We start from the raw sequence: 57,671 nt of genomic DNA on the forward strand, positions 1-57,671 counted from the left end.
GTCGGTCATGCGCGCGACTTGCAGGTGGGTCTTGATCGCCGTCAGCGGACTGCGCAATTCATGCGCGGCGTCACCGGTCAGGCGACGTTCACGCTCGATGGTCTTGCCGATGCGCTGGAACAATTGATTCTGGGTTTCCAGCAACGGCTTCAATTCGCTGGGAAACGCCTGCAACTGCAAGGGCTCAAGGGAATCGGCATTGCGCCGCATCAGCGCCTCGCGCAGTCGATTGAGTGGTGCAAGACCCTGACCGATTCCCAGCCACAACAAACACAAGCAGCCCAGCAAGGCCACACCGACCGGCACCGAAGCGGCGAGCAGAATCGACATGTTCAAGGCTTCGCGTTCGATCTGTCGATCCGCCGTAGTGATGCGCACATCGCCCCGGGCCAGGGTGAAACTGCGCCACGGTGCGCCGTCGATCATCTGATCGTGAAAGCCCATTTTCTCGGCTTCCAGCGCTTGCTCGGGGTTGTTATGGCTTCGCGCAAGAATCTCGCCGCGCAATGAGCTGACCTGACAGGCCATGCCGCCAGGAATATTCAGCTGTTCAGCGCTGAAGTGGGTGCCCTCGCCCTTGCTCGGCAGCGTCGGCAATTGCTCGAGCAGACCGGCGACCATGCGCGCCGAGGCAACCAGACGCTGGTCGAGAGAAAACATCATCTGATTGCGCAAATCGCTGAGCATCCACGCCGCCGCCAGTGCCCAGATCAGCGCGAAGGCGGCGCCGAGCGTCAGGCTCAGGCGCAGGCGCAGACTCATCACTTGCCTTGCTCTGCGCCATCGGCAGGCCCGAGGCGATAGCCCAGACCGCGCACGGTTTCGACGATGCCTTTACCAAGCTTGCTGCGCAGATGATGGATATGCACGTTCAGTGCGTTGCTTTCCAGTTCGTCGTTGAAACCGTATACGCTGTCCTTCAGTTGCTCGGTGGACAGCACCCGTCCGCGATTGTGCAGCAGTGCCTGCAACAGTGACTGCTCGCGGCGCGACAAATCCACCGGTTGCCCGGCCAGACGGGTTTCCCGGCTGCTCGGGTCGTAGGTGAGCGCGCCGTGCTCGATCAGATTGACGCTGCGCCCGGCCACTCGGCGCAACAAGGTTTGCAGCCGAGCGAACAGTTCGCGCAGGTCGAAAGGCTTGAGCAGGTAGTCGTCAGCGCCGGCCTGCAAGCCGTCGACACGATCAGTTACTGAATCGCGAGCGGTGAGAATCAACACGGGGATTTCCAGGCCGCTCTGGCGCAATTGCTGCAGCAACTTGAGGCCGTCTTCGTCGGGCAGGCCGAGGTCGAGCACCATCACGTCGAATTCCGCGACCTTGAGCATCGCCCGCGCCTTCGACGCGGTGTTGACGTGCTCGACGGTCAGGCCCTGTGCCGTGAGCCCGGCAACGATACCGCTGGCGATCAGTTCGTCGTCTTCGCAAACCAGTACGTGCATGGGGGCTCCGTGGATAAAAACGCGAGTGAAACAGGCGAAGATTAAGGCGCAATTATGGCGCTACATGTCGGGTTCGGGAAGCTGCACGAAAACAAGGTGGGTTATCGCGTATCAGCGACGAATGCGAGGCCCAGCGTCACAATTATTTTTTGCTGTTTACCCATCCAGAAACAATTCCGGACTGTATCGAAAACATGACTTCATTTAGTTTCTGCTTGCCGCTTCGAATCCACTTTTAAACGGAATTTAAAACATGAGCAACTTGAATAACTTCGTCGCCATAGACTGGCGCTCCGGCCCCGATCGAATTTATTTTTTCTTCAAGGACACCGACACTTATTCGCGCTTTGATATTGGCGACAATAGCGTATCGAAAAATTATCCAGCCTCCACTTCTGGCAGCTGGGATACTTTCGACCCTTATACAAAGGACCTGCGCTTCGGCTTGACCACCACTTCGTTTGGCTGGAATGCCGGCAGTGACGAGGATATTGCCTGGTTGTTCTTTTATCAGGGAACAACCCCGATGGTCTGCAAATATGACCAGGACAACGATAAGGTGGCTGCTTTCTACAAGGTCGCTGACTCTATCTGGAAGCCGATCCTTCCTTATTTCGACAAGATTATCGCCGGCACCTGGTTTCAACTTACCGGCCACCCCTTCCTGTTCCGATTTATCCTTGATGACGGACACTATCTCTCTTTCAACTACAAGGCCAAGACTCTTACGCGCAACCGCTTCGGCGAATATCAACTAGGCGCGCTGAAACCCTATAAAGACCGAATTATCACTGCGGCACAGAATGACCGGACATTCGCGGACAGCTACTGGTACATCTTCCTCACCAACAATCAGTATTTGACCTACAACATTCAATCCGACCGACTGGTTTCCGGCCCCACAACAATCAATGACGACAATTGGCCCGGCCTGCTGCGTGGCTGATTGGTCAATCCCGGCGAGGCTAGTAGGATAGGGTTAATTATCGGTTAATCGCCGCCGCCCATCCTGCACCCCACTTGCACAGGGACAAGGCTCCTCCATGCGTCATTTTTTCTTCTGTTTGCTCTGCTGATTTCCGGTCTGGCTCAGGCCGGAAACAATCCGTTCGAGTCCAAGCCGGACTTTTTACCCGTCGACAAGGCATTCGTACTGACTTCCGAGCGTCTGGAGTCGGGCGAAACCCAGCTGTTCTGGCAGATCACTGACGGCTACTACCTCTATCAAAAACGTTTGAAATTCGACGGACTGGCCGCCGATCAGCAGCCGGTGCTGCCTGACGGCGAATCCCACAGCGATGAGTTCTTCGGCGAGCAGCCGGTCTATCGGCAAGGGCTGGAAGTGAAGATCCCGGCGGCGGCCAGTGGTCAGATCAAGGTCAGTTATCAGGGCTGCGCCGATGCCGGTCTGTGCTACCCACCGCAAACCCGGGTGATCGATCTGGGCGGCAAAGCCGCAGCAACAACGGGCGCTGAAGCGCCGGATCAGGCGTTGGCCAGCAGCCTGCAACAACGGGCGCTGGGCTGGAGCCTTTGGTGTTCTTCGGTCTTGGTCTGCTGTTGGCGTTCACGCCGTGTTCGCTGCCGATGCTGCCGATTCTGGCCGGCATGATTGTCGGCAGTGGTGCCACGCCTCGGCGCGGGTTTGCCTTGGCAAGCAGCTACGTGATCTGCATGGCGCTGGTCTATGCGGCGATGGGTGTGATTGCAGCGCTGCTCGGTGCAAACCTGCAGGCGTGGTTGCAGAACCCTTGGCTGCTCGGTGCGTTTGCAACGATTTTCGTGGTGCTGGCATTGCCGATGTTCGGCTTCTTCGAGCTGCAACTGCCGGTGGCACTGCGTGATCGACTTGAACATGCGTCGCGCAGCCGCAGCGGCGGCAGCCTGATCGGCGCCGGTGTGCTGGGCGCATTGTCCGGTCTGTTGGTCGGGCCGTGCATGACCGCGCCACTGGCCGGTGCGCTGCTGTACATCGCGCAAAGCGGTAACGCCTTGCACGGTGGTCTGATCCTGTTTGCGCTGGGCATCGGCATCGGTGTGCCGCTGTTGCTGCTGGTCACCGTCGGCAACCGCTTCCTGCCGAAACCCGGCGCATGGATGAATCTGCTCAAGGGCATATTCGGCTTCCTCTTTCTCGCAACCGCATTGCTGATGCTGCGTCCGGTGCTGGATTCGTCGTTGTGGCTGGGTCTGTGTGGCGCGCTGCTGGTGATTGCGGCTTACAGCGCCTGGAAACAATCCGCAGGGTTTGGCCGCGTCGCGCAGATGTTTGGCGCCCTGTCCCTGTTGCTCGGTTTGTGGGGCAGCGTGTTGGTGATCGGTGCGGCGGGCGGCAGCGATGATCCGTATCAGCCGTTGCAGGTCTACAGCGCCGGCCGTGTCGCCAGCGCAGCGCCGACAGGTCACGATGCCTTCACGACGATCAAGGAGCCGGCCGTTCTACAACGTGAACTCGACGCGGCCAAGGCTCAGGGCCAGTGGGTACTGCTCGATTACTACGCCGATTGGTGTGTGTCGTGCAAGGTCATGGAGAAGAAGGTATTCGGCGAGGCCAAAGTCATGCAGGCATTGAGTGATGTGCGCCTGCTGCGCCTGGATGTGACCGCCGACAACGCCGCCAGCCGCGACCTGCTCAGTCGCTACAAAGTGCCGGGGCCGCCGACGTTCATCTGGATCGGCGCTGACGGCGAAGAACGCCGCAGCCAGCGCATCACTGGCGAGGTCGATGCCGACACCTTCCTGCAACGCTGGTCCACTACCCGAGACGCCAACTGATGCTGACGTTCACCCTCGGCACTTTCGCCATCGCGCTCAACCACCTGCTGCTGATCAGTGCTTTGGCGCTGGCGACGTTTGTCGGCTGGCGGGTGGCCAAGCGCGGCGGCGATAACCCCGAGTCGGCGCTGTTCAGCCTGTTCTTGCTGGGCATGCTTGCGGCGCGCATTGCGTTTGTCGCTCTGTACTGGTCGCACTATCGCAATGACCCGTGGCAGATCATCGATCTGCGCGACGGTGGTTTCCTCGCCTGGCCCGGGGTGATCGTTCTGTTGTTGGCGGCGTTGTATCGCGGCTGGCGGCGCCCTGGACTGCGACGCCCGCTGGGCTTCGGCGTGGTCAGTGGCGTAGCGTTCTGGCTGCTTGCCACCCTGTCGCTGAACATCTATGAACAGGGTACGCGGCTGCCGGATATTTCCCTGCGCAACGCCGCCGGGGAAAAGATCAAGCTCAGTGACTATCAGGGCGGCCCGCTGGTGATCAACCTGTGGGCGACCTGGTGCCCGCCGTGCCGGCGAGAAATGCCGGTGCTGGAAAACGCCCAACAGCAGCGACCGGACCTGACCTTCCTGTTCGTCAATCAGGCCGAAAGCATGCAAAGCGTGGCGACATTTCTGGAAACCCAGGGCCTGAGCCTGAACAACGTGCTGTTCGACCGCAATGGCCGTCTCGGTCAGGCCGTGGGTTCCATGGCGTTACCGACTACGCTGTTCTATAGCCCGGACGGTCGCTTGCTGACCAGTCATCTCGGTGAACTGTCGAACGCCAGCCTCGCCCGCGCCCTGGAAACCTTCGACACTTCACCTTCAAGCCCGAATCAGGCCGTTGCCCCGGCCAACTCTGCAAGGAAACTGCCATGCCCCGCCTCCGCCACCTGCTGACGCTGACCCTGGGCACTGCCCTGCTGCACTTGCCGTCGGTGCAGGCTGCTGAAGAACTGCCCGCGGCGATCAAAAAGATCGAAGCCAAGGGCGCGAAAATCGTCGGCCAGTTCGACGCCCCCGATGGCCTGCGCGGGTACGCCGCGCAATACCAGAATCGCGGCATGGCGCTGTACCTGACCCCGGACGGCAAACACGTCGTGGTGGGCAATCTGTACGATGCCGACGGCAAGGACCTGAGCAGCGAACCTTTGCAAAAACTCGTCTACGCGCCGATGTCCAAGGAAGTCTGGGCCAAGTTCGAGGCGAGCAACTGGATTCAGGACGGCAACAAGGACGCGCCGCGCACGGTGTACCTGTTCAGCGACCCGAACTGCCCATACTGCAACATGTTCTGGGAACAGGCACGGCCATGGGTCAAGGCGGGCAAGGTGCAGTTGCGCCACATCATGGTCGGCATCATCCGCGAAGACAGCCCTGGCAAGTCAGCCGCGCTGCTGGCAGCGAAAGACCCGGCCAAGGCCCTGGAAGATCACGAAAAAGCCGGCAAGGGCAGCGCGCTGAAGGCCTTGAAAGACATCCCGGTCGCCGTGCAAACCAAACTCGCGACCAACATGCAGTTGATGGAAGACCTCGAACTGCAGGCCACCCCGGCGATTTTCTACCTGGACGACAAAGGCGAACTGCAACAACAGCAAGGCGCGCCTTCGCCGGACAAGTTGGTGAAGATTCTCGGGCCGAAATAGCCTTCACAAGCACTGACCGGTGCGGGTTGATCAGTACTCACACCGTTCGATAATGTCCTGCAAGTGCTCAGTCTTTCCCTGTTCCGTGAGAAAGGTTGTCACCTCAGCGCACCACGCTTGGTCTGAGGGAATACCGGCCCAAGCGTGCGTCCCCGCCCAATGCCAGGGACGGTCGTCAAACGTATTGATCAGCGCTTGATTGAATGTGTGAACGTTGAACTTGGGATTTTTCGCATTCTGCAATAACAACGAACCGAACACGCGCTGTTGCGTCGCATCGCATGGTTTGATTTGCTGGGCTTTGGTCGAGCTCAAGACAATGAAATCAGGTTTGACACCTTCATCGAGCGCGGCCTGCAATCTGTAATGTCCATCGATGATCACGTAAGAACACAGCCCACCCACATACCAGAGCAGGACCGGCGGCAAGCTGCCCTCCCTGGCTTTTTTGCGCCACCATTTGAGGCGACCTGCCAAAGGGTCCACCGTGTGCAGACCGATCAAGTGCCCCAAATCCCAATCAAGCCAATGCACGGTGTGCGGTTGCACATTGTCGAGAATGCCCTCGCCGCGCGCGTACCAGTTGGGTAAATGACTGGACGCATCGGCCGGGGTGGAAAAATACCAGCCATCCCGACCTGCAACGGGTTTGTATCGGCTAACTGCTGGCAATAAAGGGCGCGCCACCCAGTGGCCGGGATAGAGAAAGTCCGCCTGATTGTTCATCAACTGGTTGATGAAATAGCGACACCAGCGCGGGAAGCGCTCTTGGACGGGTAATTCAAAGTGCTCCTGAACGTCAGCCGAACCGATGGGTGGCACGGATGGCGATTCCAGTTGAACGGGCCGCGGATTGCGAACCAGCCAAGCACCGTAATATGAGGTGGCAATGGTCGCCCAGAAGAGTGGGCTTTCATTGAGCATCAACTTCATCCGCCCGTTGTTGCCACTTTGCAGATGAAGCGGCGGTTTGCTTGATTTCGATCGGTTGACCTCAATACTCAATCCAACCCACTTGTCCTCGAGATCCTTGAGGTCACGCCACCAGAACTGTTGCACGTCGTTCCCTTATCAAATGCTTTTACAGATGAGTTTCACACTCGCGATTGTATTGTGCCCTGAGAGGCCCTTTCGCGAGCAGGCTCGGCCCCACGGTTGACTGCATTCCCTCAGCAAGAATTCGATTAACTGTGGGAGCGAGCCTGCTCGCGAATGAAGCTCACTCGGTCTTGCGGTTGCGCTCGGCCAGAAACGCCAGCAGCGCCTCAGTGACAAACTCGTGATTCTCCAGATTGGAGATATGCCCCGCCTCCGGTACCAGCACACACGGGCAACCAATCAATTCAGCCATTTCCCGGGCTTCGGAGGGTGGCCGCGGTTTGTCCTGATCGCCGCACAGCACCAGTGTCGACGCCGGGTTCAGCTCGCCCAGGCGTGGCAACAGATCGTCGCGGCCAAACGTGATGCGTCCCATCGGTACAATGCTGTCGCGCAGACGCTCGGGCGAGTAGCCCTGCAGTTTTGCGCGGAAGTCCTGATACAGCGCCGACTGCGGGTCGATGCCCGGGCGGAAGAAGATCGGCACGACGATGTCGAGCAGTTGTTCGGAGATGGTCCCGCTGTCTTCGATCTGCTTGAACAGCGAGAAGTAATACTGCCGGGTCGGTTCCGGCTCGACGCCGACGTAGGTGTCCATCAGCACCAGACCGTTGAGACGTTGCGGTGCGGACAATGCCAAACGCGCGCCCCACATGCCGCCGACCGAAAGCCCGACCAGAGTGACGCGGTCGATGTCCAGATGATCAAGCAAGGCCTGCGCCTGTCGGGCAATGTCATCCAGCGATGTGGTGTCTTCGGGTAACTTGCCGGACTCGCCATGCCCCCACAGATCCAGGGCCAGGACGCGATAGTGCGCAGTCAGTGCGGCAATCTGCGGCGCCCACATCGCTTGATCCCAGAGATAACTGCCAGCCAGCAACACGGCCGGGCCGGTGCCTTGATCAATGTAGTGCAGCGCTTGTCCGTCAACCGTGAAAAAGGGCATCGACCACCTCCGCGAGAAAAACAGAACCGGCAGACTGAGCTGCCGGTTGTTGATCGTCAAGGATGGAAATGTACGGCAATGTACAGACGCCATTCGCGAGCAGGCTCGCTCCCACAGAGGTTTTGTAAACACCACAGACCCTGTGTGGGAGCGAGCCTGCTCGCGAAGAGGCCGGCCCAGGCGCTGAAGAACTACAACCCCTCCAGCTCCGCCATCAGATCATTCAACCGATCAACTTTCTCCTCTGTAATGTCACTGGCCGCCAGTCCATCAATGTATTCGGCCAGTTCCTCCACCGTGCTGCATTCGAACATCGCGCGCAGCGGCACGTTGCGTTGCAGGGCTTTTTGTACCCGCGATGCAATTTGCGTAGCCAGCAGCGAATGCCCGCCCAGTTCGAAGAAGTTGTCGCGCACGCCGACCTTTTCCACTTTCAGCACCTCGGCCCAGATATCAGCCAGGGTCTGCTCCAGTGAATTGCGCGGCGCCAGATAATCCGCACTTTGCAACTGACCGATTTCCAGTGCCGGCAAGGCTTTGCGGTCGAGTTTGCCGTTGGCATTCAGGGGCATTTGCTCCAGCCATAGCCAGTGCAGCGGGACCATGTATTCCGGCAGTTCGGCGCGCAGGCGCTGCTTGATCCGTTCCAGGCGCTCGCCCGGATTGAGCGCTGCATCGGCCGCGACCAGATAGCCCACCAAATGCTTGCCGTTGACGCCTTCCTGCACACCCACCGCAGCGTCGCGCACTTCCGGTTGTTCGTGCAGGCGCGCTTCGATTTCACCGAGCTCGATGCGGTAACCGCGAATCTTCACTTGATGATCGACGCGGCCGACGTATTCCAGCACGCCATCGGTGCGGCGCCGCGCCAGATCACCGGTGCGATACAGACGCTCGCCCGGCGCGCCGAACGGGTTCGGCACAAACACCGGCGCGGTGCGCAGCGGATCACTGACATAGCCGCGCCCGACGCCGGTACCAGCCACGCATAATTCGCCCACTGCGCCGAGCGGCACCAGTTCCATCGCGCCATCGAGCAGATAGAGCACGTTGTTGTCGGTTGGCGTGCCGATCGGCAAATAACTGCCGCGCGTCGACGCCATGTCCACACGGAAGAACGCCACGTCATCCGAGCATTCCGCCGGGCCGTAAGCATTGACCAGACCAATGTCCGGGTAACGCAGCAGCCATTGATGGGCCAGTTCCGGCGGCATCGCTTCACCGGTCGGCAACATCCAGCGCAAGCCGTCGAGGCTCATGTGATCAGCGGCGAGCATGCCCTGAATCAGCGACGGCACACTTTCCAGCACGGTGATGCCCTGCGCCTGTACATGCGCCAGCAGACCTTGCGGATCGTGGGCAATCGCATTCGGTACGATGTCGACCCGCGCGCCGAACAACGGCGCGGCAAGGAACTGCCAGACGGAAATGTCAAAGCTTTGCGAGGCGGTCTGCGCGATCACATCGGCCTCGCTCAAGTCGAGGTAAGGACGTTTGCTCAACTGGTTGTTGAGCATGCCGCGCTGCTCGACCATCACGCCTTTTGGCAGCCCGGTCGAACCCGAGGTATAGATCACGTAAGCGAGATTGTCCGGGCCGCTGTGAATGCCGAGATTGTGCGTCGCTGCCACCGATGCCTGCACCTCTTCCCATACCAGAAGGCGCGGACGATTCGAACAACCAAACTCTTCGAGCAAGGTCTGCGCCTGCTCAAGGCAGGCTGCGCTGCACACCAGCAACGGCGTGCGGCTCAGCTCGATGATGCGGCTCAGGCGCTGGCTCGGCAGACCCGGGTCCAGCGGCAGGTAACCGGCACCGGCCTTGAAGCTGCCGATGATCATGCCGAGCAGATCGAGATTACGCTCGGCCAGCAGCGCCACCGGTTGATCCATGCGCACGCCGGCAGCGACCAGGGCATGGCCGAGGCGGTTGGCGTTGTGATTCAGTTCGGCATAGCTCAATTGCTGATCGAGGCAACTGGCGGCGATGCGCTGCGGATGCGCCGCGACCTGCGCTTCGAACAACGCCACGTAGCTTTGCTCCAGCGGATAGTCATGGCCGCTCTGGTTGCAACCGTGCAACAGGAAGTCACGTTCTTCGTCGCCCAGCAGCGGCAAATCGGCCATGTCGCCATGGAAGCCGTCGACCAGCGCCAGCAGCAGGCGCTTGAACTCACTGAGCATGCGCTCGACCGTCGACTCGTCGAAGTAACGCTGGTCATAGGACAGGTGCAAGCCAAGGTCATCGCCCGGGTAACACACCGCCGTCAACGGGAAGTTGGTGTGGGTGCGGCCGGAATCCGAGGTCGCATTCAGGCTCTGTGCACGATCAAGCACCGAGACTTCCACCGGGGCGTTTTCGAAGACGAACAGGCTGTCGAACAGCGGCTGGCCTTTGGGCAATTCGCTCTGTTCCTGGATGTTCACCAGCGGCAGGTATTCGTACTCGCGCAGCTGCATGTTGCTGTCGAGCAACGCGCTGAGCCATTGACGCACGCTGCTGCGCTGATCGTCCTCAGGCATCTTCACCCGCAGGGCGATGCTGTTGATGAACAGGCCGACGGTGCGTTGCATTTCCGGCATCTCCACCGGCCGCCCGGCCACAGTCACGCCGAAGAGCACGTCACGATCGCCGCTCAGGCGCCGCAGAACCAGCGCCCACGCAGCCTGGGCGAAAGTATTGACGGTCAGTTGATGGGCCTGCGCCAGTTCCCGCAGCCGTGCACCGTCCTCGACATTGAGGCGGGTGTAACGATCACCAACGATCATGCCGCCACTTTCGCCGGCGTGTTCGCGCAGGAACGGCCGGTCGCTCGGGATCGGCGTGGTGCGCTCGAAGCCTTGCAGATTCTGCCGCCACCACTGCCGCGCCTCGGCCAGGCTCTGACGTTGCAGCCAGCCGATATAGTCGCGATAACGCGGCGGCACGCTCAACTGTGCTTCGCGTCCTTCACCGAGGGCGGTGTAGATCTCGAAGAAGTCGTTCATCAGCAGCGAACGGCACCAGGCGTCGATGAGGATGTGGTGGTTGCTCATCATGAACCAGTAGCGCGCCGCGCCGACCTTGATCAGGCGCAGGTGGAATGGCGCCTGATTGAGCAGATCGAACCCGGCTTCGCGCTCGCTTTTCAGCAGCGCTTGCAGCTGTGGTTCCTGCTCGGTTTCGGCGACCGCGCTCCAGTCCAGATACTCGATCGGCGTACGTCCCGGCGTATGAATCACTTGCAGCATGTCTTCGCCAACGTTCCAGCAGAACGAAGCGCGCAAAGCTTCATGACGGGCGACCACCGCTTGCCAGGCCTGGGCGAAACGCTCGGGGTCGAGTTCGCTGTTGATGCGATAACGATCCTGCATGTAGTACAGACCGGTGCCCGGCTCGAGCAAGGTGTGCAGCAACATGCCTTCCTGCATCGGCGTCAGCGGATAGACATCTTCGATGTGCGCGGCCGGCACCGGCAGCGCATCGAGTTGCGCCTGAGTCAGTCTGGCCAGCGGGAAATCCGACGGCGTCAGGCCGCCGGCTTCGTCTTGCAGACAATGGGCGATCAGGCTTTGCAACTCGCCGAGGTAAGCGGCGGCCAGATCGTTAATGGTTTGCGCCTCGTAACGCTCGGCACTGAAAGTCCAGCGCAGCAGCAGTTCACCACCGTAAACCTGACTGTCGACACTCAGCTCGGTGGGCAACGGCGCCTGCGGATCGTGGGCGGCACCGACCGCCTCATCCAGCGGACGGAACAGCGCATCGCTGCCGAAGCTCTGGTCGAACTGGCCGAGGTAGTTGAAGGTGACCTGCGCCTGCGGCAGCGCGGCCATGTTCTGGCGGCAGCCGTCATCGGCCAGATAACGCAACACGCCATAACCGAGACCTTTGTGCGGCACGGCGCGCAGTTGTTCTTTGATCGCCTTGATCGAAGCGCCCTGCCCGGCGGCCTCTTCGACATTGTGCGGGGTCAGGCGCAGCGGATAAGCGCTGGTGAACCAACCGACGGTGCGGGTCAGATCAATCTCGTCGAACAGGGTTTCGCGACCGTGTCCTTCCAGTTGAATCAGTGCCGAGGGCTGGCCGCTCCAGCGGCACAGCACACGGGCCAGCGCGGTCAGCAGCAGGTCGTTGACCTGAGTGCGATAAGCGCTCGGTGCCTGTTGCAGCAACTGCCGGGTGCGCTCGGCATCGAGGCGTACGCTGACGGTTTGCGCATGGCGATTCTGCCTGCCGCCCTGCGGGTTTTCGCAAGGCAGATCAGCGCTCCGCCCGGCCAGTTGCGCCTGCCACCAGCTCAATTCCTCACGCAGCGATTCGCTGCCGGCGTAGGCCTGCAAACGCGCGGCCCAGTCCTTGAAGGCGCTGGTTTTCGCCGGCAGGTTCAGCGGCTGCGCAGCGTCGAGTTGGCGATAGGCGGTTTGCAGATCATCCAGCAGCACGCGCCAGGAAACGCCGTCGACGACCAAGTGGTGGATGGCGATAAACAGACGTTGCTGATCATTCGCTACATCGACCAGCACTGCGCGCAGTAACGGGCCGTTTTGCAGATTCAGGCTGCGTTGCGCGTCGGCGAACAGGGCTTCGCACCGGTCCAGCGAATCGACGTTGAATTGCCAGAGCAGATCATCACTCGACAGCACTTGATGCGTCGCTTGCCATGCATCATCGGTTTCAGTGAAACGCAGACGCAGCGCATCGTGCTGCTCAATCACCGCCAGCAAGGCTTGCTGCAATCGTTGCGGTTCGAGGCGCGCAGTCGGTTCCAGCAACAGCGCCTGATTCCAGTGCTGGCGCTGGGGAATGTCCGTATCAAAGAACCAGTTCTGAATGGGCGTCAGGCGCGACTCGCCGACCACCAGGCCTTGCTCGGCCGTCACTTGCTGGGTGCGACTGGCAACGGCGGCGAGCGTCTGCACGGTCTGGTGCTGGAACAGGTCGCGCGGGCTGAAGTGAATGCCCTGCTGACGCGCGCGGCTGACCACTTGAATCGACAGAATCGAGTCGCCGCCGAGTTCGAAGAAGTTATCGTTGAGGCCGACCTGCCTGACGTTGAGCACGTCGCACCAGATCTGCGCCAGGGTCTGTTCCAGCGCGTTGCTCGGCGCGACATAGTCCTGACGATTGAGCTGCGGGTCCGGCGCCGCCAAGGCGCGGCGGTCGAGTTTGCCGTTGGCGGTGAGCGGCATGCTCGCCAGCAGCATCAGGTGAGTCGGCACCATGTAATCCGGCAGTTGCGCCTTGAGGTGAGTCTTCAGTGCCTCGCGCAGCTCCGCTTGTTGCACCTCATTTCGCTCGGCTACTTCGGTCACCAGGTAGCCCACCAGTTGCTTGCCACTCGGCGCATCCAGCGCCAGCACCACCGCTTCGCGGATCGAAGGGTGATCAAGCAGGCGCGTTTCGATTTCGCCCAGCTCGATGCGGAAACCGCGGATTTTCACTTGATGGTCGATCCGCCCCAGATACTCGACCAAACCATCGGCACGCTGGCGCACCAGGTCGCCGGTGCGATACATGCGCCCGCCGTCAGCGGCAAACGGGTCCGCGACAAAACGCTCGGCGCTGATGCCCGGGCGGTCGTGATAGGCCTGAGCCAGACCGGCGCCGCCGACAAACAATTCACCGGTCGCGCCTTGCGGCACCAAGGCCAGATCGGCATCAAGAATGTACGCGACCCGAGCACCGATCACGCTGCCGATCGGCACACTGCCGGCGCCCTCTTCCAGCACCTGCGGCGCCAGACTGGCCAGCGGCATGACCACGGTTTCGGTCGGGCCGTAGGCGTTGAAGAACTGCGCCGGCTGGAACGCCGCGCGGATGCGCTGTAGATGCTCGCCGGTCAGTGCTTCGCCGCCGGTGATGATCATCCGCACCGGGAGGGCTTCATTCTGCGTGGCAAGGAACTGCGCCAACTGGCTGCCGTAGCTTGGCGTAAAGCCGAGGACGTTGATCCGATGCGCACGAATCAAGCCGCAGATTTCTTCCGCGTCCCATTGGCCTTGCGCCCGCAGCACCACCTGCGCACCGCTGAGCAGCGGCACCAGCAAACGCTCGGTGGCGGCGTCGAAGTTGATCGAATAGAAATGCAGTTCACAGTCGTCCGGGCGCATGCCGAAACGTTCGATCACCGCCTGACAGTGCATGGCAATTTCGCCGTGGGAGACCACCACGCCTTTCGGTTTGCCGGTCGAGCCCGAGGTGTAAATCAGGTAGGCCTGATGTTGCGGCAGGCTGATAAACGGCAGCGCGCTGGCCGGGAAGCTGGCCAACGCTGCACTGTCATCTTCCAGGCACCAGCGCGCCACGCTTGGCGGCAACTCACCGAGGGCTTCGAACATCGCCCGATCGCTGAGTAGCAAGCCGATACGACTGTCTTCGATCATGTAGTGCAAACGATCCAGCGGATACTCCGGATCCAGCGGCACATAGGCGCCGCCAGCCTCGAGAATCGCCAGCAGGCCGATGACCATTTCCAGCGAACGCTCCAGCGCCAGACCGACCCGCACTTGCGGGCCGACCCCACGTTCACGCAGCGCCCAGGCCAGACGATTGGCCCGGGCATCGAGTTCGGCATAGCCCAGGGTCTGCCCCGCAAAGGTCAGCGCCGGTGCGTCTTTGCGCGCCAGTGCCTGTTCGGCGAACAGATGATGGATGCACTGGTCGAGACGATGCTCGCCCGGCTCGACACCGAGGCTGTCGAGCAGGTGCTGTTGCTCGGTGTTGTCGAGCAACGGCAGTTCGCTGAGGCGCTGCTGTGGATCAGCGATCAACGCTTCAAGCAGGTTGCGCCAATGCCTGGCCATGCGTTCGATGGTCGGTTCGTCGAACAGATCGGTGCTGTAGGTCAGGCAGCAACCGAGCCGATGGTCGAGGTCGGTGACTTCCAGATTGAGGTCGAACTTGGTCGCCCGCGCATCGTTGGCCAGATACTCGACAGTCATCCCAGCCAGGGTGCGGCTCTGCTGGAATTCCCAGCGCTGCACGTTGCACATCACCTGGAACAACGGGTTGTAAGCCGCGCTGCGCGGTGGCTGCAAGGCTTCGACCAAATGATCGAACGGCAGATCCTGATGGGACTGGCCTTCGATCACGGTGTGGCGCACCTGCTCGAACAATTCGCCGACCGACATCTGCCCGTCGAGCTGGCAACGCAGCACCTGGGTGTTGAGGAACGCCCCGATCAGCCCTTCGCTTTCCGGGCGGATGCGGTTGGCCACCGGTGCGCCGATGCGCAGGTCGGTCTGGCCGCTGTAGCGGTAGAGCAACGTGGCGAGCGCGGCGGTCATGGTCATGAACAGGGTCAGGCCGTTTTGCGCATTGAACGTCCGCACCCGCGCAGCGAGATCATCGCTCAGATCGAAACGGAACAGCTCGCCCCGATGGCTCTGTACCGGCGGACGCGGACGGTCGCCGGGCAATTCCAGCAACGGATGCTCACGGCCGAGTTGCGCGGTCCAGTAATCGAGCTGGCGCTGGCGCTCGCCGGACTCCAGCCAGTTGCGCTGCCAGACGCTGTAGTCGAGGTATTGCACCGGCAGCGGCTCGAGCGGTGTTTCCCGCTCATCGACGAACGCTTCGTACAGCGCACTGAGTTCACGGGCAAAGATGTCCATTGCCCAGCCTTCGGTGACGATGTGGTGCAAGGTCAGGACGAAGTAATGCTCGTGCTCGGCGGTCTTGACCAGACAGGCACGTAGCAACGGACCAGTTTCCAGATCGAACGGCTGGTGCGCTTCTGCGTCAGCCAGTTGTTGCACTTGTTGCTCGCGCAGCTGCGCCGGCAGGCTGGAAAAATCCTTCCAGCCCATGCGCACACCGGTCTCGGCATGCACCTGTTGGCGGGCGACGCCATCGACACTTGGGAATGTGGTGCGCAAGGTTTCGTGGCGCAGGATCAGCGCCTGCAACGCGGCCTCGAAATGCTCGACATGCAGCACGCCGCGCAAGCGCGCCATACCGCCGACGTTGTACGCCGGGCTGTCCGGTTCCATCTGCCAGAGGAACCACATGCGCTGCTGCGAATAGGACAGCGGCACCGCTTGGCTGCGGTCGATTTTTGCAATCGGCAACTGTTGATTGGTGCGACCGCTGACCTGGATCAGGCGAATCTGTTCGGCGTAATCGCCCAGTTCGCTGTGCTCGAACAAGGTGCGCAGCGGCAGCTCCACGTCACAGGCCTGGCGTGTGCGTGAAATGATTTGCGTGGCCAGCAGCGAGTGACCGCCGAGGGCGAAGAAATCATCACGCAGGCCGACCTGGCTCAGGCCGAGCACCTCGCGCCAGATGCCGGCGATCTGTTGCTCCAGCTCAGTGACCGGTTCGATGTGTTCACGCACTTGCCATTGCGGCTCGGGCAAGGCGCGGCGGTCGAGTTTGCCGCTGGGGCTGAGCGGCATCGCGTCGAGGCGCAGCAGTTGCGCCGGGACCATGTAATCCGGCAGCTCAGCGGCCAAAGCGTTCTTCAGCCAAGCGATTTGTTGGTCGGCATTTTCCTGCGTATCGCTCGCCGTGAAGTAGCCGATCAGTTGCCCACCGGCAGCGGTTTCGCGCACCAGTACCACGGCCTGGGCGACGCCATTTTGCGCCAGCAGTCGCGCCTGGATTTCTTCCGGTTCGACGCGAAAGCCACGCAGCTTGACCTGCTGATCGAGACGGCCGAGGTATTCGATCACGCCATCCGAGGACCAGCGCGCACGGTCGCCGGTGCGGTACAAACGGGCGCCCTGCTCGCCCAGTGGATCGACGACAAAACGCTCGGCGGTCAACGCCGGACGACCAAGGTAACCGCGAGCCAGACCAAGACCGCTGATGCACAGTTCACCCGCGACACCCGCCGGCACTGGATTGAGATCGGCATCAAGGATGCGGCAGACCACATTGCCCAGCGGCCGGCCAATCGGCGAGCGCTCGCCATCGGCAGTTGTGCAGTGCCAATGGGTGACGTTGATCGCGGTTTCCGTCGGCCCGTAGCGGTTGTGTAACTGCACCGCTGGCAATTGCGCCAGTACCCGGTTGCGCAACTCGGCGGGCAAGGCTTCACCGCCGGAAAACACCCGGCGCAGGCTGGTGCACTCGGCACTCAGCGGCTCGTCGATGAACAGCGCCAGCAGCGGCGGCACGAAGTGCAGCGTGGTCACGCCGTGCTTCTGGATCAGTTGCGCAATGCGATGCGGGTCACGGTGCTCGCCGGGGCGGCAAGCAGCAGACGCGCGCCAGTGATCAGCGGCCAGAAGCATTCCCACACCGAGACGTCGAAACTGATCGGCGCTTTTTGCATCAGCACGTCGGTTTCGTCGAGGCGGTAAGTGTCCTGCATCCATTGCAGGCGCTCGGCCAGCGCGGCGTGGGTGTTGCCGACGCCTTTCGGTTGCCCGGTGGAACCCGAGGTGTAAATCACGTAGGCGAGGTTATCGCCGTGCAGTCGCAGGCCCGGTGCCTGGCTCGGCCATTTATCCAGGTGCAGCGCATCCATGGCGATCACGCTGACACCGTCGCTGGCCGGCAAACGCTCGAGCAATTGCGTCTGGGTAAGGAGCAGTGCGACGCCGCTGTCGCGGAGCATGTACGCGAGGCGTTCGGCCGGATAATCCGGATCAAGCGGCACATAGGCGCCGCCGGCCTTGATGATCGCCAGCAGACCGATCAGCAGTTGCGGCGAACGCTCGGCGGCAATGGCCACGCACACGTCCGGGCCAACGCCTTTGTCGCGCAGGTAATGGGCGAGGCGGTTGGCTTGCGCGTGCAGCTCGGCAAAATCCAGACTACCGCCGTCCCACACCAGCGCGGTGCGTTGCGGGTGTTGCGCAATTGTTGCTCGAGCAGTTCCGGCAGCCAGTGTTGCGCCGGGATGCACGGAGCAACGCTCCAGTCCTTCTGCTGACTCTGCTCGCTGGCGGTCAGCAAGCACAGATCGCCGATGGCCTGCTTTGGCTGTTCGCAGACCTCGCTGAGCAGATTATGGAAATGCTCGGCCAGACGCTCGATGGTCGTGGCATCGAACAGTTCGCTGGCGTAGTCGAACGCCAAGCTCAGACGCCCGTTGCGATCCTCTTCGCTGTGCAATTGCAGATCGAACTTGGCCTCGCGGCTGTGCCACGGCAGTTCTTCGGCGAGCAGACCGGGCAGGCGCTTGAGCGCACTGAGGTCGCGCTGCTGATGGTTGAACATGACCTGGAACAGTCCCTGTTCGCGGGCCTGCGGGAAAGCTTCGAGTAGTTGTTCGAAGGGCAGATCCTGATGGGCCTGGGCGCCGAGTGCGGCCTGGCGGGTCTGGTTCAGCAGCTCGGCAAATGTCAGGCGCGAATCGATTTGCGCACGCAACACCTGGGTATTGATGAAGAAGCCGATCAGGCTTTGGGTTTCCAGGCGCGGACGGTTGGCGTTGGGCACGCCGATGCGAATGTCGCGCTGTCCGCTGTAGCGGTGCAGCAAACTTTGGAATGCGGCGAGCAGGAGCATGAACGGCGTGGCCTCGTGGGCCTGCGCGGTCTGGCGGATCGCCTCGCTGAGCTTGCTACTCAAGCGCACGCTGTGGCGCGCGGCGCTGTGGTTGGTTCTGGTCGAGCGCGGGTGATCGGTGGCCAGTTCCAGCGTCGGATGGTCTTCGCCCAGTTGCGCTTTCCAGTACGCCAGTTGCCGCTCGCCCTCGCCTTGCGCCAGCCATTGCCGCTGCCAGTTGCCGTAGTCGGCGTATTGCGTGGGCAGCGCTGCCAGCGTCGCCGTTGCACCTTGGGTAGCGGCGGCATAGAGGCGCGAGAATTCGTCGAGAAGAATATTCAGCGACCAACCGTCGGCGATGACGTGGTGCATCGTCACCAGCAATTGATGCTCTTCATCATCGAGGCGCACCAGTGTCACCGCCAGCAACGGGCCTTTTTCCAGATCGAACCGAGTGCGCGCCTGGTCTTCGCGAATCTGCTCGGCGCGGGCTTCACGCTCGGCCATTGGCAAGTCGCTGATGTCGATCAGTTGCAGGTTGAATTCGGCATCCGCGAGCACTTGCTGCAATGCCACGCCGTCACGCTCGAAGAAACGTGTGCGCAGTGATTCATGGCGTTCGATCAGTTGCTCAAAGCTGCCGCGCACGGCGTTTACGTCCAGCTCGCCCCGCAGGCGCAGGCCACCGGGAATGTTGTAGGCGCTGCTCTGTGGATCGAGTTGCCAAGTGATCCACAGGCGGTTTTGTGCCAGCGACTGTGGCATCGGTTCGCTGCGCGATAACGTGCTGATTGCATCGTGGGCGCTGCCGCCAGTCTGTTGTTGCTGCGCCACAGCGGCGGCGAAGGCGCACAGGGTGGGCGCTTCGAACAGCAGGCGCAGGCTCAGCTCGACACCGAGTGCGTCGCGAACCCGCGCGACCACTTGCGTGGCGGCGATCGAGTTGCCGCCGAGCAGGAAAAAGTGATCGTGGGCGTTGACCTGCTTGACGTTGAGTTGCTCGGCCCAGATTTGCCCGATCAACGCTTCAAGGTCCGAAGTGCTGCTGGTCGCGTTTTCCGTTGCGGCTGCGATCGAAGGGAACAGCGCGTAACTGTCGAGGCTGCCATCAGCCAGACGATTGCGGCACGCCGAGCGCTGCAGTTTGCCGCTGGAGGTTTTCGGCAACGCGCCCGGATTGAGCAGCACCACCACGCTTGGCGCTTCCTGATACGCCTCGGCCACGGCTTGGCGAATGGCTTTGATCAGCGCATCTGGCGCAAGGATTTTCTGCACGCTGCGGCTGATTTCCGCAGCGATGCCGATGCCCTCTTCGCCGTTGTGAGTGACCGCGAACGCCGCCACCCGGCCTTTGCGCACCACTTCGACTTCGCGCTCGACGGTCTGCTCGATGTCCTGCGGGTAGAGGTTATGGCCTCGGACGATGAGCATGTCTTTCAGGCGCCCGGTGACGAACAGTTCGCCGTCACGGATAAAACCCAGATCGCCGGTGCGCAACCAGGTGCGGCCGGCGTGCTGCACGAAGGTCTTGGCGCTGGCTTCGGGGTTGCGCCAGTAACCGTGGGCGATGCTCGGGCCCGCAGCCCAGACTTCACCGACGGCGTTGTCGGCGAGTTCTTCGAGGGTATTCGGTTCGACGATCAGCACCGCGTGTTCCGGCTGGCTGATGCCGCAACTCATGATCGCATTGCCTTCGCCCGGCTCGGCGCGGTTTTGCGCCAGCGCCTGATCGTCCACGCGCAGCGCCGGGATGCCAGTGCCGCGCGGTGTGCCAGCGACGAACAGAGTCGCCTCGGCCAGACCGTACGAAGCCATGAAACTGTTTTCGCTGAAACCGCAGGCGGCGAATTTTTCAGCGAAGCGCTCGAGGGTGTCGAGGCGGATCGGCTCGGAGCCGGAATAGGCCACGCGCCAACGGCTCAGATCGAGGCGCTCAAGGGCCGATTCGCTGACCCTTTCACTGCACAAGCGGTAGGCGAAATCCGGCCCGCCGCTGATGGTGCCGCCGTATTCGGCGATCGCTTCCAGCCAGCGCAATGGCCGGCCGAGGAAGTAGGCCGGCGACATCAGAATGCACGGCACGCCGCTGAAAATCGGCTGCAACAGACCGCCGATCAGCCCCATGTCGTGGTACAGCGGCAACCAACTGACGATGACGTCGTCCGGGTTAACGTCGATGCCGAAACCGTGACGGATCAGCAGTTCATTGGCGACGAGGTTGCCATGGCTGACCTGCACACCCTTGGGCAACGCGGTGGAGCCGGAAGTGTATTGCAGAAAGGCGATGTGTTCGGGCGGCAGGCTCGGTTCAACCCACTGTTCGGCCAGTGCGCTGTCGAGGGTGTCGACACACAACAGCGGCGGCGCGCCGTCGATTTGTTGCAAGGCATCGCGCAGGTCGGCGCTGGTCAGCAACAGCGTGGGTTCGGCGTCGACAATGATCGACAGCAATCGCTCCTGATGATGACGACGCGCGGATTCCGGCGGATAGGCCGGCACCGCAATCACACCGGCGTACAGGCAACCGAAAAACGCCGCGACGTAATCCGCGCCACTGGGAAACAGCAGCACCGCACGCTCACCGAATCCAGCCTGAGCCTGCAACGCAGCAGCGATGGTGCGCGCGCGTTGATCCAGTTCGCGATAGCTGAGCACCACAGCCTGATCGGCGTTTTCGGCGAGAAAACGCAAGGCCAGTCGGTCCGGCGTCAGGGCCGCGCGACGCTTGAGGGCATGGACCAGGGTGCTGGGGAGTTCGAACGCGTCGGTCATGAGGTTTCCTGCCTGAATTCGGCTTGCAAGTGGAATCGGGTAGCTGCGTCACACCTGTCGAGAGGCGTGCGGGGCGCGGTCTGTGCCGACCGCGCGAGGCATCGAAATGCGCTGGGGCCGGGGATCTGCACCCGGCACCATTCACCAATGAGAACGGATGACCTGGGGAAATAATTAGTCGGCAGGCGCGACGTCCAGCAGGGCTGGGGTGCGGCGGCGTGTCGCAGTTCGCAAAACACATCGCCTTACAGCAATACCTCTCTTTCTCATTTGACAATCATTATCATTCAACATAATTTGTCGCTCGATGTGTAGGACGGCGCCGTCCCCCGAGGCCCTCCCACTAACCTATTGGCAGCAAGGTGATTTCCATGACGGAACAAGTATCCACAAGCAGGTGCGATTCACCGCTACTTCAGGCATTCGTCGACAATCGACTGATTCTGGTCAAGATTGCAGCGCGCATTACCGGCTGCAGGTCTCGCGCCGAAGACGTGGTGCAGGATGCGTTTTTCCGACTGCAATCGGCGCCGCCGATCACGTCGTCGATCAAGGCTCAGCTGAGCTACCTGTTCCAGATCGTGCGCAACCTCGCCATCGATCATTACCGCAAGCAGGCGCTCGAACAGAAATACTCAGGCCCGGAAGAGGAAGGCTTGAACGTGGTGATTCAGGGCGCTTCGCCGGAAACTTCGCACATCAACTTCTCGACCCTCGAACACATCGCCGATGCGCTGACCGAGCTGCCCAGCCGCACCCGTTATGCCTTCGAGATGTACCGCTTGCACGGCGTACCGCAGAAAGACATCGCCAAGGAACTGGGCGTATCGCCCACCCTGGTCAACTTCATGATTCGTGATGCGCTGGTGCACTGCCGCAAGGTCTCGGGCAATCGGCGGGATGCGGTGATCGCGGGTCGTCGTTAGGATCCGGATTCTGCGTCAAGCCATTCGCGAGCAGGCTCGCTCCCACAGGGTTTGAACAACGACACAAATCCAGTGGGAGCGAGCCTGCTCGCGAAACCGGCCTCAGACTCAACGCAATACCGAGGCCGAACGCATCAGGCCAAGCTGCACCGATCAAAAAACCGCTCCCGCCCCAGAATCATCAGCGCCGCGCGCTTGTGCGGAAAATCGAATTCCTTCTCGCAGTGGAAACACTGATTGTGCATATGCCCGATCATTTTCGCGTTATCGGCACGCGGCTCGGCAACCACGCGCTGGGTGCGCGGATCATCGAGAAACAGGTAATGCACCAGCGCCGATAACCAGCTCGCCACTTTGTGCGGGCCGCGATGACTTTCTTCGCCGACCAGCATGTGAATGCCACGGTCGTAATCGCCGGCATCGTAGAACGGCGCGATGCGATCTTCCTTGGCCCAGTAGGCTTCGAAATAGGCGAACGGCTGATCATCGAAACAGCCGATCAGCGTCAGCGTGTGCGGATCGGCATCGAGCTTGTTGAGGTACTCGCGATGCTGCTCAAGGCTGCCCTCCTCCTGCCAGAAACTCGCCACGCGCGGGCTGTTCTGCCAGCGATTGAAGCGCGACAGATCTTCTTCGATTTCCAGCGTACGCAAGGAAACCCATGCGCCAAGCCGCGCATCGAAACGCCGATAGACTTCACCGCGCGGTTTCACCGGTCGCAGCGGGTGGCGCTTGCCCTGGCTGATGACCATTTGCTGCGGATAGCTGCCGGTCAGTGAAGTGCCCAGCCACGGCTGCGGCAGTTGCCAGAACAGCGTGCGCTCGCAGCGATATTCGCCGGCGACTTCGCTGTTGATCAGCAAACCGCTGCGCAACGCCTCGGTCGGCGGTTGATCGAGTTGCCAGGTTAGCTGCTGACACGCCGGGTCACGGGCGAACAACCAGTAACAGGCCGCCCATAAGGCCTGCCCGGGCAGCAGGGCATAACGTTCATCAAGCTGGATCGGGCCCTTGCCTTCACGGTTCAGGCGCAGCCGAATCAACGGTTGCCCGTCCAGGCTCAGGCTCAAGCGGCTTTCGCTGGCATCAGCGATCAAGCGACTGCCCGAGGGCAACGCCAGGGCAGTCAGGTCGTTCAGATGGGACATGGGTCGGGCTCACGTAATCGTCGACAGTTCAACGAAGTGACGTGAGTCGGGAGGGGAAATTTAAGCGCGGGACGAAAACAGCGCTTCAGTGATGCGGCACCGGCACCACGGCAATCCTGTACGGCTCGAAAATCTTCAACAACTCGCCGTTGTCGCGCAAACGCTGCAACAGATTGCCGAAGGCTTCGCCGCTGATCGGAGCGCTTGGTCGCAGAATCGCGTAATGGTGATAGATCTGATCGGTACGCTGGGAGGCCAGAAGCGCATCGCGGACCTTTTCGTTGCGCAGCAGGTAATCGAACAGATAGGAGCGGGTCACCAGGGCAATGTCGGCGCGCCCGCGCAGCACCATCAGCAGGTTGCTGTCATGGGAATAGGTCAGCGTGGCGTTGTAGTTTTTCGCGAGGTATTTCGGGTCGGCGTTGAAGTTGGCGAATTCGTAGTGATAACCGCTGAACAGCGCCAGACGTTTGCCTGACAGGCTGGAAAAGTAGTTCTGCTGGCGGCCATCCTCGCGCTGGGCGACAAAAATCTCGGCGTCTTCCAGGCCCATGTCGACGTCGTCGTGGGGAATGTCCTTCCAGCCCCACTCGGGGTTCTCGAAGATCGCCATATCGATGCGGCCCTGCTTGAAATCACCGAAACGGCGCGGGATCGACGTCGGCACCAGGACGAACTGATACTCGCTCTGCGAGCGGTTCAGCGCCTCGACCAATTGCGGCAACAGGCCGGTGTCGGCGCCGTTTTCCGGGCGAATCGTATAGGGCGGGAAATGCGCGGCGCCGACCCGGACCAATTGCGCTGACTGAGCGGGCAATACCCATAACGCAGCCAGCGCAGCGAGCATCAGCCCGGCGGCTGTCCGAATTGGCGAAGACTTCAAAACACCCCACTCCCCGAAAAAATAGCGATCAATGCATTCAAGCTAGGCGGTTTCGCCGAGTTAGCCAGTTTCCCGCCCGGAACAGACGGCCATTCAACGTGCTTCGAGGACCAGAATCAGCGCTTCATCGGCGAGTTGATCGAGGCTCAAACTGCCGCCGGCACGGAACCAGGTGGTGGTCCAGGACAGTGCGCCGGTGAGGAAACGTCGGGTAATAAAAACGTCGCCGCGAATGTAGCCGGCGTCCTTGGCCTCGCCCAGAACCTGCAGCCAGATGTCTTCATAAACGTCACGCAACGCAAGGACTTTAGCCTGGCCGTCTTCGGACAATGAGCGCCATTCGTACACCAGCACCGCCATCGCTTCGCCGCTGCCGCCCATGATCGACTGCAACTCGCAACGAATCAGCGCCAGCACCTTGTCGCGCACGTCGCTTGCCTCGGCCAGGGCTGCGCGCATCAACGCGGTGTTGTAGCGGATGGTCTCCTCCATCACTGCGCGAAGGATTTCATCCTTGCTTTTGAAGTGATGAAAAATACTGCCCGACTGAATGCCCACAGCGCTGGCCAGATCACGCACCGTGGTGCGCTCGTAGCCTTTGTTGCGAAACAGGTGAGCCGCCACTTGCAGCAATTTGCCACGGGCGCTGTCCGGGTCGGTCAACTGGCCTTGCTCGACCAGTTCGCGCATGACCCGCAGGGCTTTTTGCTCGTCCACCCGTTCTCTCCTACAGTCGATCAGTGTGTTGCCCCCTGTAACCGCAGGGTTGCGCGCAATTTAAGCCGCGCGCGGGCACCAAGCAAGCGCTTGGGCAGAAGAATGTTTCGCCTGTTTACAAACCAAGCGCTTGCTTGGTAGCCTCCAGACACTTCTGTCGCAGGTCCCTGAGTCGGAGATAAAAATGCCAACCACCGTGCGAATCGGCTGCGCCAGTGCTTTTGGGGCGACACCTGCACTGCTGCCGCCCAGCTTGTCTGCGGCGGAAACCTGGATTATCTGGTGTTCGATTATCTGGCCGAGATCACCATGTCGCTGATGGCCGGCGCGCGCCTGAAAGACCCGCAGGCCGGGTTCGCGGGTGACTTCGTTGAAGTGCTGGCGCCGCTGCTGACGCAACTGGCCGAACAGAACATCCGCGTGATCAGCAATGCCGGCGGGGTCAATCCGCAGGCTTGCGCGGCGGCCCTGCAAGCGGCCTGTGACCAGGCTGGAGTCCAGCTGAAGATTGCCGTGTTGCTCGGCGACGACTTGCAAGGACAGCTCAAAAACCCCGCCGACATCCGCGAAATGTTCAGCGGCGCGCCACTTCCGCGCATGTGCGTGTCGACCAACGCCTACCTCGGCGCGCCGGGGATTGTCGAAGCTTTGCGCCTGGGTGCCGACATTGTCATCACCGGCCGGGTGGTCGACAGCGCCGTGGTCAGCGCGGCGCTGGTGCACGAGTTCGGTTGGTCGTGGCACGACTACGACAAACTCGCTCAGGCCGCGCTGGCCGGGCACATCATCGAGTGCGGCGCGCAGTGCACCGGCGGTAATTTCACCGACTGGCGCGAGGTGCCGGATTACGAGCACATCGGTTTTCCGATCGTCGAGGTCAGCGCCGATGGCCAGTTCCTCGTCAGCAAACCCGAAGGCTCCGGCGGCCTGGTTACGCCGCTGACCGTCGGCGAGCAGATGCTCTACGAAATCGGCGATCCGCAGGCCTATCTGTTACCCGATGTGATCTGCGATTTCACTCAGGTCAAACTTCAGCAACAGGGCAAAAATATCGTGCAGGTGCACGGTGCCAAAGGCCTGCCGCCCAGCGATAAATACAAGGTCAGCGCCACGTACCCGGACGGTTTTCGCTGCACCGCCAGTTGCCTGATGGCCGGCATCGACGCGGTGGACAAGGCGCGGCGGGTCAGTCAGGCGATCATCGACAAGACCGCCGAGATGTTCAGCCTGCGCGGCTGGTCGCCCTACAGCGAAACCCATGTCGAACTGCTCGGCAGCGAAGCCACCTATGGCCCCCACGGCCAGCGCCGCGACAGCCGTGAAGTGGTGATCAAGATCGCCGTGCGCCATCCTGACAAACGCGCGCTGGTGCTGTTTTCCAAAGAGATCGCCCAGGCCGCGACCGGTATGGCGCCGGGTTTGACCGGCATTGTCGGCGGACGTCCGACCGTGTACCCAGTCATCCGCCTGTTCTCATTTCTCGTAGATAAAAATGCCTGCACGCTGCAAATCGACATGGCCGGTGAGCGCCATCCGTGCGCCCTGCCCGACCCGGTGGCCCTCGACAGCGCAGATTTGCCGATCGCCCATCAGCCACCCAAACCCCAGGGCCGCGCCGATGCCAGTGTGCCGCTGGTGAAACTGGCGGTGGCGCGCTCCGGCGACAAGGGCAACCACAGCAACATCGGCGTGATGCCGCGCCATCCCGATTACCTGCCGTGGATCGCCGAAGCGCTGACCACTTCGGTGGTGGTCGACTGGATGCGTCACGTCCTCGATCCACTTCTCGGGCGTGTCGAACGCTGGTATCTGCCCGGCAGCCACAGCCTCAACTTTCTCTTGGAAAACGCCCTCGGCGGTGGCGGTGTCGCCAGTCTGCGCATCGATCCGCAGGGCAAGGCCTTCGCTCAACAACTATTGGAAATCCAGATTCCGGTGCCGCAGAGCATCGCCGAACAGCTCGACTAGAGGATGGTGTGCATGGCTTACGCGTCGATTTTTCGCGCCGATCTGTTCAGCGGCCAGAACATGATTGTCACCGGTGGCGGCAGCGGCATCGGTCGCTGCACCGCCCATGAACTGGCGGCCCTTGGCGCCAATGTGCTGCTGGTCGGGCGCAAGCCGGAAAAACTCGAAAAGGTCGCCGCCGAAATCGCCGAGGACGGCGGCCGCGCGCACTGGAAGGCCTGCGATATCCGCGATGAAGAGGCGGTCAAGCAACTGGTCAAAGAGCTGATCGCCGAACACGGGCCGATCCACGGCCTGGTCAACAATGCCGGCGGCCAATACCCGTCGCCCTTGGCCTCGATCAATCAGAAGGGCTTCGAAACCGTGCTGCGGACCAATCTGGTCGGCGGGTTTCTGATGGCCCGGGAAGTGTTCAACCAGTCGATGAGCAAACACGGCGGCAGCATCGTCAACATGCTTGCCGACATGTGGGGCGGCATGCCCGGCATGGGCCACTCGGGCGCCGCGCGTTCAGGCATGGACAACTTCACCAAGACTGCTGCGTTCGAGTGGGGTTACGCCGGGGTCCGGGTCAACGCCGTGGCGCCGGGCTGGATCGCCTCCAGCGGCATGGACACTTACGAGGGCGCATTCAAAGCGGTGATTCCGACCCTGCGCGAGCATGTGCCGCTCAAGCGTATCGGCACCGAATCGGAAGTCAGTGCGGCGATCGTGTTTCTGCTCAGCCCGGCGGCAGCGTTCATCAGCGGCACCACGGTGAAAATCGACGGCGCCGCCAGCCTCGGCAGTCGCGCCTGGCCGCTGCACAAGGCCAGCCACAGCGAATCGTTCAACGGTTTCCACCGCGCGTATTTACCAGAAGTGTTGCGTCCCGACGTGCTCAAGGACAAGGAATAAGCCATGGCGCAGATTCAGTCGCAACTCGATCCGCACAGCGAAGCGTTCGCGCGCAACCGCGCGGCCATGCTCGCCGCCATCGAGCAGGTGCAGCAGCTCGAACAGCACCTGCTGAACAAGGCCGCCGAAGCCAAAGAAAAATTCAGCAAACGAGGGCAACTGTTGCCCCGCGAGCGCTTGAACCTGTTGCTCGACCCCGGCGCGCCGTTTCTCGAACTGGCCAGCCTCGCAGGATACAAGTTGCATGACGACAAGGACGGCAGTTCGGCCGGTGGCGGGCTGATTGCCGGCATCGGTTATGTCTGCGGCATCCGCGCGATGGTGGTCGCCAACAACAGCGCAATCAAGGGCGGCACGATCTCGCCGAGCGGCCTGAAAAAATCCCTGCGCCTGCAACAGATCGCCCGGGAAAACAAACTGCCGATGATCACCCTCGCCGAAAGCGGCGGCGCCAACCTCAACTACGCGGCGGAGATTTTTGTCGAAGGCGCGCGCAGTTTCGCCAACCAGGCGCGCATGTCAGCGATGGGTTTGCCGCAGATCACCGTGGTGCACGGCTCGGCCACGGCCGGCGGCGCCTATCAACCGGGCTTGTCGGATTACGTGGTGGTGGTGCGCGGCAAGGCCAAGCTGTTTCTCGCCGGCCCGCCATTGCTCAAAGCGGCGACCGGCGAAGTGGCCACCGATGAAGAACTCGGTGGCGCCGAAATGCACGCGCAGGTCGCCGGCACCGCTGAATACCTCGCTGAAAACGATGCTGACGGCATCCGTCAGGTCCGCGACATCATGCGCATGCTGCCGTGGAACGAACAGCTGCCCTGGCTGCCGGAGCCGCAATACAAGGAACCGCTCTACCCCATCGACGAACTGCTGGGGCTGATCCCCGACGATGCGAAAAAGCCCTACGACGTGCGCGAAATCATCGCGAGGATCGCCGATGAGTCGGACTTTCTCGAATTCAAAGGCGAGTTCGATCAGCAAACCCTTTGCGGCCAACTGAAAATCCAGGGCCGCGCCTGCGGCTTCATCGGCAACAACGGCCCGATCACCCCGCAAGGTGCGAGCAAGGCGGCGCAGTTCATCCAGCTGTGCGACCAGAGCCAGACGCCGCTGCTGTTTTTCCACAACACCACGGGGTTCATGGTCGGCACCGAATCGGAGCAGCAAGGCGTGATCAAGCACGGCTCGAAACTGATCCAGGCGGTGGCCAATGCACGGGTGGCTAAACTGACCATCGTCGTCGGCGGTTCCTACGGCGCCGGCAATTATGCGATGTGCGGACGCGGGCTCGATCCGCGCTTCATCTTCGCCTGGCCCAACAGCCGAACGGCAGTGATGGGTGGCGCGCAGGCCGGCAAGGTCTTGCGCATCGTCACTGAGGCCAAACAGCTGAAGGACGGCATCGAGCCCGATCCGAAAATGCTCGACATGCTCGAACAGATGACCGCGCAGAAACTCGACAGCCAATCCACCGCCCTGTACGGCAGCGCCAACCTGTGGGACGACGGCCTGATCGACCCGCGCGACACCCGCACCCTGCTCGGTTACTTGCTGGACATCTGCCACGAAGCCGACATGCGCACGCTGCAACCCAACAGCTTCGGCGTCAGCCGCTTCTGACCGCCACGGATCCTACGGAGAACAACAACAATGATCTTCACCCCGGAACACGAAGCCCTGCGCCGCACCGTCCGCCAGTTCGTCACGCACGAGATCAACCCGCACGTCGAAGAATGGGAAAAGGCCGGGCGCTTTCCGATCCACGAGATTTTCCGCAAGGCCGGCGAGCTGGGCCTGCTGGGCATTTCCAAGCCGGAAAAATTCGGCGGCATGGGCCTCGACTACAGCTATTCGATTGTCGCCGCCGAAGAGTTCGGCACCATTCATTGCGGCGGGATTCCGATGTCGATCGGCGTACAGACCGACATGTGCACCCCGGCCCTCGCCCGCTTCGGCTCCGATGAACTGCGCGAAGAGTTCCTCCGGCCGGCGATCACGGGCGAGCAGGTCGGCTGCATCGGCGTTTCCGAAGTCGGCGCCGGCTCCGATGTTGCCGGGCTGAAAACCACGGCGCGCAAGGACGGCGACGACTACGTGATCAACGGCAGCAAAATGTGGATCACCAACTCGCCGAGCGCCGATTTCATCTGCCTGCTGGCCAACACGTCGGACGACAAGCCGCACATCAACAAGTCGCTGATCATGGTGCCGATGACCACCCCGGGCATCAGCCTCAGCTCGCACCTGGACAAACTCGGCATGCGCAGCTCGGAAACCGCGCAGGTGTTCTTCGACAACGTGCGCGTGCCGCAGCGCAATCGCATCGGCCACGAAGGCGCCGGGTTCATGATGCAGATGCTGCAGTTCCAGGAGGAACGCCTGTTCGGCGCGGCGAACATGATCAAGGGCCTGGAATATTGCATCGACAGCACCATCGAGTACTGCAAGGAGCGCAAGACCTTCGGCAACGCGCTGATCGACAACCAGGTGATTCACTTCCGCCTGGCCGAATTGCAGACCGAAATCGAATGCCTGCGCGCGCTGGTCTATCAGGCCACCGAGCAGTACATCAAAGGTCAGGACGTCACCCGACTGGCGTCGATGGCCAAGCTCAAGGCCGGACGCCTCGGCCGTGAAGTCAGCGACAGCTGCCTGCAATATTGGGGCGGCATGGGCTTCATGTGGGACAACCCGGTGGCCCGCGCCTATCGCGATGTGCGTCTGGTGTCGATTGGCGGCGGCGCCGACGAAATCATGCTGGGCATCATCTGCAAACTGATGGGCATCCTGCCGGGGAAAAAGAAATGAGCCGCCTGCCCGATTGCCAGACGCTGTTGCTGGAACTGCATGGCGGCGTGCTGCACATCACCCTCAACCGCCCGGACAGCCGCAACGCGATGAGCCTGCAAATGGTCGCCGAACTGCGCGCGGTGCTGGCGGCGATACGCGATGACCGCACAGTGCGGGCCTTGGTGCTCAGCGGTGCCGGCGGGCATTTTTGCGCCGGCGGCGACATCAAGGACATGGCCAATGCACGGGCTCAGGGGCGGAGGCTTACCGTGAGTTGAACCGGGCGTTCGGTGCGTTACTGGAACAAGCCCAACACACACCACAAGTGCTGATCACTGTGCTGCAAGGCGCCGTCCTCGGCGGCGGCTTCGGTCTGGCCTGCGTCAGCGATATCGCCCTGGCCGATCACCAGGCGCAGTTCGGTTTGCCGGAAACCAGCCTCGGCCTGATCCCGGCGCAAATCGCACCGTTTGTGGTGCAACGGATCGGCTTGACCGAAACCCGCCGGCTCGCGCTGACAGCGGCGCGTTTCGATGGCGCTGAGGCGCAGCGAGTAGGGCTGGTGCATTTCGTTGAACAGGATGCGCAAGCGTTGGCCGAGCGACTGGATGAAGTCTTGCAACAGGTGCTGCGCTGCGCACCGGAAGCGAATGCGATGACCAAGAAATTGTTGCTGGCGAGTGCCGGACAGCCGTCGAGTGACTTGCTTGATGAGGCGGCGCAGTGGTTCAGCGCGGCGGTGACCGGCCCCGAAGGTGTGGAGGGAACCATGGCATTCATGCAGAAACGCAAACCGGGGTGGGCCTGAAAAAGCATCGCGGGCAAGCCCGCTCCCACACGGATTCTCATTTGCTCAAATAACCTGTGGGAGCTGGCTTGCCAGCGATGAGGCCATCACATTCAAAGTCAAAAACTCAGGAACCCCACCATGCCCACCCTCCACAAAATCCTGATCGCCAACCGCGGTGAAATCGGCTGCCGCATCCAGCGCACGGCCCAGGCGCTGGGCTATCGCACCGTCGCGGTGTTCAGCGACGCCGATGCCGATGCGCTGCACGTACAAATGGCCGATCAGGCCGTGCACATCGGCCCGGCACCGGTGCAGCAGTCCTACCTCAACATTGCGGCGATCATTGACGCCGCCTGCCGCAGCGGCGCCGATGCCATTCATCCCGGCTACGGCTTCCTCTCGGAAAACGCCGATTTCGCCCGCGCTTGCGCCGAAGCCGGGCTGATTTTCATCGGCCCCAGCGTCGAAGCGATCGAACTGATGGGCAGCAAACGCCTGTCGAAAATCGCCATGCTCGACGCGGGCGTGCCGTGTATCGCTGGCTATCAAGGCGCAGCGCAGGACGACGCGACCTTGCTGGCCGAGGCCGAGCGCATCGGCTATCCGCTGATGATCAAGGCCAGTGCCGGTGGTGGTGGACGTGGCATGCGCCTGGTGCACGAGGCCAGCGAACTGGCGGCGCAACTGCGCACCGCGCGCTCCGAAGCAATGAACGGTTTCGGTAGCGACGAGTTGATTCTCGAGCAGGCAGTGATCGAACCGCGTCACGTCGAAGTGCAACTGTTCGGCGACCAGCACGGCCATCTGGTCTATCTCGGCGAACGCGATTGCTCGATCCAGCGCCGCCATCAGAAAGTCGTCGAAGAAGCACCGTGCCCGGTGATGACCGCCGAGCTGCGTCAGGCCATGGGCGAGGCGGCGCTCAAGGCCGGGCGGGCGGTGAATTATGTCGGCGCCGGCACCGTGGAGTTCCTGCTCGACGCGCGCGGGCAGTTCTACTTCCTGGAGATGAACACCCGACTGCAGGTCGAACACCCGGTAACGGAAATGATCACTGGGCAAGACCTCGTCGCCTGGCAGTTGCTGGTCGCCGAAGGCCAGCCGCTACCGCTGACCCAAGAGCAGATCCGCCTCGACGGTCACGCCATGGAAGTGCGCCTCTACGCTGAAGATCCCGCTGCGGATTTTCTCCCGCAAACCGGCCGCGTTGTGGCATGGCAGCCAGCGCTGGCGCACGGTGTGCGGATTGATCACGGCCTGCTTGAAGGTCAGTCGGTCAGCCCGTTCTACGATCCGATGCTGGGCAAACTGATCGCCCACGGCGCCACTCGTGAAGAGGCGCGGCGCAAGCTGTTGCGTGCGGTGCAGGACACCGTGCTGCTTGGCGTGCAGAGCAATCAGCGCTTGCTCGAAGGCCTGCTGCAACATCCGCAATTCATCAGTGGCGATTTCAGCACCGCCTTCATCCAAGAACATTTTTCCAGCCATGCCAGCCTAAACACTTATGTGCCGACAACGGCGCAACTGGCGATTGCCGTGGTGTTGTTCTATCAGGCCAGCGCCCTGCCCCATCGCGCCCCATTGAATGGCTGGCGCAACAACGCCAGCGTGCCGTTGCACTATCGACTCGGCAGTGACGAGCAGGACTGGACGCTGTCGGTGCTGGCGCGCAAAACCGGCGAGTTGGTCGTGCAGGCTGGCGAAAGCACTGTGGCGGTGAAAATCATTGAGCACGCCGCGCAATCAATCACCATCGAAGTCGACGGCCTGCGCCAGCGCCACGCCTATCGTCTGCACGATCGGCTGCTGTGGCTGTTCACCCATCCGGGCAGCCTGCGCCTGGAGGATCGAACTCATGCGCCGATCGACAGTCAGACCAGCGTCGCCTCCGGCACCCTGAAAGCCCCGATGGACGGTGCGATTGTCGATGTGCTGGTCAGCGAAGGCAGTACGGTCAGCAAGGGTCAATTGCTGGTGGTACTGGAGGCAATGAAAATGGAGCATCCGTTGAAGGCCGGCATCGATGGCGTGCTCAAACGGGTGCAAGTGAAGGTCGGCGATCAGGTAAAAAATCGTCAGGTTCTGTTGCAGGTCGAGTAGTCGCCCGGGCACAAGCGCGGGGTTTGACTACGCTCTGATAAATCAGAACGCGGAAATCAGGAACCCTGCGATGCCCCATTGGCTGGTCATAGATCTGGAAGCCACTACAGACGAGGGTGGCTGGCCGGTCACGGAAATGGAAATTATCGAGATCGGTGCGACCCTGGTCGACCGCGCCGGGCGCGAGCAGGATCACTTTCAGCGCTTCGTCAAACCGACCCGCCGTCCATTGCTGACGTCGTTCTGTCGGGAGCTGACGCACATCACCCAGGCCAACATCGACTCGGCGCAACCGCTGAGCGAGGTCTGGCCAGCCTTTGAGCGCTGGCTGGCGCAGCATCAGGCTCGCCTTGAAGGCTGGGCCAGTTGGGGCGGTTACGATCGCCAGCAGTTGCTGCAAGAGTGGCAGCGCCTGAACATCGACAGTGGCCTGAGCAAAGTCCCGCACATGAACCTCAAACAGCGCTTCGCCAAGGCTCGCCGCCTGGAACGACCGCTGGGGCTCAACGGCGCGTTGCAACTGGCGGGCATGCAGTTCAACGGCCAACAACATCGCGCGCTGGAAGATGCCCGCAATACCGCACGGTTATTGCCGCTGGTGCTGCCGCTTTAGACGCGTGACGGCACGAAAAGCCTTGTGCATACTGGCCGCCCCTTTTAAGCCCTTTTCGAGGAATCCGCCCATGTTTAAAGTCAACGAGTACTTCGACGGCACCGTCAAGTCGATCGCCTTTGGCACCGCTGAAGGTCCGGCGACCATTGGCGTCATGGCCCCGGGCGAATACGAATTCGGCACCAGTCAGCGCGAGATCATGCACGTGGTGTCCGGCGCGCTGAGCGTCAAACTGCCAGACAGCAGCGACTGGGAAACCTTCGCCGCTGGCAGCCAGTTCAACGTCCCGGCCAACAGCAAGTTCCAGCTCAAAGTCGCCGTCGATACCGCTTACCTGTGCGAATACCGCGGCTGATCCCGCCGGGTTCACAGCGCAAAAAATGCCCGCGTCCAAAAGACCCGGGCATTTTTCGTTGCAGCGACAACCTATTCGAGAATTTCCACCGGCATGCCGACTTCCAGGCGGCCGTTGCCGTCATTGACCAGATTCTGCCCGAACATCGCGCCGTCAGCGGTGCTGCGGTGTTTCTGCAGCGTCGCGAACGGCTCGCGATCAGGGCTGCGCTCACCGGTTTGCGGGTCAACAGTCGTCATGATGCAACGCGCGCACGGTTTGACCACACGGAATTCGATGTCGCCGATGCGAAGACGCTTCCAGTTGTCCTCGGCGTACGGCGCGCTGCCTTCGATGACCAGATTCGGACGGAAACGCAGCATCTCCAGCTCTCGCCCTACCGTTTCCGAGAGCGCCTGCCGCGAGGCTTCGCCGATCAGCAGCAATGGATAACCGTCGGCGAACGCTACTTTATCGTCGTCCTTGCCGAAACCCGACTGCGTGGTGCGTGCCCGCTCGAGCGGCATTTGCACTAGACGCGTGGGCTTGCCGAGGAAGTCGCTGACGAAACGCGCGGCTTGATCACCGGCGTCCGGCACCCGCAGGGTGTCGCGCCAGATCGTCACACCGCGCAGCTCGGCGTCTGCATCAGGCAAAGGAATTTCGATCGAGCCGTGCTCCGGAGCGCTCAGGGTCAGACCGCCGCTGGCATTGCACAAGGCCGACAACTGACTCATCTTCGCTTCGGCACGCTGGGTCAGAAAGCGCCCGCTGGCCTCGTCCACCAGCATCCAGCGGCGGTCGCCTGCCAGGCCCAGCTTGTCCAGCTCGATGCTTTGCAGGAGTTCGCCCTTGCCGGATTTCAACGGGTAACGATAAAGCGCGCTCAGACGCAGCATGGCCAGCTTCCTTGATGGAAAAACGCCACCCTATACGAGCTCGATCAGGAAGCAAAGAGCAATAACTGTAGGAGTGAGCCTGCTTGCGAAGACGGTGTGTCAGGTAATGATTCGGGGCTGACACACCGCTATCGCGAGCAGGCTCACTCCTACAATGGGCGTGCGATCAAGCGGGCACGGCGTCGAGCATCAGACGCTGGCGCACCACGTCGACCAGTTTGTCCGGCTGGAATTTGGAGAGGAAGTTGTCGCAACCGACCTTCTTCACCATCGAGTCGTTGAAGCTGCCCGACAACGAGGTGTGCAGCACGACATACAACCCACGCAGGCGCGGATCGTTGCGGATTTCCGTGGTCAGGCGATAGCCATCCATTTCCGGCATTTCCGCGTCGGTGAAAATCATCAGCAGTTTGTCAGTCATGTGCACGCCGGTATCGGCCCAGGCCTTGAGCATGTTCAAGGCTTTCAGACCGTCACTGGCAATGTGCATTTTCACCCCGAGCTGGCCGAGGGTATCGCGCAATTGCGAAAGCGCTACGTTGGAGTCGTCCACCAGCAACACTTCGCGGCCACGGGCGCGCTCGAGTACCGGGTCGTCGAGTTTCTCGCGTGAAACCTTGGCGTTGTAAGGGACGATTTCAGCGAGGACTTTCTCTACGTCGATGATCTCGACCAGTTGATCGTCGACCTTGCTGATCGCGGTCAGATAATGCTGGCGGCCGGCACTGGTCGGCGGCGGCAGAATGGCTTCCCAGTTCATGTTGACGATGCGGTCGACGCCGCCGACGAGGAAGGCCTGCACCGAACGGTTGTACTCGGTGACGATGATCGTGCTGTTCGGGCCCGGCACCAGTGGGCGCATGCCGATTGCCTGGGACAGGTCGATCACCGGCAATGTCTGACCGCGCAGGTTGACCACGCCGCAAACAAAGGGATGACGCTGCGGCATCAGGGTCAGCTTCGGCAGTTGCAGTACTTCCTGAACCTTGAACACGTTGATCGCGAACAACTGGCGTCCAGCCAGGCGAAACATGAGGATTTCCAGGCGATTCTCACCCACCAGTTGCGTGCGTTGGTCTACCGTGTCGAGAATGCCGGCCATCAATGACTCCTGGGCTTGTTCTGATGAATTCACTATGGGGGTTTATCGGCTGCATTCAGCTAATCTTGATTGCTGTAAAGCCCGTAAGTAAAAATGCCACAAACGACCATTGATGTCACACTGACATCATGCTTTACTGGCATTCGTGATTTCATCTGCTAGATTCATTGCGGCGCGACCTCGGTTTGCACGTTAGGTTCCCGCGCCTAAGGGATTCCCCTAGGATCAATCAGGCCCAACCTGATATTCGCCATTTCCAATAGCCATTACTGTGACGCCATTCTCATTGCATGAACGGAGTCAGGCTATTGTGTGCGATCGCAATTCAGTGGCAACCCACCCTCTGGAACCTCTCGGCCCGTGTACTTGCACGACCGGGCGCGATCTGCCGACGATCCACGATCGTCGCCACACCCGGCCATCCGTCAACCAACACGACGTGGTGGAGATAAACATGCCAATCGACCGCAAAGACTGGGCGCAACGCTTCCCCGAATTTCTGGTCGAGGCCGAAACGCTTCTCGCCAAGTCCGAAGAATGCCTGAACCATCTGCAATTGATCAGCAATGACAAGGATGCCATCGACTGTATGCTCGGCACTCTGCTGAAGTTGGCAGGCCGCGCCGAAGCGTTGGCACTGGAAGCAATCTCCGAGTTTTCCCTGCATATCTATAGTCTGCTGAATCTGACGCAGGATCATGTCGACCTGCACGACCAGGCGCTTGATGCATTACGAGACTGTTTCACCTTGATGGCATGGCAACTGGAGCTGGTGGATCACAAGACCGGACAGCTGAGCCTTGATGAAAGCGAGCAAACAGCTTTGCTGGAAGCGTTCGCCGCGCAAATGGGTCAGGACGCATTTGAGCCGAAGTCGATGAGCAAACGTTTGCTGTCACCCTCCCCAGCAGCGCGGCAGGCTTGATAAGACAGGCCGCGATATTGTCGTAATTGAATAGTTCATACCTGCCAGCGACAACCCGGATCAAATAATCAGCCCGACCAACGGCTAATTTCCAAGTGCCGCCATCAGGGTTTTCCCTGTGTCACCCAGCGACACTTCCCGGCCCGTCAAAGCGGCCGAAATACAACAATTCCAGCTTTTTCCAATATGGAACTTACGTCCACAAACCGATATTTCCTGACTGAATGGACATATATAGCAACCGCGACCGACGGTATGTTAAGTGGTATTATGCCGCCGGCTAGTTGCCTGCCGTTAATGGCACACTGACTCCAGCCTTTGCTCAGCAATGTTATTGCCAGTCAATGATTGCTCAACAAATGCAATTTGAATCAGTAACATAATTGACAGTATTTTTCACACAGAGATCCGCCAGCCACCGGCCGGTCTGCCCGCAGCGAACATCCATTGGCTCCATCCGTTATGTACGCCAGTTTCAAGTCACTCACCACATGGCCGCCTTCGCGGGAAAATGCCCGGCGCTTCACACTCGTCATGTGTGTTCTGGCGACCCTTGGCAGTCTGTTGGCTTATCTTTTCTCCGCGCACATTCCGCTGGGGTTGTTGGCTCTCGACGTCGCCGCCACCGCTTGCGTCTGGGTGCAATATCGCTTGTCGCGCAAGTCGATCAAGTTTCAGCCGCAAGAGCTGGCTGACCGCCTGTTGCAAGTGCAGGAAAACGAGCGCCACCGTCTCAGCCGTGAATTGCACGACGATATCGGCCAGTTGCTTACCGCCGCCAAGCTGCAAAGTGACTGGCTCAAACGTCGCCTGCCGGAAGAAGTGCAGGAGCAGTGCACGGTACTTTGCGACACGCTGGATGAAACCCTGAACAAAGTGCGTGACGTCTCGGCCATTCTCAATCCGCGCCAATTGACCAGCCTGGGCCTTGAAGCCAGCCTGCGTGCACATTTGCTCAAGACACTCGCCAACACGCCGGTGAACTGGAGCCTCGACTGTCAGCAACGACTCAATGGCATTCCCGAGGAAATGGCCGTCGCGGCGTTTCGCATCGCCCAGGAAGCCGTAACCAACATCCTGCGGCACGCACAGGCGAAAAACCTGTTGATTCAAGTACAGCGTCTGCCGCAAGGTCTGACTTTGTTGATCAGCGATGACGGTCTCGGTTTCACCCCGGCAGCCGATCCGGCCAGAGAAGGCCAACGCGGCATGGCCGGAATGGCCGAGCGTATCGAACAGTTGGGCGGCACACTGAGTGTTATAAGCGAGCCGGGCAAAGGCACAAGAATCGAAGCACTTTTCCCATGGGCGCCTCGGTCGCTCGAACGGGCCAGTACGAATAAGGTTATGCGTTGACTTGTAACTTACTTCTGGTGGATGACCACTCGCTGATCAGAGCCGGCGTGCGCGCTCTGGTACTGGATATTCCCGGTTACGCGGTAATCGGCGAAGCCAGTGATGGTTCGCAATTGCTTGAAATGGTCGAGCAACTGAGCCCCGACATCGTATTGCTGGACATCTCGATGAGAGAAACCGGTGGCCTGGAAGCGCTGCAACGCCTCAAGCGCGTGCGCCCGCAGAGCAAGGTTCTGATCCTGTCGATGCACACCGATCCGGCGCTGATCATGCAGGCGCTGGAGTCCGGCGCCCATGGTTATCTGCTCAAGGACACAACGGCCACTGAGCTTGAGCACGCGCTGGAGGCCCTGCGCAACAACGAACGCTACCTCAGCCCGGCCATTGCTCATACCGTGATCAATCAGGCGCTGACCCGTAGCCAGAAAAGTCAGCCGGACATCGCCGATTCGCACAATCTGACGGCGCGCCAGTTAGAGATCCTCAGGCTGATCGTACGAGGCAAGTCCACACGGGAAATCGCCAACGGTCTGGGCCTGAGCGTCAAGACCGTTGAAACCCATCGCGCGCAGATCATGAAGCGCCTGCAAATCTACGACGTGGCGGGTCTGGTGCTGTTCGCCGTGCGTGAGCAGATCATCAGCCTTGATGACTGATTGACGGCTGTTGGCCCAATAACGGCGAGTCCTTTGGCAGGTGCACCTGCAACGCGGCAGGTTTGGCGACAAAACGCAGACTGTCGCCTTCCAGCGGCTCGCCATCGAGATTGATGCTCAACCCTTCGGCAACCTTGATCTCGACCCACGGCAAGCGAGCCCGCACAAACATGCTATCGAGACCGAAGCCCTCGCTCAGCAGATTCTTCAGCGTCCCGACCAGCTCCTGCGGTGCCGGCAGAATGCTGATATCCAGCAAACCATCGTCGACTCGCGCCTCGGGGCACAGCACATGGCCGCCGCCCGCCTGCCTTCCGTTGCCGATTCCCAGCGCGAGCAGTTCACCCTGCCAATGAAAATCCGGCCCCTGCAACTCACCGTAAGCGGCATGCAGCTCACTGAACCGGGTCAGGCCGGTGAACAGGTACGCAGCGCCACCCAAGACTTTTTTCAGGTCTTCCGACGTATTGGCGGTGACCTGACTGCCAAATCCACCCGTCGCCATGTTCAGGAAAATCTGCCCGCCCACTTCGCCCAGATCGATATCCGAAGGCTCGACGTCGAGCAAATCCAGCGCCTGCGCCGGCTCCAGCGAAATGCCGGCGGCGCGGGAAAAATCGTTGGCAGTGCCCAGCGGTAGCAGGACAAGACTGGCTTTTGCGGATGCTGCGCCAGCGCTTCGGCAATATCGCGCAAGGTACCGTCGCCGCCGCCTGCAATGATTTTCGTGTAACCCGCTGCCAGCGCCTCTTCGACCAGACGCTGGGCGTCGCCGGCCTCCCAGGTCACCCGGACAGCCAGCTCCCAGCCTTGCTCGCGCCTGGCTTCGACGGCGGCGCGGACATCCTCGTTGAGTGCCTGTTTGCCATGCAGGATCAGCAGTGCCCGGCGTTCACTCATAACGTCACTCCAAGAATTGAAATCGATTGAAACATCTTGACCACTGTGCGCCTTAAAAAAGCCACGGAGATGGCAATTAATTCCTCTTCCAACAACCGGCGTCCTACACAGCGGTATTTTTTCTTACGAAACAAGAGGAATCGGCTTAATTGACCCCGGCCGCCCCTTGGGTCACCGTGTACCGGCAGCATCAACTTTCAACCCAACAACACAAGGATGTGCAGGTAATGAACGGATACCCCGCGATTCATTTCCATGAATCGAGCAATGGAAAAACCAGCAAGCGTGCAGTTGCTACGATCAGCGAGTATTTCCATGCGCAACCATGAAACCAAGGCACCGGTGAGCCCGGTCGCCGCTCTCGCCGAAAGCCGTGCCAGCAAAAAACCAGAATTCTGTAACAGCGCCAAGACCAGTGGAGAGTTTGATATGGAGCCCCGCGTCAGCGAACTGGAAACCCACTTCAAATACATGCGCCGCGACATGGATGAAGTACTCAATGATGTGCGGACGATAAAACATCGTCTGGCGTATTCGGCGGGTGCAACCGCTGTCATCCTCGGACTGCTGGGATGGGTGGCCAACAGCCGATTCGACCAGTTGGTGTCACTCATCAGCAACTGACCGAATCAATTGTTGCACGTGCCGTGCTTACCAGCCGACGCGTGCATGGGCAAGACGGGTTACCCCAGCAGGTCACTGAGGGGAATGAAGCTCACTTCATCGCCCTCGCTCAGCGTGCGGCCTTCCCGGACTTCGACCAATCCGTCGGCCCACGCTGCGCTGCGCAACACCCCCGAGCTCTGGTTGCGATAAATGATTGCGCGCCCTTGGTCGATACGTCCGCGCAAATACTCGCGACGATTTCCGGCCACCGGCCAGACAAAGCCTGCGGGCACTGCAAACTTGAGCGGCTCGACGGCTTGCACGCCCAGGCGTCGCAACAGATAAGGGCGCGTGAGCAAGGCGAACGTCACCAGCGTCGACGCGGGATTTCCGGGCAGGCCGATCACCGGCACGTTGCGGAAATGACCAAACGTCAACGGTTTCCCCGGTTTGATGGCCAGCTTCCACAAGGCCAGTTCGCCTTCTTCACGCAAGGCAATGCCAAGAAAATCCGCTTCACCGACCGAGACACCGCCGGTGGACAGAATCAGATCGACATTCTGCAGCTCGCCCAGCCGGGCCCGCGTGGCGGGAAGATCGTCCGGGAGGATTCCGCCATCGATGACCTCACAACCCAGACGCTGCAGCCAACTGCACAAAAGCACCCGGTTGCTGTTGTAGATCTGGCCCGGACCCAATGCCTGACCGGGTTCAACCAGCTCGTCTCCGGTGGACAGAACCGCCACGCGCGGCTTGCGCACGACGTTGAGGCCGGCGCAGCCCAATGATGCAGCCAGGCCCTGCTCGATCGGTCCCAATCGGGTGCCTGCCTGCAGGACCAGTTCACCGACCGTGGTTTCCTGGCCCTGCGGACGAATGTTCTGTCCGGCTTTCAAAGGCTCGAGGAAGCGCACTCTTGCGTCGGCCTGAACGTCGGCGTTTTCCTGCATCTCGACACAGTCGGCGCCGGGCGGCAGCGGCGCCCCGGTAAAGATGCGAGCGCAAGTGCCTGGCTCCAAGGGTTGCGGCGACTGCCCGGCAAAGACTTTTTGGCTAACCGGCAACGGCTCACCCTTCCAGTCAGCCAGATTCAAGGCATAGCCGTCCATGGCACTGTTGGGCCACGGCGGCAGGTCCAGCGTCGAGATCAGATCTTCAGCCAGCACCCGCCCTTCGACTTGAGCCAGCGGCAAGTGCTCGCGCTCGACAATCCGCGAAGCATCGGCCATTGCCAGCAAGCGCTCGAGCGCCGTTTCGACGGGCAGCAAACTGCCGCTCTTGCCCGGCTTACCCACGGGATTCACAAGGTGCCGCCTGCTTCAGATGCGTGACGAAGTTGCACGGACGATGACGAGCGTCCAGTTGCTCTGCGAGGATGCCATCCCAGCCGGTGCGTACCGCATTGGTCGAACCCGGCAGGCAGCACACCAGCGTGCCGTTGGCCAGACCTGCCAGGGCACGGGACTGCACGGTGGAAGTGCCGATATCGGCGACAGATATCTGGCGGAACAGCTCGCCGAATCCGTCGACCTGTTTGTCGAGCAGGCACGCCACCGCTTCCGGTGTGCTGTCACGCCCGGTGAAGCCGGTGCCGCCAGTGATCAACACAACCTGAACCACATCGTCGGCAATCCAGTTGGCGACTTGCGCGCGAATTTTATACAGATCATCTTTAAGCAAAACGCGCTCGGCCAGCGCGTGGCCGGCCGCGATCAAGCGATCGACGAAGACCTGGCCGGAAGTATCGGTTTCCAGCGTCCGGGTGTCGCTGACAGTCAGCACCGCAATATTGAGCGGCACGAAAGGTACATCAGCCTTGGCTTTCATAGGCTCTTCCAGTTGTAGGGGAAACAGCCCGGTGTTATATCACAGCGGCTCATTTTTCTGCCGCCCCTCCGGAGAGTCGTCATGCCGTTGAACAGCCTATTGCCACCCTGCTCCGTCCTGCTTTTGGCCGGTGGACGCGGCCAGCGCATGGGCGGCCAGGACAAGGGGCTCATCGAATGGCAGGGCGAACCTTTGATCGCGCATTTGCAGCGCAAGGTGCGACCGCTGACCGACGATCTCATTATCTCGTGTAACCGCAATCGCGAGCGCTATGCCGCTTTTGCCGATCAACTGGTCATGGATGACGAGGGCGACTTTCCGGGCCCATTGGCCGGTATTCGTGCAGGGCTGAAAGCGGCGCGTCATGCGCATTTGCTGGTGTCGCCGTGTGATGTGCCGCGAATCGACAAGGCCTTGCTCGAGGACATGCTGACGACTGCCAATCAGCAACGTGAAAAACCTTTAATGCTGCGCCATGGCGCGCACTGGGAACCACTGCTGTGCGTGATCCCCGTGGCGCTGTTGGCCGCATTCGAAGCCGCCTGGAATGCAGGCGAACGCAGCCCCGGCCGAGTGATGCGCAGTCTCGACGCCGTCGCATTGCAATGCCCTGACAACGACCCGCGACTGGCCAACCTCAACACCCCCGAATTGTTACATCTGCACAACACTGTGTCAGACTGACACTATCCAAGGAACTCTCGCGCCTTGTTTACGTCTCAAGCTCAGTAACCAGAAGATTTCCCATTCGGAGACACACTCATGACTCAACGGACCCTCGCCACTTTCATGCTCGCACTGGGCCTGGCAACCCTCGCCGGTTGCTCCTCACCGACAGTGATCACCTTGAATGACGGTCGCGAAATCCAGGCCGTCGACACCCCGAAATACGATGATGATTCGGGCTTCTACGAGTTCCAGCAGCTGGACGGCAAAGAAACCCGCATCAACAAGGATCAGGTTCGTACCGTTAAAGAGCTGTAAGGCTGCGGATCGATACCGGATACAGAAAAGCCCGCATTGTCATGCGGGCTTTTTCATGGGCGCTCGAAAAACGGGTTCAGCTTCACCACTGCAAAGTGATTTGACTCTCGAACTCTCGCGCCTCGCCCGTCACCGGATCCACGAAGCGCAGCCCTTGCGCGAGCAGCTTCAACGGATTGGCGTAGTCGTCCACGACATCTTTCAACACGGTCGGATAAAACGGATCGTTGCAGATACTCGCGCCCAAAGCCGTCATGTGCACACGCAGCTGATGCTTCTTGCCGGTCACGGGAAACAGGCCATAGCGCCACAGATCGCCATTTTTCTCGCGGACCTCCACTGCCGTTTCGGTATTGCTGACCCCAGGCCCTTCCTGCATGCGGAAGAATGGCTCGCCATCGACTAACCGGCTCTTGTGCACCAACGGGAAATTTAGCTCAGGCAGCGCCGGGGCAATCGCTTCGTAGCGCTTGTCGATCTGCCGCGTCGGGAACAACGACTGATAGGCGGAACGGGTTTGCGGATTCGCCGAGAAGATCACCAACCCTGCGGTGTGCCGATCGATGCGGTGCAGCGGCACCAGATGCGGATTGTCCAGCCGATGGATGAGACGCCGCAGCAGGGTTTGTTCGACATATTCCCCGGCCGGGGTGACTGGCAGAAAGTGAGGTTTGTCGGCCACCACCAAGTGTTCATCGGCATAGAGAATCGACTCGAGCACCGGGATCGGCTTTTCGTCCGGCACCTCACGAAAGTAATGAATGCGCAGCCCTTCCTTGTACGGCAGGTCCAGGGCAATTGGCTGGCCCTGCGCATCCAGCACCCGTCCGCGAGCAATCCGGTCGAGCCACTGTTCGCGGCCGATGGCACTGAAGTGCTCGCAGAGACAATCGAGTACCGTCAGCCAGGGACCGGGCGGCAAATACAAGGTGCTGGCCTGATTGTGCGCAGCGGAAAATACGGGGCTGGTCATACGAAACAGAAATCCTCAATGCAGGCCGGCATTATCCAACAGTGAGGCAAAGCGACCTAGCGCAGTTTGATCAGGCTGGAATCGATTTGAGGGCCGCCGCTTCGGTGAACTCCTTCAGCCAGCGCAACACATCGACCGCTTCCCAACGCCCCGGGTCGTACAAGGCATACAGCAACCCCTGATAACCCACCACATCCAGCTGCTTGTGATAACCAGCGCGTTGAAAAAGGGCTTCGATTTCGGCAAAGCAGGTATTGAAATGCAGCTTGTTGAATGGCGTCTTGCCTTCCGTGACCAGCCCGTCCAGGCGCAATTCGAGGACCGCCTCGCGCACCACGTCGACCGACATCCGGTTAACGCTGCTCTTCAACTGTTCGACATTGACCACGGTTCATCCCTCTGACTCGATTGCTGTATGAACATACAGTAACCGAAGAAGCCAGCGAGTGCCAACGCAAGGATGGGTTGCCGCGACCAGCGGAGGCATCAAGGCACAACCTCATCAACCTAAAAACGCCACCACCTGGTCGGCACTGAAAGGCCAGTCCAGCTCCGCGCCGGTGTCGATGCGTCGCAGTACCGGAATGCGCAAGCTGTACTTTTCGAACCACGATTCGTCTTCGGCAATGTCCACCAGTTCCACCAGCAGACCGTGCTCGACGAAGGGCATCAGCTCGGCTTCGGCAACTTCACACAGGTGGCACCCAAGGGTGCCGAACAGCTGACATTCTGGAGGCATAACGGCGTTACCGGAAAAACAAGTGAGCCCATTCTAGGACGGCCCCGAATACTCGTCGACCCACCGCCGCCCGAAGGACATAACCCTGCCGGCGCAAAATCCTGACGCAAATCATTCAGCGCAGATTGCAAATGCGTCATCCTCGCGGACTTTTTGCCTCTACGCTTCAGAGGCCAACGCCCTGACAGCGGAGTGTCCCGTGTTTGCAAATCTGTTGATCATCCTCGCCTCATCCCTGGTGGTGATTGCCCTGTTCCGGCACCTGCGACTGCCGCCGGTGCTGGGTTACCTGTGCGTGGGATTACTGGTCGGGCCGAACGCATTCGACTGGGTCAACGAGAGCGAACATCTGCCCGATGTCGCCGAGCTGGGCGTGGTGTTTCTGCTGTTTTCGCTGGGTCTGGAGTTCTCCCTGTCGAAGATGATTGCGCTGCGTCAGGTGGTGTTTCGCCTCGGCAGTCAGCAAGTGCTGATCAGCACAGCGCTGCTCGGCACACTGTTGATGGGCCTGGGCATGCCGCTGATGCCGGCGCTGTTACTCGGCGCAGGGTTATCGCTGTCATCCACGGCGATCGTGACCAAGGAGCTGGGCAGTCTTGGTGAAGTATTCAGCAGCCACGGCCAGAACGCGGTCGGCGTGTTGCTGTTTCAGGACGTTGTCGCGGTATTGCTGCTGACACTGGTTCCGGTCTTCGCCGGCACCAGCGAGCAGGCCTGGTATTGGGCCTTGCCGTTGACCCTGGGCAAAACCGTGGTGCTGTTCTTCGGCCTGCTGCTCGCCAGTCGCTGGTTATTGCCACGGCTGTTTCATGAGGTGGCGGCCTCGCGCTCTGCGGAGCTGTTCGTCCTGCTGGCGCTGGTGATCGTGCTGCTGACTGCCTGGCTCACGCACTTGTTGGGGCTGTCGCCTGCACTCGGCGCTTTCCTCGCCGGCATGTTGCTCGGGGAAAGCCATTACCGGCACCAGATCGAAGCTGACATCCGGCCCTTTCGCGACATTCTGCTCGGCGTGTTCTTCGTCAGCATCGGCATGCTGATCGACCTGCAATTGTTCGTCAGTCACAGCCTGTTGATCATCGGCCTGACGCTCGGCCTGATGCTGATCAAGGGCATCGTGGTCGCGCTGCTGGTGAAGTGGCGCGGCAGTGACAGCGAAACCGCATGGCGCAGCGGCCTGGCCCTGGCCCAGGGTGGCGAATTCTGTTTTGCCTTGATGGCGCAGATGCAGCAGAACAACCTGTTGCCGGCCGAACCGGGCGCCCTGCTGCTCGCGGCGACGTTCTGTTCGATGCTGCTCACGCCACTGCTGTTGCGTGCGGCGCCGCGCATCGCCGCCGTGCTGCACCGCAAGCCCAATCAGGAAGCGCAGATCGAACAGATCAGCGCGCTCAACGCCGACCTCGACCAGCACGTGGTGATCTGCGGCTACGGTCGCGTCGGCCAGTCCATTGGCCGCTTCATGGGCAATGCGGGGCAAGCCTATGTTGCGCTGGACAACGATCCGGTGCGGGTGCAGGAAGCCGCATCTGCGGAAAGCGACGTACACTACGGCGACTCGGCGCGTGGCGATCTGCTTACTGCGGTTGGCCTGTTGCGCGCCAGGCTGCTGGTAATCGCCGTGGATCAGAGCGACGTGGCGTTGCGCATTCTGCGCGAAGCCCGCCGACTCAACCGACAGGTGCCGATTCTGGTACGCACCCGTGACGACAGCCAATCGGCGGAACTCAGAGCCGCCGGTGCCACCGAGGTGGTGCCGGAGCTTTTGGAGTCGAGCCTGATGCTCGCTTCACATGCGCTGATCATGCTCGGCCTGCCCGCGCACAAAGTGCAGGAGAAGGTCGATCAAGTGCGTATCGATCGCTATCGCCTGCTCCACGGTTTCTATCCCGGAGCCAATGATGAGGAAATCTAGTCCTGACTCACCGCGCCGATCTTGTGCAGCGACAGGTCGGCGCCGTAATACTCTTGTTCCTGACTCAGGCGCAGCCCATGCAATGCCTTGATCGCGCCGTAAACAACGAAGCCGCCAACCAGCGCCACCGCGACGCCGAGCGCAGTGCCGATCATCTGGCTGATCAGGCTGACGCCGCCCAGGCCACCCAGCGCGGTCTGGCCGAAGATGCCGCAGGCAATCCCGCCCCACACGCCACACAAGCCATGCAATGGCCAGACGCCCAGCACATCGTCGATGCGCCATTTGACTTGAGCAGCGGTAAAGCACCAGACAAACAAGGCTCCGGCGACCGCGCCTGTCACCAGCGCACCGACTGGATGCATCAGATCGGATCCCGCGCAGATCGCCACCAGACCGGCCAACGGGCCGTTGTGCAGAAAGCCCGGGTCATTGCGTCCGACGATCAACGCCGCGACGGTACCGCCAACCATGGCCATCAGCGAGTTGACCGCGACAAGGCCACTGACACCTTGCAGCGTCTGCGCGCTCATCACGTTGAAGCCGAACCAGCCGACAATCAGGATCCACGAGCCCAGTGCCAGAAACGGAATGCTCGACGGCGCAAACGCGACCAGGCGTCCATCGCGATAGCGGCCATTGCGCGGGCCGAGCAGCAGAACAGCGGCCAGCGCCAGCCAACCGCCCATGGCATGCACCACCACCGAACCGGCGAAATCATGGAACGCCGCGCCAAACTGCGCTGCCAGCCAGCCCTGCAAGCCGAAGTTGCCGTTCCAGATCAGTCCCTCATAGAACGGATAGATAAACGCCACGATCAGCGCCGTCGCGCACAACTGCGGAACAAACCGCGCGCGCTCGGCAATGCCGCCGGAAATGATCGCCGGGATCGCGGCAGCGAAGGTCAGCAGGAAGAAAAACTTCACCAGTCCATAGCCATGATCGTTCGTCAGCGCCGCAGCCGGTTGCATGAAGGTGACGCCGTAGGAGATCCAATAGCCTATAAAGAAATAGGCCAGGGTCGAGACGGCGAAGTCACTGAGGATTTTCGCCAGTGCGTTGACCTGGTTTTTCTGCCGGACCGTCCCGACTTCCAGAAAGGCGAAACCGGCGTGCATGGCCAGTACCATCACTGCACCGATCAGAATGAACAACGTATTGGAACTGTGGACCAGCGTGTCCACAGCGCTTTGCAGATTTTCCATGAGAAGGCAGACCTGAAGGCTGAAAAGGCACCAAAGCGGTTCATGCAGACATTTCTTGCACCAAGTTGTACCCCGCCAGTCATCCCACTGCACAATGGCCGACTTGATTTGGTGCACAGATCAATGTCCGATCACGAACCGCAAGCATCTGAATTGGATTTTTTGCCGGGACGCCCGGCAACAGCGCACACACACCGAGCTACGCACCACGACACAGCAAAAGTTGTACCAGGCATTTGTACTGAACCTTCGCGCAAGGCTCATACTCGAACGCTTCAAAGCCACCTACGGAGATCCACCAATGGCCAGCATCAAGGCAAAGACTGCTCAAGAAATCCTGATGAACGACTTCCAGACTCTGGTCGCCGACACCGAACGCTTGCTCGAGCACACCAAGACCCTCGCGGGTGATCAGGCCGATGAGCTGCGCGCCCAGATTCATGACAGCCTGCTGCGCGCCCGGGAAACCCTGAAAGTGACTGAAGACACGCTGCGCGAACGCGGTCAGGCGGCGGTCACCGCCACTGAAGATTATGTGTCGGCCAACCCATGGCAGTCGGTGGGCATCGCTGCCGGCGTCGGCTTTCTGATCGGCCTGCTGGCCACTCGGCGCTGATCATGTCGATCGGTGAATCCGGCCCGACTGCGGGCACCGCCTCTTCCACGCGTCGTCTCGGCGCCGCCGTTCTGGGCCTGCTGCACAGCCATGTCGAGTTGTTTGGCATCGAATTGCAGGAGCAGAAATCACGCACCGTCAGCCTGCTGCTGTTCGCCGGTCTGGCGCTGGTGTTTGCCCTGCTGTTGCTGGTAGGTCTGTCGACGCTGGTGATGATCATTTTCTGGGACACCTACCGTTTGCCAGCGATCATCGGCCTGTGCGTTTTCTATACGCTGGCCTCGATCTTCTGCGGTCTGCGCCTCAAGGCTGCAATTTTCGATGAGTCCTCACCTTTCCACGGCACGCTCGAAGAGTTGGCCAACGACCGGGAGCGCCTGTTGCCATGAGCCTGCCTGAACTTCCACACAACAGCTCGCGTCGGGAAATGCGCAAGGCACTGATCCGCCTGCGCATGGAAATGCATCGTCAGGAAATCCGCCACGAAACCGCGCAAGTCCTGCAACCCTTGCAGCGCATGCGCGGCATGAAGCAGAACGTGCAGGACGGTTTCGGCATCAAGCATGCGCCGTTGTGGGGCGTGGCGGCGGTGACGCTGCTGGGTTTCCTCACCGGCAAAGGCTCGAAACGCGGCAGTGGTGGCGGCTTGACGCGACTGCTGCGTCTGGGCACGACGCTTGGGCCGCTGATCAGACTGGTCATGCACAGCTCGGGCAAACGCTGAGCCGACTTCTCTGGCTACAATCTTGCAATAGCGCCGGGATGAACCCTCTTATCGGAGGGTTCAATTCCGCGCGCCTATCCGGCAAACGCGGCCAACGAACAATAAGATTAAGGACCTGCCGTGATCGAGGGGCAACCGCTCGCCTGCTTTCAGCCTTTTATCGACACCGCCACCGGGCGCATTGCCGGCGTTGAAGCACTGGGTCGCTTGCGCCAGAGCGATGGTCAACTGACCTCGGTCGGGCCATTGTTCGCCGATCCGCGGACCCCGTCGACCGCCCTGCGCCGTCTCGATCGGCAGATCCGTGACCACGCGCTCAGTTGTCTGCATGAAGCCCCGGCGGACTGGTTTCTCAGCCTGAACATGTCGCCACGCTGGATCAGCCGCCTGCGCGCCGACCAAGCGCTGCCCAGTCTCAAGCAGCTGGCGCGGCATGACGTTGACCCGCGGCGCATCGTTTTCGAGATCACTGAGTTGGGCGGTAACAGCGAACGCCTGGCCCAGGTGGTGGCGCGCTACCGCGAGGCTGGCGCAAGAATCGCCATCGACGATTTCGGCGCCGGCTATTCGCAACTGGATCGGGTACTGGCCCTGCAACCGGACATTCTCAAGCTCGACATGCGCCTGTTTCAGGCTGCGGCCCTCGGCGGCCCGAGCAGTGACGTGGTCAAAGCGCTTGCGCAGATGGCCGAAAAAACCGGCTGCTGGATCATCGCAGAAGGCGTCGAAACCGAGGCGCAGCTGAATTTCGCCCTGGAATGCGGCTCACGCTACGTACAGGGATTTCTCTTCGCCGGGGCGCAGGAAGAGTTCTTCGCCACGGATGCTTTCGTCGCGCATTTCGCTCGTTTGCGACAGCGCTACGTGATGCAGAAACTCAGCGAGCGCGGGCGGCTGATGCAGATGCGTCAGCAACTCGGCGAGTTGATGGCGATTCTGCAGCAATGGGCGCAAGCCCGCGCACCGCTCAGCGCACTGCCACAACTTCAGGCCTTCCCTGGCTACTGCGCTTTTACCAATGCGATCGCCACGGCACCCAGCTGACACCCAACCTGGAATGGCGTCAGGGCGGCTGGTTCGCTGATGATCGCTACCTGGGGCACAACTGGTCGTGGCGACCGTACTTCTATCACCTGCTCGCCGAAGGCTGGGAAGAGCGCCGCCTGACCCTGTCCAACACCTATCGCGATGCTACCAGTAACCAGTATTGCCTGACTGCCGGACAGTTCTTCGATAACGGTGAGCGACTGTTGTTGATCGATATCGATGCGGCAGGCCTGTAGTTCTGCTTGCAGGCGCCGGGCCGAACCGGGAAGCTAGGGCGATCAGTCACCAGACGGAGAGATTCAGCCTTGGATTGGCCTACCCTGCTCAACCGCGAACGCCTCGGCAAGCCGCTGCACAGCCCGCAAGAACTCGGCCGCAGCCCTTTTCACAAAGACCATGACCGCATCATTTTCTCCGGTGCCTTCCGCCGTCTCGGGCGCAAGACTCAAGTGCATCCGGTCACCAGCAACGATCACATTCACACTCGCCTGACCCACTCGCTGGAAGTCAGTTGTGTCGGCCGTTCGCTGGGCATGCGTGTCGGTGAAACCTTGCGCAGCGCGCTGCCAGACTGGTGCGACCCGGCCGACCTCGGCATGGTCGTGCAATCGGCCTGCCTGGCGCATGACATCGGCAACCCGCCATTCGGCCATTCCGGCGAAGACGCCATCCGCCACTGGTTCCAACAAGCCGCCGGGCGCGGCTGGCTCGATGGCATGAGCGACGCCGAGCGCGGTGACTTCCTCAATTTCGAAGGCAACGCTCAGGGCTTTCGCGTGCTGACGCAGCTGGAATATCACCAGTTCGATGGCGGCACGCGTCTGACCTACGCGACCCTGGGCACCTATCTGAAGTACCCGTGGACCGCGCGCCACGCCGACTCTCTCGGCTACAAGAAACACAAATTCGGTTGCTACCAGAGCGAACTGCCGTTGCTCGAACAGATCGCCCACAAGCTCGGCCTGCCGCAGCTCGAAGACCAGCGCTGGGCACGCCATCCACTGGTGTATCTGATGGAGGCCGCCGATGACATCTGCTACGCGTTGATCGATCTGGAAGACGGTCTCGAGATGGAGCTGCTCGACTACGCCGAAGTCGAATCGCTGCTGCTGGGCCTGGTCGGTGACGACTTGCCGGAAACCTATCGCCAGCTCGGCCCGCAGGATTCCCGCCGACGCAAACTGGCGATCCTGCGCGGCAAGGCCATCGAGCACCTGACCAACGCGGCAGCGCGGGCATTTGTCGAACAGCAGGACGCCCTGCTCGCGGGTACGCTGCACGGCGATCTGGTCGAACACATGCACGGGCCGGCCAAGCGCTGCGTGTTGAATGCCAAGGACATCGCGCGCAAGAAGATCTTCCAGGACAAACGCAAGACGCTGCATGAGATCGGCGCCTATACCACGCTGGAGATTCTGCTCAATTCGTTCTGCGGCGCCGCACTGGAACAACACAACGGCCGCACGCCGTCGTTCAAGAGTCGGCGCATCCTCGATCTGCTCGGCAACAACGCGCCCGATCCGCAGGGCTCGCTGCACAGCTCGTTTCTGCGCATGATCGATTTCATCGCCGGCATGACCGACAGTTACGCCAGCGACATGGCGCTGGAAATGACCGGACGTTCAAGTCACTGATCGCGCTGTATCTGGCCTGCTGCTGATCGGGCCGGCCAAATACAGTGACGTTCTCCGGCCCGACTGCACCAAACCTCAAACATGGTGGTTTCTCTCGCTGAATGCAGTCGGGCTATCGTCAAGTCATCAGATAAAACAAACAGCGTGGGTTAAACACAACTTTAAACACATGCAAATAATGGAGATCGATATTAACCAAGGAACCAGATTTCGCTAAAAGCCAGCAACGACCGCGCACTTCCTTACGTCAAACCTAATTTCAACGTAGTCCGATTCTTCATTGTGCGTAGGATTAATCCGATAGCGTAGTCGAGCCCCCGGCAGTCCATGCGAGTGTTCATTCAACTGAGCTAAGGTGCGCGCTTTATTCATGCTTGCATGGGACTCTATTTATGAACTCCGTTTTTATTGTGGACGATCACCCGGTCATCCGTCTCGCCGTGCGAATGTTGCTGGAACATGAAGGCTACAAGGTCGTCGGTGAGACCGATAACGGAGTTGATGCCATGCAAATGGTCCGTGAATGCATGCCCGACCTGGTCATTCTCGATATCAGCATCCCCAAGCTGGACGGCCTGGAAGTACTGGCGCGTTTCAATAGTATGGGTTCGAATTTCAAGATCCTTATTCTGACGGCACAGTGTCCTACGCTGTTCGGCATCCGTTGCATGCAATCGGGAGCATCGGGCTATGTCTGTAAACAGGAAGACTTGAGCGAACTGGTCAGCGCAATTAAAGCGGTACTGTCCGGTTACAACTATTTCCCAGCCAGGCGCTCAATCCGGTTCGCAGCGACGATATCAGGTACGCCGAGCTGGAATTATTCAAAGCCGTCAACGATCGCGAATTAATGGTGTTGCAGTTATTTGCCCAAGGACGTACCAACAAGGAAATCGCCAAGGGCATGTTTCTGAGCAACAAGACCGTAAGCACCTACAAAAAGCGCCTGATGCAAAAACTCAAGGCCAGGTCCCTTGTAGAACTTATCGAAATGGCCAAACGCAACGCACTCGTGTGAGACCCCGCATGCCCAGCCGTTTGAAGGACTATCTAATCGCCTTGAGCGCAGGTCTGTGCCTGAGCGCCAATGCGTCTGCCATGCCGGGCGAATCAGCGGAATACGCCTTGCTCAGCCGGGCGACCGCAGCCGTTCCGGTTGCCTTGCAGCCGGTCCAACGGCAGTGGCTGCGGACGCGCAAAGAATTGATCCTGGGAACGTCTGCACCTGACTATCCGCCGTTCGACATGACCGTCAGCGGCAAGGAGTACGAGGGACTGACCGCCGACTACGCAGGGATTATCGGCAAGGCCACTGGCTTGCCGATTCGGGTGCAACGCTTTGCCTCACGCGACGCCGCAATCAGCGCATTGATCAATGGCCAGGTCGACGTGCTCGGCACAGCAAATGGATACGAAGCAGGTAATGCCAACCTGGCCCTCTCCATTCCCTATGCAGTCGATCAGCCGGTGCTGGTGACGCGCGAGGACGAAACCCGCTCACTGACTGAAGGCCTGGCCGGCCTGCGCTTGAGCATGGTCTATCACTATCTGCCGCTGCCCGAGATCAGAGCGATGTATCCCAAGGCGCTGATCACCTGTTACCCGTCCTACCAGAACGCAATCAACGCGGTTGCCTTTGATCAGGCCGACGTGTTTCTCGGCGACACCCTCTCCACCCATTACATGATCAACAAGGGCTATCTCAACAACGTGCGCATGGCCAATTTCGGCAAGCAGGAAGCCCAGGGCTTCAGCTTCGCGGTACGGCGCAGCAATCCGCACCTGTTGAGCGTGATCGACACGGTGCTCGAGGCAGTCCCGGGCACTCAGCGTGACGACATTGCCAAACGCTGGAGCGCCGGCAGCGACCTGCTGCTGACGGACAGGAAACTCCAGCTGACGGAGCGCGAGGAAAGCTGGCTCAAACAACATCCGGTGGTCAACGTTGTCGTCAATGAAGCTTACGCACCGCTGACGTTCTTCGACAGTGCAGGCAACTTTCGCGGCATCAGCGCCGATCTGCTCGAGCTGATTCGCTTGCGTACCGGGTTGCGTTTCAATATTCAACGCAGTCGCAATGACGCAGAAATGATCAAGCAAATCGACAACCACAAAGCCGATCTGATTGCCGCCCTGCTGCCCAGCGCCGAACGTGAAAAAACTGCATTTCAGTCGCCCGTATCTGGAAAACTCCTATGTACTGCTCACCCGCAAAAGCGCCGATGGTCCGACCAACCTGGCGCAGCTGAAAGGCAAGCGGTTGGCCATCGCTCAGGGCAACCCGCTGATCGACAACCTGCGCCAGGAACATCCCGGCATTGAGCTGATCGAAACACCTGACACGTTCAGTGCCGTGTCGATGCTTGCCGAAAACCATGTCGAGGGTGCAGTGAATTCGTTGGTGATTGCCAACTACTTCATCTCTTCGCGCATCTTTGACCGGCCATTGCAGATCACCACCACGATCGGCACCGGCCAGGCCGCTTTTTCGCTGGCGACCGCCCGGGACAATACTGAACTGGCCTCGATCATCAACAAGGCACTATTGAGCATCGCCCCCGAAGAACTCGGCGTTATCAATGGTCGCTGGCGCGGGTATTCCACTGCCTCGCAGAACATCTGGCAAAACTACCAGCGCCTGTTCTATCAAGTGGTCGCCGCGGCTGCCCTGGTACTGCTGTTGCTGTTGACCTGGAATGCCTATATGCGTCATCAGATCAAACAGCGCCAGGCCGCCGAACGTGCATTGAGCGACCAACTGGAATTCATGCGCTCGCTGGTCAATGGCACACCGCATCCGATCTATGTCCGTGACCGACAGGGTCTTCTGCAAAGTTGCAACGACAGTTATCTCGAAGCGTTCAATGCCCGGCGCGAGGACATCATTGGCAAAGGTGTCATGCAGGGCACGCTGAGCAATGCGTTCGAAGCACAGGCATTCCATGCCGATTACCAGAGAGTCATCGCCGAAGGCACTCCGTTGATACTTGACCGGCCGCTGCATATCGGCAACCGACGCCTGACCATCTATCACTGGATACTTCCCTATCGCGACTCCAGCGGCGCGGTCCAGGGCATCATCGGCGGCTGGATCGACATCAGCGAACGCCGCCAATTGTTCGATGAGCTGCGCGCGGCCAAGGAGCGGGCGGACGAGGCGAATCGGGCCAAGAGTACATTTCTGGCGACCATGAGCCATGAAATACGCACGCCGATGAATGCCGTGATCGGGATGCTCGAACTGACCCTCAGACGCATTGATCCGCACCATCCTGATCGCGCGTCGATCGACACGGCCTACCATTCGGCCAAGGACCTGTTGGGCTTGATCGGCGACATTCTCGACATAGCGCGCATCGAATCCGGGCGCCTTGGCCTGTGTCCGGAATGGATCAATCTGGTCGACACGGTCAATTCCGTTGCGCGCATCTTCGACGGTCTTGCCCGACAGAAGAATCTCGCCTTGCAAACTGTCTTCAACCCCGGGATCCGGCCGTAGATGTGCACCTGGACCCACTGCGCTTCAAACAAGTGCTGTCCAACCTGGTCAGCAATGCCATCAAATTCACCGAACACGGGCACGTGCGGATTACCCTGGAAATGCTCACATCGGACGCCCCCGGACGCACCTTGATGCAATTGACCGTGCAGGACAGTGGAACCGGTATCAGTGCCGAGGACCAACAGCGTCTTTTCGAACCTTTCGCACAGGCGGAAAACGGCAGCCGGCAAGCCAAAAACGGCGCGGGGCTTGGACTGGTCATCAGTCGGAACCTGTGCGAAATGATGGGCGGGCAATTGCAGTTGAGCAGCCAGCCCGGCATCGGCACTCAAGTCTGCGTGTCGCTGCCACTGGACAGCCAGCCGGCGAAAATCAATCCGCAGAAAGGCGAACCGTTGATCAAGACCGCAACAACCCCATTACACGTACTGGTCGTCGACGACCATCCCGCCAATCGCCTGCTGATGTGCCAGCAACTGGAATTCCTCGGTCATCGCTTCAGCCTCGCCGAGGACGGCTGCAGCGGTCTCGAACTCTGGAAGTCAGGGCATTTCGATCTGGTGATTGTCGACTGCAACATGCCTTTGATGAACGGCTATGAGATGACTCGCGCGATTCGCCAACTGGAACTGCACAACCGCCGGCCGCCGTGCACCGTGCTGGGCTTCACCGCCAATGCACAGCCTGAAGAAATCCAGCGCTGCAAGCTTGCCGGCATGAACGATTGCCTGTTCAAGCCGTTGAGCCTGACCCTGCTCGGGCAGTGGATCGATGAAATCACACCGACCTTCCCCGCGCCGGTATTCGACCTGCAAAGTCTGAGCGTGCTGACGGGCGGCAACCCGGCGCAGACACGTCGCATGCTCGCGGAACTGCTTAAAAGCAGCCGTCTCGACCGCGAGGAACTGCTCACTCTGTCACCCGAAGATGATCGCGAAGCATTGGCCGTGGTTGCGCACAAGATCAAGGGCGCGGCACGCATCGCCCAGGCCTCGCGGTTGATCGAATGTTGCGACGCCCTCGAGGAAGCTTGCCAGCAAGCCCTCGCATCGCAGGAGATTGCCCGCCACTGGGCGGCCACCAGTCAGGCAATGCTCGAACTGGAACAGGCCCTGCAGAATCAATTGACCCTGGCCGATCAAGGCACATTGAGCGAGTCTTAACTATGCTTTGGCGCTGAGCAGTGAGTTAAACATTCATGGAGAGCCTGCAATGCACAGCCCACTGCGCCCCGAGCAACGCCGGTTGCCGCTGCACGTGCACATCAGCGTCATGTTCACCTTTCTCTTGTTGCTCACGGGCGTGGTGCTGGGCCTGTTCAATTACCACCAGACCACGCAAATCATCCTGTCAAGCAGCGAGAAACTGTTCGATCGCATCGAACAGGACGTACGCAACGACTTGCAGGCGACTTATCAGCCGATCCGCAACCTGCTGAGCCTGCTGGCAGAGACCCCGGCCGCCGACACTGGCAATTTCGAGCAGCGCCTGTCTTTGCTCAAGCCCTTCAGCCAGTCACTCAGCGACAACCCGGCACTGGCGTCGCTGTATCTGGGTTATGCCAGTGGCGACTTCTTCATGGTGCGGGCACTGCGCTCCGCGGCGATCAAAGCACAATTGCAGGCGCCGGACGCAGCGGCATACCAGGTCTGGAGCATCGAACACGACCCGCAAGGCGCCGTACGCTCGCAATCACTGTTCTTTGATCAGGCTCTGTCTCTGATCATTCGGCGCGAGCATCCCGAAGACGTGTACGATCCGCGCAGCCGAAACTGGTTCAGCGAGGCCCTGCAGCAGGCCGGGCAGATCACCACCGAGCCTT

The 57,671-nt window shown here is 60.6% G+C and carries 37 protein-coding genes and 9 pseudogenes (2 of these 46 cut by a window edge); 29 read left to right on the forward strand and 17 right to left on the reverse strand.

Going from position 1 to position 57,671, the window contains the following annotated elements:
• A protein-coding gene (locus LJU32_23140) for a two-component sensor histidine kinase (protein ID WKV88322.1) crosses the window boundary here: on the reverse strand, nucleotides 1-762 show its 5' portion. It extends 561 nt beyond the left edge of the window; the window shows 762 of its 1,323 coding nt (coding positions 1-762); the start codon lies at nucleotides 760-762; the stop codon falls past the left edge of the window.
• The gene (locus tag LJU32_23145) at nucleotides 762-1,442 is read right to left on the reverse strand and encodes a response regulator (protein ID WKV88323.1); all 681 of its coding nucleotides are present in this window, start codon (nucleotides 1,440-1,442) and stop codon (nucleotides 762-764) included. Before LJU32_23145 ends, LJU32_23140 begins: the two co-directional genes overlap by 1 nt.
• A 253-nt stretch (nucleotides 1,443-1,695) precedes the next feature.
• On the opposite strand from LJU32_23145, the gene LJU32_23150 reads away from it, so the two are divergent.
• The 4 genes and pseudogenes from LJU32_23150 to dsbG all read left to right on the forward strand — a co-directional run bounded on the left by LJU32_23150 (nucleotide 1,696) and on the right by dsbG (nucleotide 5,844).
• Entirely contained in the window at nucleotides 1,696-2,388 is a 693-nt protein-coding gene (locus LJU32_23150) for a hypothetical protein (GenBank protein ID WKV88324.1), read from the forward strand.
• A gap of 63 nt (nucleotides 2,389-2,451) precedes the next feature.
• Nucleotides 2,452-4,217: pseudogene (gene dsbD / locus LJU32_23155) on the forward strand (protein-disulfide reductase DsbD).
• Nucleotides 4,217-5,098, forward strand: coding sequence for a TlpA family protein disulfide reductase (locus tag LJU32_23160; protein ID WKV88325.1), 882 nt, complete (start codon nucleotides 4,217-4,219; stop codon nucleotides 5,096-5,098). The pseudogene dsbD and the gene LJU32_23160 overlap by 1 nt, the downstream one beginning before the upstream one ends.
• Nucleotides 5,074-5,844, forward strand: a complete 771-nt coding sequence (gene dsbG / locus LJU32_23165) for a thiol:disulfide interchange protein DsbG (GenBank protein WKV88326.1) — start codon at nucleotides 5,074-5,076, stop codon at nucleotides 5,842-5,844. Before LJU32_23160 ends, dsbG begins: the two co-directional genes overlap by 25 nt.
• A gap of 30 nt (nucleotides 5,845-5,874) precedes the next feature.
• Here dsbG and LJU32_23170 read toward each other — a convergent pair whose 3' ends face one another.
• From LJU32_23170 to LJU32_23180, 3 genes and pseudogenes are all read right to left on the reverse strand, one after another.
• A complete protein-coding gene (locus LJU32_23170) occupies nucleotides 5,875-6,903 on the reverse strand; it encodes a ParB/Srx family N-terminal domain-containing protein (protein WKV88327.1) in 1,029 nt (342 codons plus the stop codon).
• 160 nt (nucleotides 6,904-7,063) lie between these two features.
• Nucleotides 7,064-7,888: an alpha/beta fold hydrolase gene (locus tag LJU32_23175; protein WKV88328.1), complete on the reverse strand. Its 825-nt coding sequence runs from the start codon at nucleotides 7,886-7,888 to the stop codon at nucleotides 7,064-7,066.
• 191 nt (nucleotides 7,889-8,079) lie between these two features.
• A pseudogene (locus LJU32_23180) lies at nucleotides 8,080-21,076 on the reverse strand (non-ribosomal peptide synthetase).
• A 371-nt stretch (nucleotides 21,077-21,447) separates the two neighbouring features.
• Here LJU32_23180 and LJU32_23185 point away from each other — a divergent pair.
• Entirely contained in the window at nucleotides 21,448-22,002 is a 555-nt protein-coding gene (locus tag LJU32_23185) for an RNA polymerase factor sigma-70 (protein WKV88329.1), read from the forward strand.
• Nucleotides 22,003-22,136: 134 nt separating this feature from the next.
• Here LJU32_23185 and LJU32_23190 read toward each other — a convergent pair whose 3' ends face one another.
• The 3 genes from LJU32_23190 to LJU32_23200 form a co-directional block, all read right to left on the reverse strand.
• Entirely contained in the window at nucleotides 22,137-23,150 is a 1,014-nt protein-coding gene (locus LJU32_23190) for an acetyltransferase (GenBank protein ID WKV88330.1), read from the reverse strand.
• An 85-nt stretch (nucleotides 23,151-23,235) separates the two neighbouring features.
• Complete coding sequence (locus LJU32_23195) at nucleotides 23,236-24,033, reverse strand: transporter substrate-binding domain-containing protein (protein WKV88331.1); 798 nt, start codon at nucleotides 24,031-24,033, stop codon at nucleotides 23,236-23,238.
• A 93-nt stretch (nucleotides 24,034-24,126) separates the two neighbouring features.
• Nucleotides 24,127-24,750 carry a TetR/AcrR family transcriptional regulator gene (locus tag LJU32_23200; protein ID WKV88332.1) on the reverse strand — a complete coding sequence of 208 codons (624 nt, stop codon included), beginning with the start codon at nucleotides 24,748-24,750 and terminating at the stop codon, nucleotides 24,127-24,129.
• A gap of 184 nt (nucleotides 24,751-24,934) precedes the next feature.
• On the opposite strand from LJU32_23200, the pseudogene LJU32_23205 reads away from it, so the two are divergent.
• From LJU32_23205 to LJU32_23240, 8 genes and pseudogenes are all read left to right on the forward strand, one after another.
• A pseudogene (locus tag LJU32_23205) lies at nucleotides 24,935-26,718 on the forward strand (DUF1446 domain-containing protein).
• A 12-nt stretch (nucleotides 26,719-26,730) separates the two neighbouring features.
• Complete coding sequence (locus tag LJU32_23210) at nucleotides 26,731-27,615, forward strand: SDR family oxidoreductase (protein WKV88333.1); 885 nt, start codon at nucleotides 26,731-26,733, stop codon at nucleotides 27,613-27,615.
• Between the two features lie 3 nt (nucleotides 27,616-27,618).
• On the forward strand, nucleotides 27,619-29,235 hold the full coding sequence (locus LJU32_23215) for an acyl-CoA carboxylase subunit beta (protein ID WKV88334.1): 1,617 nt from the start codon (nucleotides 27,619-27,621) through the stop codon (nucleotides 29,233-29,235).
• Between the two features lie 30 nt (nucleotides 29,236-29,265).
• Complete coding sequence (atuD, locus tag LJU32_23220; GenBank protein WKV88335.1) at nucleotides 29,266-30,423, forward strand: citronellyl-CoA dehydrogenase; 1,158 nt, start codon at nucleotides 29,266-29,268, stop codon at nucleotides 30,421-30,423.
• Nucleotides 30,420-31,213: pseudogene (locus LJU32_23225) on the forward strand (enoyl-CoA hydratase-related protein). Before atuD ends, LJU32_23225 begins: the two are co-directional and overlap by 4 nt.
• A gap of 120 nt (nucleotides 31,214-31,333) precedes the next feature.
• Nucleotides 31,334-33,295 carry an acetyl/propionyl/methylcrotonyl-CoA carboxylase subunit alpha gene (locus LJU32_23230; protein ID WKV88336.1) on the forward strand — a complete coding sequence of 654 codons (1,962 nt, stop codon included), beginning with the start codon at nucleotides 31,334-31,336 and terminating at the stop codon, nucleotides 33,293-33,295.
• A gap of 70 nt (nucleotides 33,296-33,365) precedes the next feature.
• Nucleotides 33,366-33,908: a 3'-5' exoribonuclease gene (locus LJU32_23235; protein WKV88337.1), complete on the forward strand. Its 543-nt coding sequence runs from the start codon at nucleotides 33,366-33,368 to the stop codon at nucleotides 33,906-33,908.
• A 70-nt stretch (nucleotides 33,909-33,978) separates the two neighbouring features.
• Nucleotides 33,979-34,263: a pyrimidine/purine nucleoside phosphorylase gene (locus LJU32_23240; protein ID WKV88338.1), complete on the forward strand. Its 285-nt coding sequence runs from the start codon at nucleotides 33,979-33,981 to the stop codon at nucleotides 34,261-34,263.
• A 71-nt stretch (nucleotides 34,264-34,334) separates the two neighbouring features.
• On the opposite strand, the gene LJU32_23245 is transcribed toward LJU32_23240, so the two are convergent.
• Entirely contained in the window at nucleotides 34,335-35,141 is an 807-nt protein-coding gene (locus tag LJU32_23245; GenBank protein ID WKV88339.1) for an MOSC domain-containing protein, read from the reverse strand.
• A gap of 166 nt (nucleotides 35,142-35,307) precedes the next feature.
• Nucleotides 35,308-36,243: a chemotaxis protein CheV gene (locus tag LJU32_23250; GenBank protein WKV88340.1), complete on the reverse strand. Its 936-nt coding sequence runs from the start codon at nucleotides 36,241-36,243 to the stop codon at nucleotides 35,308-35,310.
• A 454-nt stretch (nucleotides 36,244-36,697) separates the two neighbouring features.
• Here LJU32_23250 and LJU32_23255 point away from each other — a divergent pair, with 454 nt between their 5' ends.
• From LJU32_23255 to LJU32_23265, 3 genes are all read left to right on the forward strand, one after another.
• Nucleotides 36,698-37,168: a hypothetical protein gene (locus LJU32_23255; GenBank protein WKV91181.1), complete on the forward strand. Its 471-nt coding sequence runs from the start codon at nucleotides 36,698-36,700 to the stop codon at nucleotides 37,166-37,168.
• Between the two features lie 462 nt (nucleotides 37,169-37,630).
• A complete protein-coding gene (locus tag LJU32_23260; GenBank protein WKV91182.1) occupies nucleotides 37,631-38,524 on the forward strand; it encodes a sensor histidine kinase in 894 nt (297 codons plus the stop codon).
• Nucleotides 38,521-39,180, forward strand: coding sequence for a response regulator transcription factor (locus LJU32_23265; GenBank protein ID WKV88341.1), 660 nt, complete (start codon nucleotides 38,521-38,523; stop codon nucleotides 39,178-39,180). The genes LJU32_23260 and LJU32_23265 overlap by 4 nt, the downstream gene beginning before the upstream one ends.
• Here LJU32_23265 and yegS read toward each other — a convergent pair.
• Nucleotides 39,164-40,080 (reverse strand): annotated as a pseudogene (gene yegS / locus LJU32_23270) (lipid kinase YegS). The gene LJU32_23265 and the pseudogene yegS sit on opposite strands and share 17 nt — an antisense overlap.
• A 149-nt stretch (nucleotides 40,081-40,229) precedes the next feature.
• On the opposite strand from yegS, the gene LJU32_23275 reads away from it, so the two are divergent.
• Both LJU32_23275 and LJU32_23280 read left to right on the forward strand, forming a co-directional pair.
• Complete coding sequence (locus LJU32_23275; protein WKV88342.1) at nucleotides 40,230-40,409, forward strand: hypothetical protein; 180 nt, start codon at nucleotides 40,230-40,232, stop codon at nucleotides 40,407-40,409.
• Nucleotides 40,396-40,704, forward strand: coding sequence for a hypothetical protein (locus LJU32_23280; protein WKV88343.1), 309 nt, complete (start codon nucleotides 40,396-40,398; stop codon nucleotides 40,702-40,704). The genes LJU32_23275 and LJU32_23280 overlap by 14 nt, the downstream gene beginning before the upstream one ends.
• Nucleotides 40,705-40,763: 59 nt before the next feature.
• On the opposite strand, the gene LJU32_23285 is transcribed toward LJU32_23280, so the two are convergent.
• A complete protein-coding gene (locus LJU32_23285; GenBank protein WKV88344.1) occupies nucleotides 40,764-41,990 on the reverse strand; it encodes a molybdopterin molybdotransferase MoeA in 1,227 nt (408 codons plus the stop codon).
• Nucleotides 41,974-42,513: a molybdenum cofactor biosynthesis protein B gene (gene moaB / locus LJU32_23290; protein WKV88345.1), complete on the reverse strand. Its 540-nt coding sequence runs from the start codon at nucleotides 42,511-42,513 to the stop codon at nucleotides 41,974-41,976. Before moaB ends, LJU32_23285 begins: the two co-directional genes overlap by 17 nt.
• 81 nt (nucleotides 42,514-42,594) lie before the next feature.
• Between moaB and mobA the strand changes: the two genes are divergently transcribed.
• Together mobA and LJU32_23300 are read left to right on the forward strand one after the other, a co-directional pair.
• On the forward strand, nucleotides 42,595-43,197 hold the full coding sequence (gene mobA / locus LJU32_23295; protein ID WKV88346.1) for a molybdenum cofactor guanylyltransferase MobA: 603 nt from the start codon (nucleotides 42,595-42,597) through the stop codon (nucleotides 43,195-43,197).
• 78 nt (nucleotides 43,198-43,275) lie between these two features.
• Nucleotides 43,276-43,497, forward strand: a complete 222-nt coding sequence (locus LJU32_23300; protein WKV88347.1) for a YgdI/YgdR family lipoprotein — start codon at nucleotides 43,276-43,278, stop codon at nucleotides 43,495-43,497.
• 82 nt (nucleotides 43,498-43,579) lie between these two features.
• Here LJU32_23300 and LJU32_23305 read toward each other — a convergent pair whose 3' ends face one another.
• The 3 genes from LJU32_23305 to LJU32_23315 form a co-directional block, all read right to left on the reverse strand.
• Nucleotides 43,580-44,470, reverse strand: coding sequence for a pseudouridine synthase (locus LJU32_23305; GenBank protein WKV88348.1), 891 nt, complete (start codon nucleotides 44,468-44,470; stop codon nucleotides 43,580-43,582).
• 70 nt (nucleotides 44,471-44,540) lie between these two features.
• Entirely contained in the window at nucleotides 44,541-44,858 is a 318-nt protein-coding gene (locus tag LJU32_23310) for a transcriptional regulator (protein WKV88349.1), read from the reverse strand.
• Nucleotides 44,859-44,972: 114 nt separating this feature from the next.
• Complete coding sequence (locus LJU32_23315) at nucleotides 44,973-45,209, reverse strand: glutaredoxin family protein (GenBank protein WKV88350.1); 237 nt, start codon at nucleotides 45,207-45,209, stop codon at nucleotides 44,973-44,975.
• A 199-nt stretch (nucleotides 45,210-45,408) separates the two neighbouring features.
• On the opposite strand from LJU32_23315, the gene LJU32_23320 reads away from it, so the two are divergent.
• Nucleotides 45,409-47,121, forward strand: a complete 1,713-nt coding sequence (locus LJU32_23320; GenBank protein ID WKV88351.1) for a monovalent cation:proton antiporter-2 (CPA2) family protein — start codon at nucleotides 45,409-45,411, stop codon at nucleotides 47,119-47,121.
• Here the strand turns inward: LJU32_23320 and LJU32_23325 are convergent.
• Nucleotides 47,118-48,326 (reverse strand): ammonium transporter, encoded by a 1,209-nt coding sequence (locus tag LJU32_23325; protein ID WKV88352.1) that lies wholly within the window; start codon nucleotides 48,324-48,326, stop codon nucleotides 47,118-47,120. The two genes, LJU32_23320 and LJU32_23325, sit on opposite strands and share 4 nt — an antisense overlap.
• Before the next feature lie 301 nt (nucleotides 48,327-48,627).
• Between LJU32_23325 and LJU32_23330 the strand changes: the two genes are divergently transcribed.
• The 8 genes and pseudogenes from LJU32_23330 to LJU32_23365 form a co-directional block, all read left to right on the forward strand.
• Nucleotides 48,628-48,942, forward strand: a complete 315-nt coding sequence (locus LJU32_23330; GenBank protein WKV88353.1) for a YqjD family protein — start codon at nucleotides 48,628-48,630, stop codon at nucleotides 48,940-48,942.
• Between the two features lie 2 nt (nucleotides 48,943-48,944).
• A complete protein-coding gene (locus LJU32_23335; GenBank protein ID WKV88354.1) occupies nucleotides 48,945-49,331 on the forward strand; it encodes a phage holin family protein in 387 nt (128 codons plus the stop codon).
• A complete protein-coding gene (locus LJU32_23340) occupies nucleotides 49,328-49,666 on the forward strand; it encodes a hypothetical protein (protein WKV88355.1) in 339 nt (112 codons plus the stop codon). Before LJU32_23335 ends, LJU32_23340 begins: the two co-directional genes overlap by 4 nt.
• A 120-nt stretch (nucleotides 49,667-49,786) precedes the next feature.
• Nucleotides 49,787-50,949, forward strand: a pseudogene (locus tag LJU32_23345) (EAL domain-containing protein).
• A 69-nt stretch (nucleotides 50,950-51,018) separates the two neighbouring features.
• Entirely contained in the window at nucleotides 51,019-52,347 is a 1,329-nt protein-coding gene (locus tag LJU32_23350) for a deoxyguanosinetriphosphate triphosphohydrolase (GenBank protein ID WKV88356.1), read from the forward strand.
• A gap of 392 nt (nucleotides 52,348-52,739) precedes the next feature.
• Nucleotides 52,740-53,365 (forward strand): annotated as a pseudogene (locus LJU32_23355) (response regulator transcription factor).
• 8 nt (nucleotides 53,366-53,373) lie between these two features.
• Nucleotides 53,374-57,012: pseudogene (locus tag LJU32_23360) on the forward strand (transporter substrate-binding domain-containing protein).
• 49 nt (nucleotides 57,013-57,061) lie between these two features.
• Nucleotides 57,062-57,671, forward strand: a pseudogene (locus tag LJU32_23365) (HD domain-containing protein); it runs 2,333 nt beyond the window's last position.

This window comes from Pseudomonas sp. B21_DOA (genome assembly GCA_030544685.1).
In the GTDB taxonomy this organism is placed as follows: domain Bacteria; phylum Pseudomonadota; class Gammaproteobacteria; order Pseudomonadales; family Pseudomonadaceae; genus Aquipseudomonas; species Aquipseudomonas fluorescens_AO.

What these genes read in the sequence shown, in the direction of transcription:
- LJU32_23315 (WKV88350.1), bottom strand. Translation starts at nt 45,209, where the DNA reads ATGCCTCCAGAATGTCAGCTGTTCGGCACCCTTGGGTGCCACCTGTGT.
- LJU32_23160 (WKV88325.1), top strand. Translation starts at nt 4,217, where the DNA reads ATGCTGACGTTCACCCTCGGCACTTTCGCCATCGCGCTCAACCACCTG.
- LJU32_23245 (WKV88339.1), bottom strand. Translation starts at nt 35,141, where the DNA reads ATGCTGCGTCTGAGCGCGCTTTATCGTTACCCGTTGAAATCCGGCAAG.
- LJU32_23260 (WKV91182.1), top strand. Translation starts at nt 37,631, where the DNA reads ATGTACGCCAGTTTCAAGTCACTCACCACATGGCCGCCTTCGCGGGAA.
- LJU32_23340 (WKV88355.1), top strand. Translation starts at nt 49,328, where the DNA reads ATGAGCCTGCCTGAACTTCCACACAACAGCTCGCGTCGGGAAATGCGC.
- LJU32_23335 (WKV88354.1), top strand. Translation starts at nt 48,945, where the DNA reads ATGTCGATCGGTGAATCCGGCCCGACTGCGGGCACCGCCTCTTCCACG.
- LJU32_23150 (WKV88324.1), top strand. Translation starts at nt 1,696, where the DNA reads ATGAGCAACTTGAATAACTTCGTCGCCATAGACTGGCGCTCCGGCCCC.
- dsbG (WKV88326.1), top strand. Translation starts at nt 5,074, where the DNA reads ATGCCCCGCCTCCGCCACCTGCTGACGCTGACCCTGGGCACTGCCCTG.
- LJU32_23175 (WKV88328.1), bottom strand. Translation starts at nt 7,888, where the DNA reads ATGCCCTTTTTCACGGTTGACGGACAAGCGCTGCACTACATTGATCAA.
- LJU32_23250 (WKV88340.1), bottom strand. Translation starts at nt 36,243, where the DNA reads ATGGCCGGCATTCTCGACACGGTAGACCAACGCACGCAACTGGTGGGT.
- LJU32_23230 (WKV88336.1), top strand. Translation starts at nt 31,334, where the DNA reads ATGCCCACCCTCCACAAAATCCTGATCGCCAACCGCGGTGAAATCGGC.
- LJU32_23300 (WKV88347.1), top strand. Translation starts at nt 43,276, where the DNA reads ATGACTCAACGGACCCTCGCCACTTTCATGCTCGCACTGGGCCTGGCA.
- LJU32_23325 (WKV88352.1), bottom strand. Translation starts at nt 48,326, where the DNA reads ATGGAAAATCTGCAAAGCGCTGTGGACACGCTGGTCCACAGTTCCAAT.
- LJU32_23240 (WKV88338.1), top strand. Translation starts at nt 33,979, where the DNA reads ATGTTTAAAGTCAACGAGTACTTCGACGGCACCGTCAAGTCGATCGCC.
- LJU32_23305 (WKV88348.1), bottom strand. Translation starts at nt 44,470, where the DNA reads ATGACCAGCCCCGTATTTTCCGCTGCGCACAATCAGGCCAGCACCTTG.
- LJU32_23145 (WKV88323.1), bottom strand. Translation starts at nt 1,442, where the DNA reads ATGCACGTACTGGTTTGCGAAGACGACGAACTGATCGCCAGCGGTATC.
- moaB (WKV88345.1), bottom strand. Translation starts at nt 42,513, where the DNA reads ATGAAAGCCAAGGCTGATGTACCTTTCGTGCCGCTCAATATTGCGGTG.
- LJU32_23190 (WKV88330.1), bottom strand. Translation starts at nt 23,150, where the DNA reads ATGTCCCATCTGAACGACCTGACTGCCCTGGCGTTGCCCTCGGGCAGT.
- LJU32_23255 (WKV91181.1), top strand. Translation starts at nt 36,698, where the DNA reads ATGCCAATCGACCGCAAAGACTGGGCGCAACGCTTCCCCGAATTTCTG.
- LJU32_23215 (WKV88334.1), top strand. Translation starts at nt 27,619, where the DNA reads ATGGCGCAGATTCAGTCGCAACTCGATCCGCACAGCGAAGCGTTCGCG.
- LJU32_23280 (WKV88343.1), top strand. Translation starts at nt 40,396, where the DNA reads ATGCGCAACCATGAAACCAAGGCACCGGTGAGCCCGGTCGCCGCTCTC.
- mobA (WKV88346.1), top strand. Translation starts at nt 42,595, where the DNA reads ATGCCGTTGAACAGCCTATTGCCACCCTGCTCCGTCCTGCTTTTGGCC.
- LJU32_23330 (WKV88353.1), top strand. Translation starts at nt 48,628, where the DNA reads ATGGCCAGCATCAAGGCAAAGACTGCTCAAGAAATCCTGATGAACGAC.
- LJU32_23210 (WKV88333.1), top strand. Translation starts at nt 26,731, where the DNA reads ATGGCTTACGCGTCGATTTTTCGCGCCGATCTGTTCAGCGGCCAGAAC.
- LJU32_23235 (WKV88337.1), top strand. Translation starts at nt 33,366, where the DNA reads ATGCCCCATTGGCTGGTCATAGATCTGGAAGCCACTACAGACGAGGGT.
- atuD (WKV88335.1), top strand. Translation starts at nt 29,266, where the DNA reads ATGATCTTCACCCCGGAACACGAAGCCCTGCGCCGCACCGTCCGCCAG.
- LJU32_23185 (WKV88329.1), top strand. Translation starts at nt 21,448, where the DNA reads ATGACGGAACAAGTATCCACAAGCAGGTGCGATTCACCGCTACTTCAG.